This window comes from Apibacter adventoris (assembly GCF_002964975.1).
Classification (GTDB): Bacteria; Bacteroidota; Bacteroidia; order Flavobacteriales; family Weeksellaceae; genus Apibacter; species Apibacter adventoris.
The window spans coordinates 1-44,715 of the sequence record NZ_PSZM01000042.1 but is presented as its reverse complement, the minus strand read 5'-3'; the positions used below and the strand labels follow the sequence as shown (position 1 = coordinate 44,715).

Genomic DNA, 44,715 nt, shown 5'->3' with positions numbered 1-44,715 from the left:
TAGATCTGGAAAAAGAATTTGGTAAAAGGGAATATATCGATGTACGCAGAGGTTGGGATAAAAAAAATCCTTATGATTATCCTGCCTATGTAGTTGTTTATACTCTAACTCCCGAAGAACTCAAAAATTACCACCCGGACCCTCGCGTGGGAGGTTCTCTTCCTGTTAACAATTATTATTATAATACGCCCCGAAGATATATTTTTATTGATGGCAGAACAGGAAAAACCGAACTGGATATGGCTTCTGATGAATATTATGCGATTGCAGAATATTATAAAAATAAAATTCAACGTGAAAAAATAACCGAAAATTCACCTTCTAAAGTTCCTAACTACTAAAATGTATTTACCTATATCCCGATTTTTCATTTATTCCTTATTCTTTCTTGGTTGTCTGCTTACCTATGCACAAGATGTTTCTTTAATTCCCACTGTAGACACCCTACAAAAACTCGATATTCAATGGTTTAAGGAGAACAGAAGCCAAAATAATGGAGTAGTTTATTTAGAAGACAGTACTAAGATTAAATTAATATGGCAACCTGATTTTTATAGAGAAGATATAAGTAAAAAAAATAGTCCTTATAAATTAATGAAATTTTATGATAAAAAAATTGGTATTTATCAAGGGGGGGGTATATATTTTTATTCTTGTAGAATAGGTAATTGGAAAGATTATGATATAAATAATGAATTAATAAACAATCAAAACTATGACCAAGATTACCCTTTTACTTATACTCAGGTAATAGATAAAATAAAGAAAGAGTATCATATAGATCTGGAAAAAGAATTTGGTAAAAGGGAATATATCGATGTACGCAGAGGTTGGGATAAAAAAAATCCTTATGATTATCCTGCCTATGTAGTTGTTTATACTCTAACTCCCGAAGAACTCAAAAATTACCACCCGGACCCTCGCGTGGGAGGTTCTCTTCCTGTTAACAATTATTATTATAATACGCCCCGAAGATATATTTTTATTGATGGCAGAACAGGAAAAACCGAACTGGATATGGCTTCTGATGAATATTATGCGATTGCAGAATATTATAAAAATAAAATTCAACGTGAAAAAATAACCGAAAATTCACCTTCTAAAGTTCCTAACTACTAAAATGTATTTACCTATATCCCGATTTTTCATTTATCCCCTATTCTTTCTTGGTTGCCTGCTTACCTATGCACAAGATGTTTCCTTAATTCCCACTGTAGACACCCTACAAAAACTCGATATTCAATGGTTTGAGAAAAATGAGGATATAAACGGAGGAATTACATATTTAGAAGACAGTACAAAGGTTGAACTAATATGGCGATCTGATTATTACCAAATAAATGTTCGAAAAAATAAAAGCCCTTATAATTTAGTAAAGTTATATGATAAAGAAATTGGAATTTATCGAGGAGGTGGGATATATTTCTATTCTTTATTATTAAACGATTGGAAGATTTATAATAAGGATAAAAAAATTATAAGGCAAAGAAGTGAAGATGAAAACTATCCTTTTACTTATACTCAGGTAATAGATAAAATAAAGAAAGACTATCATGTAGATCTGGAAAAAGAATTTGGTAAACGCCAGTTTATAGATGTAGTAAGAGGTTGGAATAAAGATGACCCTTATGATTATCCTAAATATATGGTTTCTTATAGTCTAGATAATGAGGCTTTAAAAAATTATCTACCCGATCCACGAGTAAAAGAAGCTCCCGAATCTTATAACTATGGATATAATTTTCCTCAAAGATTTATTTTTATAAACGGACGTTCGGGGAAAATTGAATTAGATATGACTACTGATAAATATTATGCAGCTCAGGAATATTATAGAAATAAAATTCAACGAGAAAAAATAACCGAAAATTCACCTTCAAAAGTTCCTAATTATTAAATACCCTACGCACAAAATTAATAATAAATCAATCTTATATTTTTTCTATTTCGTACACAGAAATTTTAGTGGTAAACAATCCATAATTTAAAAATGCCGTTTCACCTTCTATTTTATCTATGGTTGCAGAACTGGAGCTTCCTTTTATACGAACTCTTTTCCCCTCATTCATCCATTTATTTGCCCTATCTACGGTGGTCCTAACCTCTTCGGCCTTGGTTTGTTCTAATTCTTCTTTGATTTCTTCTTTTTTAAGCTCCGATTTAATTTTATTTCTTTGCTTTTTGGTCTGGATTTTTTCTACTTCTGTACTTTGGGTCTTTTTATATTTTTCCTGTTCCAGAACTTTTGTAAATTCTTTAATAATATCTCTTTTACTTTTCCCCCGAGAATAGGCATCTATGTACTTTTCAAATTTTTGTCCTAACTGATTTAATTTAGTTTCCTCATCATATAGTTTTTGAAAGCTTACCAACTTTTGCTTATAGCTGTTTAGTGTATTTGAAAGCTCTTTTTTCTTTTCTGCCGAATGATCAATTTGTTTATTTAAGTCTCCTTTTAACTTTTCTACCTGATATTTTTCTTGTTGTAAACGTACAATCGTTTTATCTAAATTTACTTTATCTCTCTCTATCTTTTTTTTAGCTATTTGTATGATTTCTTTAGGAATTTTATTTTTTTCGGCCACTTCGAAAGTAAAAGAACTTCCCACTTGTCCTATCTCCAGCTTATAGATAGGAAGCAAAGTTTTTTCATTAAATAACATTGATGCATTTTGAGTATGCTTTAGCTCTTCAATCCGAAGTTTTATATTTGTGTAATGAGTAGTAATGATTCCAAAAGATTTTTTATCGTAGAAATATTCCAGGAAGGCTTCAGCCAAAGCTCCCCCCAACTCGGGATCGGAACCTGTTCCAAACTCATCAATTAATAACAAAGTTTGAGAATCTGCCTGTTTTATAATTTGTTGCATCTTTCTCAATCGGGAGCTATAAGTACTTAATTGGTTTTCTATAGATTGATTATCTCCTATATCGGTTAATATTTTATTAAAAAAACCCATTTTAGATTTAGGATGCACTGGTACTAAAATTCCGCTTTGAATCATTAACTGAAGAAGGCCTACCGTTTTTAAAGTGATACTTTTCCCGCCGGCATTAGGTCCTGAGATACATAAAATTCGAATATCTTTATTCAGTGTTAAGGTTTGAGGTATAGTATGTTTTTTTTCTCTTTTATTGGTTAAGTATAATATGGGATGGTAAGCATTTATTAAATTTACTTCCTGGGTATCACTAACTTCGGGTAATACGGCATTGATACTGTCTGCATATCTTGCTTTGGCCTGAATAACATCTAAAGCATAGATATAGTTTTGATATTGTTGTAATAATGGATAAAATTCAAGAATATTTTGCGTTAGATTGAAAAGTATTTTTTCTATTTCTTTTTTTTCCTGATTTACCCATTCCAGCAATTTTACATTATGCTGAATTACCGATTCGGGCAATATAAAACATATGGAACCTGTTTTTGAAAACCCTAATATTCTTCCTTTTACTGATTTTTTTAATGCTGATTTAACGGCTAAAACCCTTTGATCATCTATAACACTTTCCCTTATTTCGTCTAATACTCCTGTTTGTGAAAAATGTGTAAGGGTTTTATCAAAATTTTCCTGTATATTCTTTCTTATCTCCTGAATTTGAGAACGTATATTTTGTAAATTTTGAGTGGCATCGTTTTTTACTTCTCCAAAACGATTGAAAACCTTATTTATTAAACTTATAATTTCTTTGGTATACTCTATAGAAGATAATTGCCGGTGTAAAGTAGGAAAATAGTCTTTAAATTTTTCAAAGTGAACGATCAATGAATTCACTAATTGTGACAAATTTCGAATTTTATGAAAAGACCTTGCTTCCAAAATAAAATTTTCAATCTGAAGCATTTTGAGTTCCGTTTCTATATCATCATATTCACGAAAAGGAATAAAATTCTCATTTGAAAAACTTCCTAAATATTCATTTACAAGGTTTAGTTCTCTTTTTATTTTATCTTTTTTAAGCGGACAGAGAGACAATATGGTTTCTTTTGCCTTTTCGGAATGACAATAAGGTGCTATTTCTTCTACTATTTTCCTAAATTCTAATTCTTTTAATGTTTCTTCTGAAATCTGCATATCTTAAACATCTTTCTCCATTTACAACAATACAAAAATATGTATTTTTTACAAAGTCATTCCAATATCAATTCCTTTAATTTTACGATATAAATCTGTAGCATAATTATCCGTCATTCCTGATACAAAGTCTAGCACTCCCAATACTCTTTCATATTCGGTACCTTCTTCATATATGGACTGACGGGGAATAAGTTTAACGGCTTTTTTCTCGTATTCTCGTCTTTCATTTTCTGATTTCATTATTGATGGAATGAAATGATCCAGCAATTCATACATTACGTTATACCCGGCATTTTCAATTTCGACCACCGACCGGTGATTATATATATGTTCTATGGAAAAGTCTTCTATTATCTGAATGGCTTTACTTTCGCCTTTGATCTGATCAAAAATAGATATTTCTAAATCTCCGGAAAGTATTTTTTCGAAATTCTGTTTGTACAATTCCACAGTTCGGTTAATTAATACCCCAATAGAAACGGCTCGTAAAAATGATATCCGATCGTTTTTATCGGTAATATTATTTAATTTTTTGCTTACCCTTTCCCATTTTGCATTTCCTTGCATTTCGGTAATGATTTGCTGTAATAATTCTTCGCATACCTGTGCATTAATAAAACCTAAACGCTGAGAATCTTCTAAATCGATAATGTTATAGCAAATATCATCTGCGGCTTCTACCAACCAAACAAAGGGATGCCTAAGGTATACTTTAGGGTCATCACTTACTTTTATCATACTTGTTTCTTTTGCTATAGCCTCAAATACTTCTTTTTCTGACTGAAAAAAACCAAATTTTTTTTGTTGTAGTATTTTTTTATTTTTAGCTATAGATTCACACGGGTATTTAGCAATGGAAGCTAAGGTAGAAAAGGTTAACATAGTGCCTCCTTCTGATTTACCATTCTGTTGTTGAGTAAGTACTCTAATTGCATTAGCATTACCTTCAAAATTAAGGAAATCTAGCCATTGTTTTTGGGTAAATTTATCTTTCAAGATCCCCTCATTTCTGGAAAAATAACTGGCTATGGCATCTTCTCCCGAATGTCCAAAAGCCGGATTGCCAATATCATGGCATAAACAAGCTGTGGAAATTACATTATACAAGCTATGTTTAAACAGCTCTTTATTTTCTTCCGTCAATTCTGAGGCAAATGTTTCGGCAATATAATTCCCTATTTCACTACCTAAAGAACGACCTACGGAGGCTACTTCTAAGGAATGGGTCAACCGATTATGTACAAAAACACTTCCGGGAAGAGGAAATACCTGGGTTTTATTTTGCAATCTGCGAAATGAGGTAGAGAATATTACCCGATCAAAATCTCGCTGGTACTCACTTCGCGGATCACTTTTTTTATTATGTGATTTATATTGGGTTCCGGTTCGTTTATCTGAAAATAATTTGTTTATATCCATATTTCTATATCGAGTTCAAAGATAAGGATTTGTTCTTTTTTTATTTTACAAATTTATTATTTAGAGATAAGCAATATTTAACCCGATTTTACATATAATTTTCTTTTTTTTCTTTGTTAACTTCAATCAATAATAATTACAAATTCATTTTTTAAGCCTGTCCATGTATTTAATTATTTACAAGTTTCATGGCTTCAGAAGTATAGCGATCTCCTGTATTAGGATATTTAGCAATAATAGATTCTATTTCGGCAATGTCATTATTACTTAAAACAACCTCTACAGCCTGTGCGTTCATCTCTAGATATTTGCGTTTTTTAGTTCCGGGAATCGGTATAATATTCTCACCTTTAGCTAAAATCCAAGCTAAAGCTAATTGTGCTACATTGATATTTTTACTTGAAGCAAATTCTGATAGATCTGTCATCAATTTTTGATTATTTAACAGGTGTTCACCCTGAAAACGTGGAAATTGAAACCGGATATCATCTTTTGCAAAAGAAGAAACGTCAAAATTTTCAGTAAACATACCTCTCCCCAGCGGAGAAAAAGGTATAAGAGAAATACCCAATTCAGTAATTGTTGGATAAATTTCATTTTCAAGGTCACGAGTCAGTAAAGAATATTCACTTTGCAAAGCTGCGATCGGATGTACAGAATTAGCTTTTCGTATACTTTTAGCAGAGGCTTCCGATAAACCTAAAAACCTTACCTTACCTTCCTTCACTAAATCAGCCATTGCCCCCACGGTGTCTTCAATCGGAACATTCGGATCTACCCTATGAGAATAATAGAGGTCTATATAGTCGACATTCAATCTTTTTAGGCTCTTTTCAATCGCTTGTTTCATCCATTTGGGTGAACCATCGAAAGTACTAGCCAAATGGCTCTCTCCGGTAAATTTGAAGCCGAACTTTGTAGCGATAAATATCTTATCCCTGTTCTGCTTCAAAACAGAAGAGATAAGTTTTTCATTTTCACCATTGCCATAGAAATCGGCTGTATCCCAAAAGTTTATACCTAGATCCAGAGCTTTATAAAGAGTAGCAATACTTTCATCGTCATTTCTTGTACCATAAACGTTTGTCATTCCCATGCAACCTAAACCAATCGCAGAAACCGGTACGTTAGTTCTGCCTAATTTTCGAAATTTCATAATTTAATATCTTTATATATGTTAAGGTAACCCAAAGTTATACACAGAATTAGGGTTACATTTAAGAAAAATCAAAGGGGTTCTTATAAAAATCAAATATTTTTATCCCTATAAATTTTAGGAGTCATCCCTACATTTTTTTTAAAGAAACTTGTAAAGTGAGACGGATATTCAAATAATAAGCTGTAAGCAATATTTGAGATCGACCAATCAGTATACTTAAGCAGAGATTTGGCTTCTTGTATGATACGTGATGCTATATGTTGCGAAGGATTTTTGCCCGTAATTTCTTTCACTACACTATTTAAGTGGTTTTCATGTATGGAAAGGCTAGAAGCAAAATCATGAACAGTACGTAATTTCATAGGGTAATCTGAGTTTTCAATTGGAAATTGCTTTTCCAATAATTCTAAAAAACGATAAGAAATACGGTGAGCCGCATTAATTTGTTTATTGTGTGAATCTATTGCCGGGTAATGGTTAAGCGCCTCATGAACAATTAACTGCAAATAGTTTCGTAGCTTGCTGTACTTAAAAATATAATCTGATTCCATTTCCATAGCCATTTTCCGGAATATATATGAAACATCCTCAACCGTACTATTATCCAGAAAAACCACAGGATTTTCGCCCATTCTGAACATAGGGTAATCATTAACTGAGAAAGAATGTCCTTCAGACTGTATAAATTCTTTGGTAAAAACACAGAACCAGCCCAATTGTTCCACAGAAGTAGCTTCCCACCAATGAGGTATTAAGGGATTCGAAAAAAATAAAGCGGGACGGTCAATAATAATATTCTCGTCGATATAATGAATAATACCCGTGCCTTCACTAATAAAGGATATTTTGAAAAAATCACGACGGTGGAATGAGGATGTGGACGAGCAGTAATGTCTAGGAAAGATATTGAAATGTCCTAAACCATCTCCATCTGATTTAATTTCTACGCGTTGGATTAATTTATTGTAAAAATCGGATAAAGAATCTATATCTTGCATGTGCTAAAGTTAAAAAATCAAAACTATTTATTATGTCATTTCTAGTTATATTTTAGATTAGGGCTATATAATTATATTTGAATGAAACTTAATATTATTTTAGATTGTAATTTAAATTCTTATCATTGGATATAAAATAAGTGAATATGTTTAACATTTCATAGTATGTAAAAGTGGAAAATCAACATTTTATCTACGATTTTTAGGAATAACAAAAAAATGATCTTATATTGAATTGAAAAAAAATTATTTAGTGAGAATCTTCATAATATTAAAATTCTTTTAAAGACTTTTATTAAAAAAATCAGCTAATTTCATTACTGCTCTATCTACATAATTTGTAATATCATATAAATCGACGTGTGTTGCATTGTCAATTTCAAATAATTCCTTTTTAGCTGAAGCTACTCTTTCATATAAATCTTGGGAATAATGATAAGTTTCAGATTTACTGCCTACAATTACTAACATTGGCTGTGTTAAAAAACGTTCTACGAATCGGAATGTATCAAACATCATAATTTTATCAATAGAGGTCATCAAAACTTTATTTTCCGATGTTGGGTATTGCCCTCTTGGAGTTCTGTAATAATCGTGTGCTTCTTTTAAAGTGACAGACATATCATCTGTTATATTTTCCGGAACAAATTCACCATAGATCGGGGCTGCTCCATTTGCTTCAAGAGTGCGTTGATTGGATACCTCTGCTAAGAATTTAATTTGATTCTCTACGGAAATATTTCCATCAATTCCCTCGCGAATCCATGCTCCGGGATCTGAAAGACTCACTCCTGCAACCGCTTTAATCCTTCGATCTGCCATAGCTGTATTAAAAGCATAACCTCCTCCTGAACAAAGACCAAAAGCTCCAATCCGTTCTGTATCAATGTATGGTAATGTCGTTAAATAATCTATAGCACATTTTATATCTTCAACTCGTTCTGTTGGATTTTCTAGGTTTCTAGGCTCTCCTCCACTTTCTCCTTGATGTGAAGTATCAAAAGCTAGTGCTATCAATCCTTTATCTGCTAATTTTCTACCATACAAAGAAGGAGATTGTTCCTTAACTGCTCCTGCCGGTGAAGATATTACAATAGCCGGATATTTCTTATTTTCTTTAAAGTTTCCAGGAAAAAAAATTATTCCTGCCATTTTATGTTGGTTATTTTTAAATGTTACTTTTTTCATTGTAATTTTATCTTAATTTATTCGAGAATACCTGTTATATCTAATCAAAAATTAAAGAATAGCATGTATATTTTTTAATTCCGATTATTTTATTTATTATTTTTCATTAAATTTAAAATAAAATTACCTGTTACTTTTCGATTTGAGCTTATGTAAATTACGTTTTGTCTTATACATATTACATATCTTAATAAAAAATATAATATGATATAAAAAGCAACCTTATCTTTGCTTAAAAAAAGTCAAAAACTATACAATGGATGAAATTCTTAATCTTGAAACCATCCCCCAATGCAATGTCTACATGGGTATTGAAACTTTGCACCCTTTGGTAACAGTTGTTGATTTTTCTGAGGTAAAACCATTGCAAAACGTTAAGAAAAACCTAGGGCTTTATGCTATTTTTTTGAAAATAGGAGATTGTGGAGATATAAAATATGGACGACAATATTACGATTACCAAGAGGGAACGCTTGTATTTCTTGCTCCGGGACAAGTTGTAGGTAAAGAAAATGAAAGAAAATTTTATAGATCTGAAGGAAAAGCTTTGTTTTTTCATCCCGACTTACTAAATGGGACACCTCTAGGAAAACACATTCAAGATTATACATTTTTTTCTTATCAGATTTATGAAGCTTTACATATTTCGGAAGAAGAAAAAGGTATTTTTATTGAGTGCCTAAATAAAATTGAATTAGAATTAAAACATACTACTGATAAGCATAGTAATTCTATTATTGTTTCCAATATCGAATTACTGCTAAATTACTGTATGCGTTTTTATGATCGTCAATTTAAGACACGAGAAAGAGTTAATACGGATATATTAATTAGGTTCGAGAATCTTCTGAATGAATATTTTCTTTATGAAAAACCGAAAAAATTTGGTTTACCTTCTGTAAAATATTGCGCAGAACAACTGCATTTTTCTCCCAACTATTTTGGAGATTTAATAAAGAAGGAAACCGGAAAATCACCACAGGAATATATTCAACTTAAAATTATAAATATAGCTAAGGAACGTATCTCTTATATGAATAAAACAATAAGTGAGGTTGCTTACGAATTGGGATTTCAACATTCATCATATTTTACTCGTTTTTTCAAAAAGTCTGTGGGATATACCCCTAAAGAGTATAGATCGAATTTTAATTAATAAAAGTCTGTAAATCAGAATAATAATTTTTTTATACTAATTATTTTTTATTTGTTTCTAATTTGTAAATGTTGACGAATTTATTCCTAATCAATTAATCCTGATACGGTTAATATATTAGCTATGTGATACTTTAATCTTTTTGCTTGATTATCAGTTTGTTTAGATGTAAATTTTGAAAGACTTTTTCTCCCTTAAGTGATAGTGTCACGTTAATATTTTTATATCTAAACTAATAATCCATTTTGAGATAGTTTCATTTCTATATTTCATTTTATATTACAAATTTATTTCTGTTGGGGTATAATAATATATCGGACTCCAATAATATTTGTCTCTTTTGTCAATATAACCCAATCCCGGCCAAGGCAAATGTGAGGACATAACCAATTGTTTATTTATATAACAATCTTCTAATATTTGTGTTCTGGTATGGATGCCCTGCTCAAAGTCAATGTCAAATTCTATTCCCCATTCCGGATTTGAAATTAGCAAAGGTGAATGAAAAACATCAACAACATTTTTAATCGATTTTCCTTCGGAAGATATAGTAAAAATAGTATGTCCCGGTGTATGTCCTGCCGCTAATTCTGTCTGAACCAAAGAAAACAAGAAATCTCCAGGATGAAATAGTACTATCTTTTCCTTAATTCTATTTAAAACTTTTTTTGTAAAATCAATAGTTGTATTCTTTTGCTCAAAGGTTAGCTTGCTTTTAGAAAAATCCGGATTGTCCGACATCCAGAAATCATACTCCTCTTTAGCTATATGATATTTTGCATTTGGATAAACTATTGTTCCATCATTTGTGATAAGTCCTCCTATATGATCCCTATGTGCATGGGTAATTAAAATATCGGTAATAGAGTTTCTTGAGAAGCCTGCATTTTCAATATTATTCAATAACCAACCTTGTTTATCCCCAAAATGGTTACCCATACCTGCATCTATTAGAATCGTCTTTTCTTGTGTCTTTATTAACATAATATTGATCGCAAAATTTATGATATTCTTTGTTAAATGAGATTTTTCCATTTCGTCCATGAATTGTGCTGGAGGAATGGCTGGCGCAAAAGTTGGTTGTGGCTTGTTTAGTGTTAAATAACCATCTGAAAATATATAAAAACAAATATTGCCTAAATTAATTTTCAGGTTTTCACACTTAGTACCATTTTCTTTTCCTTTTTTCATAACATTATGATTTAAAGTACTGCTCATTAATGCTGGTGAAACCATTGTACTTCCAGCTAATATACTTAGTTTTATAGCCTTTCTTCTATTCATATTATAAATTTTATACAAAACTATTTATTTAATTTACTATTCGCAAGTACCTACTTTTTTGTACCTTAGTTACTTAAAATAAACTATTATTGATTATCAATAAGATGAAGGAAAAAAATATTAAGGAAACTATTTGTGCGGTAGATTATGCATTTAGAAGAATAGGAGGAAAATATAAAGGAAGAATATTATGGCATATTTATAATAATGAAGTCCTAAGGTTTGGAGAGCTAAAAAGGCATATAACCGACATTACCACTAAAATGCTCACTCAAACCTTACGAGAACTCGAGAATGACAATCTTTTATTTAGAAAAGTTTATCCTGAAGTACCTCCTAAGGTTGAATATAGGCTTACAGATGTTAGCAAGAGTTTGATTCCTTTCATTAATCAATTGAGAGAATGGGGAATTACTCAAATGAAAAAAGAAAATATCCCTATACGTGAGCATGAAGCTAGCAAGAAATAATTATTTATAAAACTTATGATTTATGATAACATTAAATCGAAAATAGTCATTTTGTTGAATTTTCGTTAATTGATATAGATTTCACAATTCATGAAAACAAGGTATTAAAAACATTCAATGAAATATTGCGAAAAACCAACTGCAAAATAAGATTATATAAGGAACAAATTATAAATAAAAAAACATCCAGTGGAAATTCCTATTATCGAAAAATTTTCGACGTTTTACAAAAAGGAAAAAGGCAAATCAAAAAGCAGATTAAATATTATAACCTTGATTATACCTGTTAGATATCGTGTAAAATCTAATTGAAGTATTTTAATTTCATATTTGGGCTAACAAAATATTGAAAAAATATCTTGTTATAGGTTTAGTTATTAATCATTAATCTAAATTAAAGCAACAATAAAAAGTTTTAGATACGATAAAATATTACCTAATATTACAACCTGACAAGAAGATACAAAATATAACCTCTACATTTTTTTATAGCTTATTTGTTAAAAATTAGAATACTGATTATCCTGATAAAACATAACTTTTAAACCTGCACATAGTGCACTCTGTTCTTTGCAATTATGTGCAGATAACTTAAATCAACCATCATCTGAAATTAAGAAATATCTAAAAATAAAATAATTAGTTAATTTAATCCCTCAATTTTTCCATGTACCCAATCAATTTTATTAGCTTGCGGAACTTTTGGTAATCCCGGCATACGTAAAATATCTCCGGCTATTGCCACAATAAACTCTGCTCCTCGGTTGATTACTATATCTTTAATTTCAAATTCAAAATCACGAATTTGCCCATAGGCTTTAGGATCTGCAGAAAAAGAGTACTGAGTCTTGGCTATACAAATAGGAAATGAATTCATATCTGTTTCTTTAATCTTCTTTAGTTTAATTAATGATTTTTTACTAAAGATGACTTTTGAAGCGCCATAAATTTTCTTAGCTACTTTTTCTATTTTCGTAGATATATCCTCTTCATCTTGATAAGGAAAAACCAGTTTTTCCGATGGTTGAGTTTCTATAGTTTCAACTACTAACCGGGCTAGATCAGCTGCTCCCTCTGCTCCCTCTATAAAAGAATTATTTAAGGCAAAACCTACCTTTTTTTTATAACAAAATTCTTTAACAATCGCAATTTCTTCTTCCCAATCTGAGCTATATCTATTAAAAGCTACAATTATACTTTGCCCAAAAGACTTCATATTAAGTATATGTTTTTTTAAATTTTCGAGACCTTGTATTATTCCAACTACACTTTTTTCTTTTAATTTTTCCAAATTAATTCCTCCATGCATTTTCAGCCCTTGAGCGGTCACCACTATAACTGTAAGTTTAGGTTCTAATCCTGATTTCCTACATTTTATATCAAAGAATTTTTCAGCTCCCAAATCAGCACCAAAACCTGCTTCTGTAATTACATATTCTCCATAGCTCATAGCCATTTGAGTAGCTAATATAGAATTACATCCGTGAGCAATATTTGCAAAAGGACCTCCGTGAACAAAAGCAGCTGTATTATTATTGGTTTGTACTAAATTAGGCTTTATTGCATCTTTTAGCAATACGGTTATGGCTCCGGCAATTCCTAAATCTTTTACTGTAAACAAACTTCCGTCTGCTTTATATCCTAATAATATATTTTCAATTCTTCTTTTCAAATCTTCCATATTAAGGGATAAACATAAAATTGCCATAATTTCTGAAGCCGGTGTTATATCAAAGCCCGATTCTTGTGGAATTCCATTTTTTATTCCGCCTAATCCTGACACTATATTTCTCAGATTTCTATCATTTACATCTAAGACTCTTTTCCATACTACTTCTTTTAACATGTGATCTGTTCCTCGATTATGATATAAATAATTATCTAACAGAGCACTAATCATATTATGTGCAGAGGTAACAGCATGAAAATCGCCAGTAAAATGTAAGTTTATATCTTCCATAGGAAGAATTTGAGAATATCCACCTCCTGTAGCTCCGCCTTTCATACCAAAACATGGACCTAAAGAAGGTTCTCTTAAAGCAACAATTGCATTTTTTCCTATTTTATTTAACCCTAAAGCTAATCCGATCGAAACCGTTGTTTTTCCTATTCCTGCTTTTGTAGGAGTGATAGAGGTGACCAGGATAAGTTTAGATTTTTTTATTTGATCTTCTGATTTTAATTCTAAAGGAACTTTCGCTATATATTTTCCATAAGGAATAAGTTCTGTTATTGGTATATTTATCTTTTCTGCAACTTTTGAAATAGGTTCTAAAGGAATGGATCTCGCTATTTCAATATCTGATTTCCAAAGCATTTCTACTTTCTTATTCATGATAACTTTTCTATTTTTTAGTACTCAAATGTAATGAAATAATTTATTTTTTTAATTTTGACAGGATATTTTTGTATGAATTTTACATAGTTTCTAACATTCCTTTTTTAGGTTTTTGTAAATTTATTTTTACATAAAATCAAATATCTTTTAGAATTATTTCAATGTCTGAAATCTACTTCTCTAAATAAAACATAATCAAAAATAACTTCTTCTAATTTTGAATTTTCTTTTCCTTAATGTTAACGAAGGAATAAAATAACTGGATATTATTAATAAAGAAAAAAATACAAAATTTATAATTTGAGGACCTATTATCTTTTGACTCTTCTATTTCAAATTTTAATTTATTACAACCCAATTATTTTTAATTTGTAAACCTTCGATAGTTTTGTTTACGTTGGGGATAATTTTTTTCGATTAATCCTCCTATATTGAATAAATTTCAACGGATATTATTATTTTAAAAATAATCAATTACAAGATTATAAAACAACTGGACCTAATAGTTACTAAAATGATTTTACAGATTTCCAAATAACTTTAATTGAAGAAATGGATAGTTTTTTATTATAATTTCATTATTAACTACTTCTTTTATTGGTGAAATTGAATGATATTAAATGATCCAAAAATTTTAAATATAAATAGTATCTATATGTCAGATTATTTTATATCTACTTGTAGAGAAGGTTTCGAATCATCATTTGGCATTTTAAAAACAACACTTACAAAGTAATAAGACCTTACTCGTTCTCTTTTAATTTTTGCAGAATTCCAACGACCTTGGGTTTTTAGCAAAACACGAATCACTTCATCTGCACATCCCCCTCCTATATCTTTCAACGCTACAAAGTTATCAATAGTACCATCATCTTCTACTAGAAATTTTATAATGACTTTTCCCTGAATATTCTTTTGAATCGCTTCCTGAGGATATTCTAAATTAGAAGATAAAAATTTAATAAATCGATGATCCCCATCTTCAAACTCTGCTTTCTTTTCTAACTCTGCAGGATGATGAATAATTCCTGTTTTTTCTTTTTTAACTTCTTCCTTTACTTTACATGAAAAAGTAATTAGTATACAAAAAAGAAAAAAGGAACATAAAAAAAAATAGTTATATTTATTTGCTTTTAATGGTAATATCATCACACTTATTATAAAATTATACTCAGTTATCAAAGGTAAAAATTTTAACTGATTGGATTCCTATATTATTTAAATAAAATGAATTTCTTATTTTTGAAAAGATTTATATAGTAAGAAAATCATAAATATGAAGAAAATAATAATAGCAATATCTCTTTTTTCTAGTTTATTATATTCTCAAAATTACCCTAAAGATTTCATATTTCCTTTACAAATCCCTATCTCTCTTTCTGCAAATTATGCTGAATTAAGAAATAATCATTTTCATGCAGGTTTAGATATTCGTACACAACAAAGAACAGGTTTAAAAATCATAGCCCCTCAAGATGGTTATGTTTCCCGCATAAATATTTCTGCTTACGGATATGGAAAAGCTATTTATATAACTCATCCTAATGGCTATACAACCGTATATGGTCATTTAAGTTCTCTATATGGAGAAATTGAAGAAAGAGCGAGAAAAGAACAATATAAAAAACAAAGTTATTCTGTAGATTTTTATTTAAAACCAAATGAAATACCTGTAAAACAAGGAGACTTGGTAGCTTTTAGTGGAAACACAGGAGGATCCGGAGGTCCACACCTGCATTTTGAAGTCCGAGATTCAAAAACAGAAGAAGTACTGAATCCGTTTTTATTTGGTTTCGATATTCCCGATCATATTAAACCTCAAGTGAGTGGTGTTTGGATCTATCCTATAAATGGGATGGTTAATGATAATCAAAATAAAGTACTGACAGTAGAAGGCGGAACTTACACTGTATCCGGAGAAATAGGATTTGGGGTAAAAGCTTATGATAAACAAGATGGATCTGCTAATATCAATGGAATTTATTTTATTAAAACCTATGTAAATGATAAATTAATCTCTAATTTTCAGGCAGATAAACATGCATTTGATGAAACTCGTTTTATAAATGCAACTACTGATTATAAAGAGCATTTGGAAAGAAACAGTTGGATTTACAGAACCTATTTATTACCAGGTAATACATTACAAATGTATGAACAAGAAAAAAACAAAGGTATTCTTAAAACCTATCCCGATGAAATATATGCTATTAGAATCGAAGTAGGTGATTTTGCAGGAAATATAACTACAAGAAATTTTACATTGAAAGGTACTGATTTTAAAATACCTGAAGTGAAGAATAATTACTCAGTAAAATACAATACCTCTTTTACCTTTACCAAAGATGAAATTTCTTTAAAATTTGACAAAGGATCATTTTATGAAAATTTTAATTTTACGTACCAAAAATTGGCTGATAATCAATATCAAATTCATAATTCATCTATTCCTGTACATAAAAAATATTATCTTTCCATTTCACCTGATTGGAATATATTAGATAAAAACAAATATGACAAATATATGATTGTTTGGTCATCCAATTTTGGAAAGAAAAATAAAGAATATTTAGAAACAAATTTTGAAAATGGAGTTTATAAAACTAAACCTAAAGATTTAGGTATTTTCTCTTTAGAATTAGATGAAACTGCACCAACCATTATATGCCCTACATTAAATAAAACTAATAAAATAGGAAACCGCCTGAGTTTTATAATCAAAGATTCCGGTTCAGGAATCAAAGATTATAATGTTTTTATTGATGGAAATTGGGTATTGGCTGAATATGAATATAAATTAAACAGTTTATTTATACCCGATCTTAAAAAAGAAGGCATTAGTTCCGGCCTCCATCAGGTAGAAGTTATCGTAACAGATAAAGCTAATAATAAAAAAACTTATAATAATAATTTTGAAAAATTATAAATTTATAACCTTTCTTTTCATACATATGGTTACAATATCTATGTATGGACAATATATCAATATATCCGGTAGGATAATTACTGAAAAAGGAACACCTATATCAAAAGCTAAAGTATTTACTTCTAAAACTAACATAACTTTTACGGATGCCCAAGGTAACTATTCATTATCAATACCTAAAAATACAAATATAACACTTGAAATAGAACATCCAGATTTTAACTTTGTATCCCAACCAATTCAAGCATCATCTAATGATATAGTTTTAGACATTTCGTTAAAAACTCTTGTTGAAAAAGAAATTCCTGAAATCATTTTTAAAGGAACACGAAAATCTTCAGATTTAACTGCAAAACAAATAGATGTGCAAAATATAAATAAAATGCCTTCTATTTCTGGAGGGATAGAAGAAATTTTAAATACTGCCTTTGTGAGTACAGCTGATGAATTAAGTTCTTTTTACAGAGTAAGAGGAGGTAATTATGATGAAAATCTTGTCTATTTAAATGGAGTAGAAATATATAAACCACTTACAGTAAGAAGCGGACAACAGGAAGGAATGAGCATAATAAATCCAAATATGGTTTCTACCGTCAATTTTTCCGCCGGTGGATTTGAAGCTCGTTATGGAGACAAAATGTCTAGTGTTTTAGATATTAATTATCGCCGTCCTAAAAAATTTGAATCAATCCTAGAAGCTAGTTTATTGGGGGGGGCTGCAACTATAGGTTTCGCTGATAAAAATCAAAAATTTTCAGGAATTGGAGGTATTCGTTACAGAAATACAGATATGATTTTAAATACTATGAATGGGGATACTAATTTTAATCCTGAGTATTTTGATGCACAAACATTTCTGAAATATGAATTTAACCCTAAATGGAACATTTCTTTTTTAGGTATTTATTCTTCAAATAATTTTGAAATGGTACCTAAAACGAGAGAAGTAGAATTTGGTACCTTAACTCATCCCATCAAAATTAATGTAGCTTATAACGGCAAAGAAAAAGATAGGTATAGAACTTTAAACGGAACCTTTTCTTTGCAATTTAAACCTATGCATAAATGGATTTTTGCTTTGGATGGATATGCTTTTCATTCTAAAGAAAAAGAATACTATGATATTTCTTCAGGTTATTTAATACGAGATTTTGATACCGAAACCGGGGAAATGGTCCCTTCATATAATTACGGGGGGCAAATAGACCATGGGAGAAATAACTTGGACATGTTTGTTACCGGAACTCAATTAAAAACACAATATTCTATTACTGTAAACTCTATTCTGGAAGCAGGAATTAAATATCAAAATGAAGATATAAGAAACCTAATGAATCAATGGCAGCTCATAGATTCTATAGATTATTCAATTCCTCATCCGATTTCGCTTCCCGGTGAATTAGATAGTTCTGATTTAATTTTAAATAATTCCAGAAATGCTAATAATAAATTAAGCTCTAATAGGCTAAACGGATATTTACAATATACTACTAAATTTATGTGGAATAATACCCGTATACTTATAAATGCAGGAATCAGAGTTTCTCATTGGGATTTTAACGGAAAAACAGATTTTAGTCCCAGAGCGCAGATAGGTATAAAACCGAATTGGGATATTGACATGCTATTTAGGTTTGCAACAGGATTTTATTATCAACCTCCATTTTATAAAGAAGCTATGCGATTAGACGGTTCACTGAATGAAAATATTAAATCCCAAAGGTCTGTTCATTTTATTTTAGGAAATGACTATGAGTTTACAATGTTGAAAAAAAGACCTTTTAAACTTACAACTGAAATTTATTATAAAAAACTGGATGATCTAATTCCTTATTTTGTAGATAATGTAAGAATCATTTATACTGGAGAGAACAATTCTAAAGGGTATGCCTACGGAATAGACGCTCGTTTAAACGGAGAATTTGTTCCCGGAGCAGAATCCTGGATCTCCGTTTCATATGGACGAACTAAGGAAAATATTGATGGAAAAGGATATATACCCAGACCCACAGATCCTAAATTTAAAGTAGGTTTATTTTTTCAGGACTATATGAAAGAGTATCCACAATTAAAAGCCAGTGTAAATTTAGTTTATGCTTCAGGTCTACCTAATGGAGCTCCGCTCTTTTCTGATCCATATAAATACCAAACTAAATTATCTGATTATAAAAGAGCCGATGTAGGATTAACTTATGTTTTTGTTGATCAAGGTTTGAACAAAGCAAAAAAAAGCAGCTCATTAAAGAAATTAAAAGAACTATCTTTAGGTTTAGAAATATTTAACGTTTTTGATATTAAAAACACCATAAGTAATCAATGGATACGGGATATTAACAGCTCTCTTAGCTATGCTGTGCCCAATAAATCAACAGGAAGGTTTTTTAATGTGAAATTGAATGTAAAATTTTAATATTCAATACCCCTATAAGCTCTTATATGTCAAAAATCATCAAACAATATAGATAAATTTTAATAAATAAAAACCTATTTTTAATTTGAAAATGGATATTTACAGTTTAAGGTCTAATTTGGCTAAAATATAAACCTATTGTTTATTAATAATTGAGTTATGAAAAAAATTTTCTTTCTTTCTTTTATTTTTACTTTGGCTCTTTTACGAGCACAAAGCCCAAAAATTTATGCAGAACAGGTAATTAAAAAACTAACATCACCGGAATTTTCCGGACGTGGTTATGTAAATGATGGAATGATAAAGGCTTCACAAGAAATTGCCGAACAATTTGAAAAAATCGGATTGCAGAAACTAAACAATTCCTATTTTCAACCTTTTACTTATCCTGTAAATATTATTGAAAAATCAGATTTGAAAATTAATGGAAAACCCTTACAAATAGGTAAGGATTATTTGGTTGGTGCAGGATCTCCTTCTTTAAAAGAAACTTTCGTTCCCCTTATTTTCAATCCTCATGTCATTGATAGTTTATTTGAATGGGAGGATCCTTCTTATTTTGATAAGGAAATAGACCGCATTAAGGATCATGCAGTAGTTTTTCCCAATTATAAATTCCCGGAAAATCTTATTTCTAGAGAAAGTACTGCTAACCAATTTTACAAAGAAATCCCTCAGTTACTAGTACAAGGAGAATTAAACATTGCCATTCCTTTAATAGCAGAACAAACCTCTTCTAAATTTATTCATACACTTAGCCCCATACAATCTAAAACTGTAGACTTATTTATTAGCAGCGAAACAGTTCCTGAAGAAATAAAAAATATAGCTATTGAATTAAAATCTAATTTCAATCCTGCTTTTAATGCTCAAAATGTAATTGGATATATAAAGGGAAAACGTACAGACAGTTTAATTGTATTGACTGCTCACTATGATCATTTGGGCAAAATTAATGACGTAATTTTTCCAGGAGCCAATGATAATGCCAGTGGCATTGCTTTATTACTTTCTTTAGCCAAAGTATACATTAAAGAAAAACCTAAATTTGATATGGTATTTATTGCTTTTGCAGGAGAGGAAGCTGGTTTAAAAGGGTCACAATATTTTGTGAATCACCCCTTAATTGAGCTGAAAAAAATTAAATTTTTAATTAATTTTGATATGGTAGGTACCGGAGAAGAAGGGATACAAGTAGTAAATGGAAAAGAATTTAATAAACAGTTTAATAAGTTAGAAACAATTAACTATAACTATAATTATCTTAAACAGGTAAAAATTCGAGGGGCTTCTTGTAATAGCGATCACTGTCCTTTTTATCAAAAAGGAGTTCCTTCTTTTTTTGTTTATACTTTGGGAGGTAAAAGTGGCTATCACGACATTTATGATTCCGAAGTATCTTTATATGCTTTTGATAAGTTAGTTAGTTTATTTACTAAATTCATTGACAAATTATAATTTCTATTCATAAAAAAAGGTTATTACTTTAGTTTGTAATAACCTTTTTTTATAGAAAAAATATTTTTACAATTCTATAGAAGTTTCCAATGCTAATTTCATCATAGCATCAAAGGATTTTTGCCTAGCTTCTGCAGAAATTACCTCATGAGTAATAAATGAATCTGATATAGTTAATAAACATGCCGCCTTCTTACCTAATACCCGAGCATTATGAAATAAAGCAAAACTTTCCATTTCCACACAACTGCAATTATATTTATCAACTAATTCTTTATAATTATTATCACCTTCCATATAAAATACATCACTAGAATGTATACAAGAAGTATGTATATTTAAGTTTAGTTCCTGAGATTTCTTTAATATTGCCGCATTTAACTCTTCAGAAGGAAAGGTTATATTTTTTTGATATCCTGATTGTACCATTGCATATGTAGATTCACTATATGCACTATCTGCTAAAACAACATCATATAATTTGACTTCTTTTACATAGGAACCAGCCGATCCGATCCTTATAATATTATTTACATTATATTGAGAATATAATTCGTAAGAATAAATCCCGATACTGGGCATACCCATACCTGACCCCATAATAGATATTTCTTTGCCTTTAAAGGTTCCGGTATATCCTAACATATTACGTACGGAATTAAACGGCTTTACGTTTTCTAAATAAGTTTCTACCAAATGTTTTGCTCTCAATGGATCTCCGGGCATTAATATTGTTTTTGCAATTTCTCCAATCTCTGCCTGAATGTGCGGTGTTGACATATATTATAATTTATTTACTGTTAAAAAAGTAAAGTTAAAAATAGTATTTTAAATTTGAATTATATTGTTACTGACATATATTATTGCTTTGCCACTTCTTCTATTGAATCTAAGATAATAGAACATCCTTTTATAATTTCTTCTTTAGTAATAGTAAGAGGTGGAGAAATCCTCATATATTCATTTTTATAAAATTGCCAAAATACAATCAACCCTTTTTCCATACATTTTTTTGCCACTGCTAAAGTAAACTCTGGTGATTTTAATTGAACAGCCAACATTAATCCCCTTCCATTTATAGAAATAATTTCCGGATGTTGTAATTTTTCTCTAAATAATTTTTCTTTTTCATGTACCTGTTCCATAAGATCTGTTGTAAGAAGTTCTTCCATCACTACACAAGCAGCCGCTGCGGGTAAAGGATTACCTCCAAAAGTAGTAACATGTCCCAATTTAGGATGATCTGCCAAACTATCCATCATCTCAGCAGAAGCCATAAAAGCCCCGATAGGGACACCTCCTGCCATTCCTTTTCCCATTACCAAAATATCCGGTACAACATTATACCATTGGAAGGCGAAAAGTTTACCTGTTCTACCAAATCCGGGTTGAATTTCATCTAATATCAATAAAGCTCCTACTTGCTCACATCTTTTCTTTAGTTTAAATAAATAATCTTTTTCCGGTGTAATAAATCCTGCCGCTCCCTGTATAGTTTCTACAATAACACAAGCTGTTTTTTCAGTAATTTTTTTAAGATCTTCTTCTTTATTAAAATTTATAAAAGAAATTCCCGGCAATAATGGCTGAAAAGGTATTTTGTTAGTCTCTCTTCCTGCAACACTTAAAGAACCCTGAGTATTCCCGTGGTAAGCATCTATGAAAGAAATAATTTCTTGACGTCCAGTATATCTTTTTGCTAGTTTAAGAGATGCTTCTATTGCTTCAGTTCCTGAATTTACTAAATAGGTTCTATGTAAAGGTGATGGTAAATTTTCTGCTAATATTTTACATATCTGCACCGGTTTTTCCAACGCATATTCTCCATATACCATTACATGAAGATATTTTTCGGCTTGTTCCTTAATTGCCTGAACAATTTTTGGATGTGAATGTCCTAATGTATTGGCAGATACTCCTGCAACAAAATCTAAATAAGCCTTTCCGTCTTTCCCATAAATATAATTACCTATTGCTTTTTCAACTTCAAAACCTGAAGCATAAAAAGTGGTTTTTGCCTGATATTCAAAGAATTCATTCTGTAACTGTCCCATTCTGAATGTTTATTTTATATTAATGCAAAATTAATAATTTATATAGTTATTCTGTCAAGTAGTATTTTCTCCTTAAAAAAAATTATCTATTTTAGCAATTATAAAATTAACTTTATATGTAAATAATATAATGAAAATTCAATTTACTTTAATATATATATTTTTTTATTCTTTTGTTTTAAGTCAAAATCATGAATTTCCTCATTCTTATCCTTTATTTTTAGGAAATAATGGAATTATAGATTCTTTGGTAATAAATAAATATACATCAGTACCTAAAAAATTTGGTGATACGGTAAGTATTAAAGAATTAATAGAATCATCCTTTTATAAATTTAATAATAGTGGATTTGTTACATTAATAAAGAAATATAGTGCTCTTAAAGAATTAAAAGAAGAAATTATCTTTAGCATAAAAGATAATAAAGTAATTCAAATCATAATTAAAAATTATAAAGAACTCCCTTTTACGAAAACACTCAACTTTATTACATATATGGACAAAGAAGAAATATGGACAGCAAAATATAAAATGGATAATAATAAATATTTTATAGATAGTATAAAAATCACTAATTCTCAAGACTCAAAAACTAAAGAAATAAACTATAATCTCGCTTCGTCTTTTAGTAAAATTATATATAAATATGATGTGAAAGGAAACTTGATATATAAGAAAATGGTTGAAAAACCCCAAAAAATAACTATTAGTTACTGGACTTATGATAATAATCTTCTGCTTACATATACTTCCGGTTCTTATCTTTCAAATCTAGGTTCTATGATCGATTTTAGTTTTTATAAAAATATAAACGATTCCAAAGGCAATTGGATTGAAAGACTTGCCTATAATCAAAATGGAAAAATTAAATATATCGAAAATCAAATTTTATATTATAAAAAATAAATAGTTAATACTTCTCTAAATATCTTTATTAAATCTATAATTAGTAGAAAAATCATCTAAGTAGTCAATTTAGTTTTATTATTTTTGTAATTATAAACTATAAAATAATATGAATCAAAAAATAAAAGTAGGAATTGATGCCTTTTCATTTGATATTCCTAAAATTTATCTTCCAATAAAAGATCTTGCTATTGCTCGTAATATCGAACCTGAAAAGCTGGAAAAAGGATTAGGATTAATAAAAATGACTTTTCCAGATGTGCATCAAGATGTAATAGTTTTTGCTGCAAATGCCCTACGAAAATTAATGATTCAAGAAAATTTAAAGCCTTCAGATATTAGTCGTATTTATGTAGGAAGTGAAAGCGGAATAGATTCTTCTAAACCTATAGCCTCTTATCTTTTATCAATTTTGGAGAAAGAATTCGGCGAAAATTCTTTTGAACATTGTGATGCTTTAGATCTTACTTTTGCCTGCATTGGCGGAATAGATGCTATGCATAATTCATTGGATTTTATTAGAGTAAATACTGATAAAAAAGCTATTATTATTTGTACAGATTTTGCTAAATATGATCTTTATTCTACCGGAGAATATACACAAGGAGCTGGTGCAGTAGCTTTATTACTTTCTGCTAATCCTAGGGTACTTTCTATTGAAAATAAAATAGGGATAAGTGCTCAAGGGGTTTTTGACTTTTTTAAACCCAAAAGAGTACTTTCTAAAACAGAAGTAACCGGAAATAATTCTAATCCTGAATGGTTTGGCGTTTTAGAAAATGAAATTGAATTATTTAAAGAACAACCCGTTTTTGACGGACAATACTCTAATTTTTGTTATCAAAATCGAATTAAGGGAGCTTATTTTGATTTAAAAAATAAAATAGGAGAAACTCAAACTTTATACTCTCATTGGAAAAACATCATTGTTCACTTACCTTACTCTTACCAAGGAAGAAGAATGTTTTCAGAAATATTTGCTTTAGATTCAGAACTTCAGGTTTCTCTTTCGAACGACTCTGAAGATTATGCAAAACAGCTTAAAGAAATTGGAAAATCTGATAATTACCTTTCGTTCGTTAAAGAGAAATTTGGTCCAGCTGAAATTGCCTCATCTAATATCGGAAATATGTATACCGGATCTATTTTTATGGCGTTGCTTTCTACTCTATATTATCATTATATAAATAATAATAATATTATTGATGAAAAATTTGGTTTTTTAGCCTATGGTAGTGGTTCAAAATCTAAGGTATTTGAAGGAACCATTGAAAAAGAATGGAAAACTATTACTAAAAAAATATCTTTGTTTGAATCTATGGAAAATTGCCAAGCTATAGATATTGATACATATCATTTACTACATAAAAAAGAGTTAAAAAATTCGGTTATTTCTCCTTCAAATGAGTATATATTAGAAAAAATTGAAAATACTCAACCCCTTTTAATGGGAGCAAGATATTATAAATTTATTAAGTAAAATAATAGTTTTTATTTAGTTTTACTTATAATTAAAATTAAATAAATAATAATTTTTAATAAAAAATATATACCTTATCATGAAATTATAAAATTACATAATCAGGGATTATTATTTTAATATATTTTACACGTTCCTCCACTCTGTAATAATATATTTAGCAAAAAAAGGGGGCTAGACCCCCAAATAATTATTTTTTATTTATTTAAATTTTATATCAATTTTTTCTTGAAAAAAATTTCTATATATAATTTACTATGAATGAGTAATATAGCATAAAGTATATCTTTTTCAAAAATATCATTTCTAAAAACAAATATTTTTAGAATCTATCCATCTCTATATAAAGAAGTTTAATACATTTTTTATAATATAATCTAACTGCTCTTCTTCTAATTCTGTATGCATAGGTAGGGATATAACCTGATCTATAAGTTTATTAGTCATAGGAAAATCTTCATCTTTATATTTGCCATTATCATATGCTTTTTGTTTTCTCAACGGTACCGGATAATAAATCATAGCTGGTATCTGTTTTTCTGACAAATATTTTTGTAAAGCATCTCTGTCTGCATTTACTACTTTTAATGTATATTGATGAAATACATGAGTAGTATACTCTTCTGCTCTGACCGGTGTAATTAAATTAGGATGATTTGAAAAAGCTTTATCATAATATTCAGCAGCTTTTCTTCTTTTCTCATTATAAGAATCCAATAAAGGTAATTTTGCATTTAGCACCACAGCTTGCAGGCTATCTAATCTAGAATTTACTCCCACTTCATCATGATAATATCTTTTATACATACCATGATTAACAATGCCCTTAATCTTGTGGGCTAAATCATCATTATCAGTAAAAATTGCTCCCCCATCTCCATAACATCCTAAATTTTTAGATGGAAAAAATGAAGTTGCACCGATAATTCCCATAGTACCAGATTTTTTTATAGTATTATTTTTAAATTTATAATCAGCTCCTATAGCCTGCGCATTATCTTCTATCACATAAAGATTGTGCTCGTCAGCTATTTTAAGTATCTCTTCCATATTTGCACACTGCCCGAATAGATGAACCGGTATAATTGCCTTAGTTTTAGGAGTAATGGCTTTTTTTATAGATTCCGGATTAATCGTAAAAGTATCATAATCTACATCTACTAAAACGGACTCTAATTTCAATAGATTTATAACTTCTACAGTGGCAGCAAAAGTAAAATCTGCTGTAATTACCTCATCTCCCGGCTGTAGTTCTAAAGCCATTAAAGCGATTTGTAAAGCTTCTGTTCCATTTCCGCATGGAATAACATGTTTTATTCCTAAATATTTTTCTAAATTATCTGAAAACAAATTAACCTGAGGTCCATTGATGAAAGCTGCTGAGTTCAAAACTTCTTCAAATCCTGAATTTATCTGTGATTTTAGTGGTTGATATTGACTTACCAAATCAACCATTTGTATTTTTTTCATGAGTATAAATTTTACCCGCAAATTTAATAAATGCTATTTGAATAAAAGTTTTATAAAAAGAAAAACTCTCATTTAAAATGAGAGTTTTTAATTAATTTCTATAAAATTTCTTTTATTTTGGGCCTTGTTGTGCTTTCTGCATTTGTTGTTTTAATTGCTCCATTTGTTCTGGTGTGATTTTTTCTCCATTTTCTTGCTGAGCTTCTTGTTTAGGCATAGGCTTAAAATCAACCAATTCTATTTCAAATATTAGTGCTTGATTAGGACCTGCAGGACCATTTTCTCCATAAGCTAAATCTGAAGGTACATATAAAATATATTTAGCTCCTTTTGACATTAATTTTACTCCTTCTTTCCATCCGGGTACTACTCTTGATAAAGGTATATCTGCCGGTTTATTGCCTGTTGCTTTTTTAGAATCCTCAATTACAGTACCATCAATAGTTTTAAGAACATAGTTTACACTTACTAAATCATCATCTGTAGGTTTAGCTCCTGTTCCTTCTTTTTCAACCTTATACTGTAAGCCTGAATTCGTCACTTTTATTCCTGATTTTTTCTTGTTTTCATCTAAAAACTTCTTGCTTTCTTCTGTATTTCTTTTAGCTGTCTTTTCTAAGTGCTTAGGAATATAAGCTGTCATAAATGACTGTATAGAATCTTCAGGAAAGAGTAATTTTTTATTTTCAAATTTATCTTGCATAGCTTGTTTTACTATGTCTAAATTTATATCTTTATCTAAGCCTTGTGGTTTAAAACTTTGTGCAAGGCTCAACCCTATTGCATAAGAGGCTTTCTCATCATCTGTTTTTAAAGTTGTTACTTTCTTTTCTTTATTACATGATACAAGTAATATTCCTGTAAATAGTACTAAAATAGTTTTTTTAATCATTATATTAAACTCTTTATATTATTATTTTTTATTTAGCTTCTGATGCATCATCTTTAGGAGCTGCTTTAAAATCAATTAATTCAATATCAAAAATTAAAACAGAATTAGGCTCTATTTTAGTTCCTGCTTCTCTTTCTCCATAAGCTAAATCTGAAGGAACAAAAAATCTATATTTTGAGCCTTTGGTCATTAAACCTACGCCTTCTGTCCATCCTTTTATTACACGATTTAGAGGAAATTCAATAGCTTCTCCATTATTATTGTTTTGTGTAGAATCAAAAACAGTTCCATCTATAAGCCTACCTTCATATTTTACTTTAACGATATCTTCAGGTTTAGGAGTTCCAACAGATTTTCCTTTAGTCAATATTTCATATTGCAATCCAGAAGCTGTAGTAATAACTCCCTTTTTTTTCTTATTATCTTCTAAAAATTTTTGTCCAATAACCTTATTTTTTTCACCTAATTCTTTAATTTTTTTAGTATACTCTTCTCTCTTAATACTTATATATCTATTCATAAATTTACTAATAGAATCTTCTGAGAATACTAACTTAGTTCCACTTAATACATCATTCATCGCCTGATTAAAAATTTTCACATCCAAATCTTTATCCATATTTTGTTGTTTAAGATTTTGGGCTATATTCACACCTAAAGAATAAGATAATTTTTCTTTGTCTGTTTTAAGCTCTGTTACTCTCTGTGCTAATGCTGGTAATGAAAACACACATAAAGCAATGACTATAATTCTTTTTTTCATTTATTATTTTTTTAATTATTTATCGTATTATTAGGGAATTAATTCTCTCTCTTCTATATCTTTTTCATTTTCAGGTATAGGTTTAAAATCAACTAATTCTACTTCAAATATTAATGCTTGATTAGGACCTGCAGGACCATTTTCTCCATAAGCTAAATCTGAAGGTACATATAAAATATATTTAGCCCCTTTTGACATTAATTTTATTCCTTCTTTCCATCCGGGTACTATCGTTAATAATGAAATTTCTACCGGTTTATTATTTGTATTTTGTTTAGAAGCTTCTATTACATAACCATCTATAGTTTTAAGAACATAGTTTACACTTACAAAGTCATTATCCGTAGGTTTAGCTCCTGTTCCTTCTTTTTCAACCATATACTGTAAGCCTGAATTTGTTACTTTTATTCCTGACTTTTTCTTGTTTTCATCTAAAAATTTCTTGCTTTCTTTTGCATTTAATTTAGCTATTTTTCCTATATGCCTAGGGATATAATCTGAAAAAAATGACTGTATGGAATCTTCAGGAAAAAGTAATTTTTTATTTTCAAATTTATCTTGCATAGCTTGTTTTACTATGTCTAAATTTATATTTTTATCTAAGCCTTGTGGTTTAAAACTTTGCGCAAGACTCAGTCCTAATGCATAAGAGGCTCTCTCATCATCTGTTTTTAATTTTGTTATTCTTTGTCCCCAAACAAAAGCTGACATTAAAAAAGTTATAAAAAAAAGTATATTTAACTTCATTATATATGAATTGTTATAGTTGACTACAAATATCTAATAAATTATCGAAATAAAATTAAAAAATTTAGCTAACATTATCTTAAATATCAAGTTTAAAATCATTTTTCAATTTTTCCAGTAATGGGTTATTTTTTAACATTTTTTCATATTTATCTTTATTTGAAAGAAAAATATTCTTTTGCGTTTCCTTAATTTCGTAATTAAAGATAATAGAGTAGTTATTTAGTTGTTTTTTTAATTTCTGAAAAAAATTTTCTCTCAAACTTTCAAATTCTTCATATGAAGAGTGAGAGGGAAACTGAAAAAAAATAGTGAAATTTTCTTTTAGCTGACAACTTGTGGTATTTAAAACATTATATAATATAGGTTGTTTATTTTTAAGATTTTGCAAATATTGATTCCAAAATAATTTTAAATCTTTTTCTTCAAATTGATCTCTACTTTTTTGAGAAGAATCTATAATTAAATCTTCTTCTTTTTCTTCCATTGAAGCTTTTAAAAAATCTTTAATAGAAAGTACTGATATACTTTTGGACTTAGGATTCACTGGAGAAATTACTTTTTTACTGTCTACTTCTTCTTTCGTTTTACTTTCTTTTTGTAATTCTTTATATACTACCTCTACTTTTTTCTCGTCAATCGTTAAGTTTAAGTTTTGTTTTTTTAGTTCCGTTTTGAAACCATGAGGAGGAATTATTCTAAATTTTTTTTTTTATTTACTATATGTCCATCTGCAGTTAAAGAAGCCAATTGCATTAAAGCTATTTCTATAGACAATTTAGGGTTTTTACTATTTCTAAAATCAATATCTGCCTGATGACATATTTCAATAGCTTGAATTAAAAAATTAGGTGTACATTCTTTTGCCTGTAGTAAATATTTTTGCTTCGTCGCTTCTCCTACATCCAATAATTTAAGAGTCTGCAGATTCTGAGAAACCATTAAATCTCTGAAATGGCTACCTAAAGAAGAAATAAAAGCCTGAGAATCAAATCCTTTTTTAATAATTGCATTAAATAACAATAATATCTCTGGAATATCATTTTTTAAAGCTAAATCTGTTATTTTAAAAAAATATTCATAATCTAAAATACTCAGATTTTCTGTTACGGCAGCAATGGTAAGATTTTTCTGGGTAAAAGTTACTAACCTGTCAAATATTGAAAGAGCATCTCGTAATCCTCCATCTGCTTTTTGCGCTATGATATGCAATGCATCTTCTTCATAATTAATCTTTTCAGCGTTTGCTATTTTTTTCAGGTGTTCTTTTATATCGTTTACTTCAATCCTTTTAAAATCATAAATTTGACATCTAGAAAGAATTGTAGGAATAATTTTTTGTTTTTCAGTAGTGGCTAATATAAAAATTGCGTGAGCCGGAGGCTCTTCCAAAGTTTTCAAAAAAGCATTGAATGCTGCATTTGAAAGCATATGAACTTCATCTATAATATATACTTTATATTTTCCTACCTGAGGAGCATAACGTACTTGATCAATAAGGTTCCTTATATCATCAACTGAATTATTAGATGCTGCATCTAGTTCAAATATATTAAAAGCAAAATCATTTTCATCTGTTTCTCCAAATTTTTCATTAATCTTACGGGCTAAAATACGGGCACATGTAGTCTTACCTACTCCCCTTGGACCACAAAAAAGAAGAGCTTGAGCTAATTGATTATTTTCAATTGCATGTTCTAAAGTATCTGTTATATGACTTTGACCGACAACAGAATCAAATTCTAAAGGTCTGTATTTTCTTGCTGAAACAACAAAGTTTTCCATACCTTACAAAGGTAAGATTTTTCTATGAATTGAATACATAATTATTTCAATACAAACTATTGTACAGAAATTTTTTCTCTAATCTATTATATTACTTAATTATATTTTGATCTTAGAAAATAATAATAAAATACTATTTATTTAATACAATCAGCACATAAACCGTGTGCTATGATATCTAATTTTTCAAGCTTAAAATTAGAAGGTATTTCTACATCCGGAGCTTTAACTTTAGATAAACAAAAAACTTTTTTACATGAAGAGCAACAAAAATGTATATGGCTATCTGCATGAAATTCTTCTGAGCAGTTATCTGTACATAAGGCATACACTGTTATGTTCCCATCTTTAATGCTATGTAAAAGTCCTTTCTTTTCAAATGTTTTTAACGTTCTGAAAAGAGTCGTCCTATCTGAATAATCAAAATCTGTTTCTAAATCGGAAAGTGAAATAGCTGTTTCTTGTTTTAAAAAATAATCTAACACCAAAAGCCTCATAGCTGTGGGGTTAATATCTTTTTGTTTTAGTAATTTTTCAAGTTGATTTATCATCTTACATTCGTTCAGGAGAATCTATCCCTAAAAGATTTAACGAACTTTCAATTACATTTCCTGTCCATTGGGAAAGCGCCAATCTTATTTGTTTTTCAGATTCATATTTTACATTCAATATAGAATAATTTTGATAAAAATAATTAAATATTTTCACAACATCATAAACATAATTCGCTATTAAAGATGGATTTAAAGTATTTGCCGATTTTTGTATTATTTCCGGGAACGATGACAGCAATAGAATTAGTTTTTTTTCGGTTTGATTTAATGTATAAGATGTTATTTCAATAGTATGAGTATCCGCTTTTCTTAAAATAGACTGTATTCTCGCAAATGTATATTGTACAAAAGGTCCGGTATTTCCATTAAAATCGATACTTTCTTTAGGATCAAATAATATTCTTTTTTTAGGATCAACTTTTAAAATGTAATATTTTAAAGCTCCCAGTCCAATTTGTTGGTTAATTTTCTTTTTTTCTTCTTCAGAATATCCATCTAATTTTCCTAATTCTCCGGATATTTCTGTAGCTGTATTTATCATTTCTTGTATTAAATCATCAGCATCTACCACTGTTCCTTCTCTAGATTTCATTTTTCCACTTGGCAAATCTACCATTCCATAAGATAAATGATATAATTGGCTTGCCCAGTTATATCCCAATTTTTTTAAGATTAAAAATAATACCTGAAAATGATAATCTTGTTCATTTCCAACGGTGTATATTAATTGATCTAAATTATAATGGGTAAATCTTTCTACAGCTGTACCTAAATCCTGAGTCATATATACAGAAGTTCCATCACTTCTTAACAAAAGTTTCTGATCCAATCCTTCTTCAGATAAATCTGCCCAAACAGAACCATCTTCTTTTTGAAACAAAACTCCATTTTTTAGTCCTTTCTCTATAATATCTTTTCCAAGTAAATACGTATTACTTTCATATTGCACGACATCAAAATGTACACCTAAATTTTTATAGGTTTGTTCAAAACCAGAATAAACCCAAGAATTCATCTTTTGCCATAGCTCCCTTACTTCTTTATCTCCATCTTCCCATTTTTTAAGCATATTTTGGGCTTCTACAAAAATGGGTGCTTTTTTCTTCGCTTCTTCTTTATCTACTCCTGTAGTTACCATTTCTGCTATTTCTTTTTGATATTCTTTATCAAAAAGCACATAGTACTTCCCTACTAAATGATCTCCTTTAGTCTTTTTAGTTTCCGGTGTTTCTTTATTTCCAAATTTTTGCCAGGCTATCATAGATTTACAAATATGTATACCTCTGTCATTTATAATTTGAGACATAAGAACTTCATTCCCGGCAGCTTTAAGTATGTTACTAATTGAAAATCCTAAGAGATTATTACGAATATGACCTAAATGTATAGGTTTATTGGTATTGGGGGAAGAATACTCCACCATAATTTTAGATCTTTTCTCCTTGCTGAATCCAAAATACTTATCTGAATAATTATTTTCAATGGTTTGAATTAGTAATTCTGAATTTAATGATAGATTTAAAAAACCTTTAACTACAGTAAACTCTGTAAATATATTCAGTTTTACCAAATACTCTCCTAATTTTGTAGCTATATCTTCCGGTTTTTGTTTTACCACTTTTACTAATGGATAAACTACTATAGTATAATCTCCTTCAAACTCATCTTTAGTTATTTGAATTTCAACAGCAGGCATATCTATATTGAATACTGCTTTTATTGCCTCTATGCTTTGTTCTTTTACTAAGGATTTTGGATTCATTCGTTAAGTCTAAAATTAATCTTACAAATTTACATATTTCTCTTTAAACTCATTTATAATACTTGGCTTATTCATCATTGAAATACTGATTATTCCTTACTAATAACTAACTAAACCTGCATAATACAAAATTTTCCCCATACTTTTTCACATAACTATAAGTCTTTGTTTTTACAGATCCGACATTTATCCTCTTTCTTTCCTACTATTCAATAGAGAAATAATAGAATTAAATTTTCTATTATCAATTACAATCGGGGATCCAGGAAAGGCAATAAGTCTTTGAAAATTGTTCATATAATTCTTTTGGTGTATTCCACTCTATTTGCTCCTTTTGTATTCCTTGTGTTTGTAAATAAGCCCTAAATTCTTGTTCTGTGGTAAAACCTTTATTTATATTTTTCTCTGGTATAAATATAAACCAAGCTTTAGGGAATTCTTCTCCACCTATAATCGGATATTTCTCACAATAACAAATAATTATTTTCCTTAATAGAATATTTATTTTCTGTATTCCATATGCTTTTACAATTTCAGCTGGAGTTTTTGGTTTAAAATCTGACTTTATAGCCCATTCTTCCCCTTTATTTAATGATATGGTTTCATAAGGCTTAATAAGAGGAAAACGAATATAATCGTATCCTGAATTTTCTGTATAAAAGGGATCTTTATTCATTTGGGTTTTATTTAGTTTTTTACTTTCATTCTGGGTACATGAAATAAAATTAACTGTAATTATTATTGTTATTATTATCTTTTTTATATTCATCTTATTCAGGGTTTAATTATTGATGTCCATTCGGCATTAAGGTGCAACAGATCATTTCCTCCTAGCACATCATGATATGCAGTTCCGGTAATTCCGGTTATGGTATTATAGGCATGGCTCCTTCCTCCCGGACGTAAATCGAATATATCGGAAAAGCTATGGTTCATAGTAATAGTACCATCAGCCGCCACCTGTGCCGCTGAAGTTACATTAGTATTACGAACCATCCAGGTTAATTCATTTCCGGCAACTTTCCAGGTATCGCGGTATTCTTCTTTCCAAAATCCTTTAGCCTGATCCCACATATCCCCCGGAGCCCGCTGTCCTCCGAAACATACCAAGTCAACATCTTTTATAGAAAAAGCCTCATTACCATATCGTGGATCATTTTTTATCAGATTTACTAATTCCTGTTCCCTGGCTACCATAGCCGGATCATTCTTCACTTTTTCCAAAGCCTGTCCGGATATTTGTCCTTCTCCGAACTGTAGCATAGAAAGCATTCCGGCATCAAACAGATTATTCACTTTATTGTCTACTCCCAACCATTCTGCTAATAATTGACGGGGACCATGCCCCCAACCGGAACCTTCATAGTCATACCCGTTCCACCAATCTTTCAGAATTTCGGAACGGCTCAAGGTAGTGGGAGTAATTTCCATGTTTGCTTTTACAGGGTTTCCTGTTCCCATACGCTTCTGCATTTGTTCCATTGCGGTAATCATATCTCCTATAAAATGTCCTTGCAGCCAGGAACAATCCTGTAGAACTACTATACGCTGCATTCCCTGCTGCCGGGGCAACCCTCCAGTAAAATTACCCCATATACCCGACAAGGCTAACACTCCGCCCAATACCCCTCCTCCGGCTGTTCCTAACATACCTCCTGCTTGGCTGCCTATAAATCCTCCCCCAACCATAGTACTTCCCATAGTAACAGGATTTAAGGTTGTAGATCTGGCAATAGCTCCTGCCGAACCACCTACCACAGTACCCGCAGCCGAACCCGCAGCTCCTCCCAGTACCGGAAGAACAGGTGCTGCCAATACCCCGCCGGATAATACCATTTCCCGGTTATCCTGTAATCCGTTTAAGGGATCTTTGGTTCCTACATAGGCTTGTATATGCTTGGTATTGTTGGCATCTATCCCGTTTCTTTCATAGGTTTTTTCGTGCACGGCAGCGGCATTGTAGGTATAGGTAGGGTAACCGGTGGCAGCACCGGCAATAGTTGCTAGCCCACCTCCTAAGGAATGCCCGGTAATACTCACATCGCCTTTTATATCTCCCGCATTTTTAGCGTCCTGTACTTTTTTAGCTAATTTTACCGAAGCATTATACTGATCGGAACTTAGCCCCATTGCCTGCATATAGTCTTCTTTAATATCGTTAATCCCCGCCCCGGGGTCGGTTCCCCGGTAAGCCACTACCATATTCCCGTTTTTATCTTCGTAGAGCGTAGCATAAAACCCGTTTTTTTCATCTTGATCTAGTAATTTTTTCCAATCCTTCCCTAAAATTTCCTCCGCTCGTTCTGCACTTACCGGCTTAAAACCGTCAATCTCCGAGTTATTCTCGGGATTATCAAAGTCTACATTCGTATACGCCCCCTGTGCCAGCCGGGCATGGGTAAGGGCTACATTCATATCGGGAAGTACAATATAAATAATACCCCCCATCATGCAACGAAGGTTGGCTTTTTCCAGTAAGGCTTTCTGTTTGGAAATTTTGACTTTAGGATGCACGACCGTCCAACGGGAAGGCTTGCACAACGAAGAACAAAGGCTGGGCAGGGTTTGGGTAGCCAGACGGTTCCCCAATAATCCACCGACAAACTTGCCGGCAAAATACCCTACAAAAGAACCTACCGGTCCGCCCAATGCTCCTACGGCAGCTCCTATCCAACTGCAAACGGAAGCAGACCCGCTTACCATTTTCTGGCAATGAAAATTATCTTTAAATCGATCGTTTTCCGTAGCCTTCAGTTTATTATTTATATAAACGGAAGACTGGGAGGTTACTTTTATTTCCGAATTTGCTTTCCCTTCTAAGCAGGTAGTTAATGCTCCATCGGGTACATACAACTGGCTCATAAGATTAGTTTGTTAAAGGCTGTCCGGTAAGCGTTTTTCCTGCAGCTAAAGAATCTTTTACTTTTTGGTTATATTCTGCATCATCTTTCATTCCCGGAAGATCTTTTATTTCCTGAGGAAGCTGTTCATACCGTTTAATCTCATTTTCCATTCCTTTTCTTCTTTGTGCTTCTACCGGAAATTGGATATGGTATTCATTCTGTAAGCGTTTTTTTATAGATTCCAATTCTTTTTTAGCCTTATCTGTCCCTCTAAACTCTGCTAACTGCTCTTGTACTGAAAAAGCTAAAGTTTCTCCTAAACGATCTGGAGAAAGAGGATCAGATCCTTTATCCAAAAAATAATTAATCAGAGCAAATTGTCTTCCGGATAAAGCTATCTGGGCGGCATTATCACAACTTCCATACTCTAAATAATTAGCATCGGCCCCGTATTTAAAAAGTAGATCGAAATAGTCCTGCATATTGCCATGTGCCATAGCATCATTTAATGGTAATAAGCCTACCGGAGTATTGGGATTGGCTCCGTTTTCTAACAATAGCTTAGTCAATTTTAAATTCCCACGTCCTACAGCAAAAGAAATATTTGTGCTTTTTGCAGGGGGGGTACCTTTGGTTATATCTAAAGATATTTTATTTGGATCAGCCCCTAATTGGAGTAGTTTTTTTACCATAGGCAAATCTTCCATCAGGCAGGCATAATACAAAAAACGAAAACCGCTTTTGCGGCTCAGGGCATTTATATCAATCTTTTTTTCCTGTACCAAACGTTCTGCCTCACGGATATCTCCTTTATATATAGCCCTACCCAGAGGTAAATACGCTTCTTCAAAACAATATTCTGGGGTATACCGTTTGCGGTTTTTATCCCGAATAGGGTCTAAACATGATAATAATACATTCATTCCGGTTATAATTAAGATTATTTTTATAAATATAGATATAGTTCTCATAAGTAAGAAATTAGTATTTGTATATTTAATTTTTAACAATGATCCAATCAATGTTTCCCTTTTAAACAGCTAGTTAATGCTCCATCGGGTACATACAACCGGCTCATAAGATTAGTTTGTTAAAGGTTGTCCGGTAAGCGTTTTTCCTGCTGATAAAGAATCTCTTACCCTCTGAAAATATTTTTCACTATTTTTCATTTCCGAAAGCCCTTTTATTTCCTGAGGAAGTTGTTCATAACGTTTAATCTCAGTTTCCATTCCTTTTCTTCTTTGTGCTTCTACCGGAAATTGGATCTTATACTCGTTCTGCAATCGATTTTTTACTTTTTCCAGTATTTTTCTACCTTGCTCTGTTCCCCGATAATTTTCCAATTCATGTTGCACAGAATAAGCCAAACTCCATCCTGCTTTATCTACAGAATTAGGATCAGATCCTTTATCCAAAAAATAATCTATCAAATCAAATTTCCTTCCAATTAAGGCTATTTGAGCCACATTTTCACAGCTTCCGTATTCCAAATAATTAGCATCGGCCCCATATTTAAAAAGCAGATCGAGATAGTCCTGCATATTGTCATGTGTCATAGCTACATTTAAAGGTAATAAGTCTACCGAAGTATTGGGATTGGCTCCGTTTTCTAATAATAGCTTAGTTAATTTTACGTTTCCTCGGGCTACAGCAAAAGAAATATTGGTTTCTTTTATAGGCGGATTGCCTTTGGTTATATCTAAAGATATTTTATTCGGATCGGCCCCTAATTGGAGTAGTTTTTTTACCATAGGCAGATCTTCCATCAGGCAGGCATAGTACAAAAAACGGAAACCGCTTTTGCGGCTCAGGGCATTTATATCTATCTTTTTTTCCCGTACCAGGCGTTCTGCCTCTCGGGTATCTCCTTTATATATAGCCCTGCCCAGAGGTAAATACGCTTCTTCAAAACAAAATTCTGGGGTATACCGCTTGCGGTTTTTATCCCGAATGGGATCTAAACAGGAAATAAACAGCATATTGATACTAATCAAACAAAAAACGACTGGTAAAAGCTTTCGGTTTTTCTTCATTGGGTGGAATAGTTTCATCTTTTATGTTTGGTTTCGTATTTTCGGGTTCATCAGAAGATATACGGGTTATTTTATATTGTACAATGTAAAGCAACTCTTTACTCATTTGTTCTTTAACATATACATAGGCCTGCTTTAATTTTCCCGTTTGTTTATGGAACATGTATTTTCCTTCTATCTTAAATTCAGGATTAAAAGGTGACTGCAACATAGCAGCATAGCCTTTTTCGTATAATTCTTTAAAATGTTGCAAACGGGTAGATGGAACATCTGCTTGTAAGCTAAACTGTATGTATTCTTTTTCCTCTTTGCCTGTATAAGACCAGTCATAGTATATATTTTTTTGTGGAAAAATTAACGAATTTACTTCGATATTCTTTTTCAAAGGTTGTGTATAAAGAACAGGATACCTCAGATCATTTTTAGGACAAAAAACTACCTGATATAACATATTTTCTTTTATAAGCTTTGATATATTCTGAAAAGCTTTATTGTATTGTTCTACTATAATTTTCACAAAATCATCCTGCATTTCAGAAAATTTCACATCTTGAAATTTAATCTCTTCCCATCTCTCCAGTATTTCATTTTTATTAAGTACACTCTGAATGGTTCCATCTTTATTCAAAGCTATTTGTAAATGGTCTGAAGATTCATTAATTTTATTTATAACTTCAATAAGTGTTTTTAACTGAGTATCGTACTTATGTATTTTTTTATCTTTAACCTGTATGTCAACCTGAGCATTTTTATTTTCTGAAATTTCCCATATACTTTCGGTTTGATTCTCACTCATCGGATCATTTTTAACCAGAAACAAATTTTTAATCTCTATCTTGTATTCTTCCTTATGCCCAAAAGAGAGAGGGGTATTTATTTTAAATTTATCTCCTCCGGTAATTTGTCCGGCAGGTAACAATATTATTTCCAAATGTCTGGGCAGTTTTTCTTCTCCGGAAAGCAAGTCTGATAATTCACAATGCAAATTATGATAGGTACGAAGAGCTTCAGTAGAAAGTTGAAATTTTTCAGCAACACTATGCAAGGTATCTCCTTTTTGTATTTTATATACTTTATGATTCATTAATTATTAATATAAATAAAAAACAAATATAATTAAAATAAATTAATTATATTTTATGTGAAATAAATACAATAATTAATAAAATAAATATCATTTATACTTATCTATCTAAAAAACTGAATATATAAATTATATTAATTGTTTACTTTTTCAAAAATTATCTTTGGAATCATAAAAAACGAAAATAGCTATCATGAAATCAGGATAGCTACTATTTAAACTTCTTTTTATATTTTTTTATATCTTGACTAAATATTTAGTCGATAAATTGTTTTTTTTCATTTCTGCCAGATGTTGAGGCAAACTATCAAAAGTCGTAATTTTAAATTCTCTTTGTTTAAGAATGCCTGTTCTTATTTTACATAATAATTTTTCTCCGTTTTGCATTAAATGGGCAATTTGTTGCTGACTGGCATATTTATGAAATGCCCCCAAAGCTATTTCATGCAAGGATACACAGGTAGTAAATGGAGATAGCAAATTTTCTTTTATCCTATCTTGAATAGCAACCATATGTCCGTAATAAGAGATTAAATCTAATAGTCCTGCAGCATGAGCTCCACTAACCATATCAAAAACCACATCAAATAAATTCCCTTGCAAACTCTTCTTCATTTCTTTTTTCCAATCTTTATCTTTATAGTCTAATGCTTTTAATACACCCATTTTTAAAAATTCCTGATGGTGCAATTTTCCTGCAGTTACATACACTTTAGCTCCCGATTCTAATAATAATTGAGTTAAAAAATATCCTACAGATCCGCCCGCACCACTAACTAAAACTATCTTATTGAGTAAACTGGGTATTTTTTGAAATGCCTGAATAGCAGTCAAAGAAGGACATGGAAAAGCTGCAGCAGCTGCATCATTTAAATTATTTGGAATAGTCATAATACTATTCCCTTTCACAATCGTATGAGTAGAAAAACTTCCAGCTTTGGATAGATCAGTATGATAACAAACTCTGGATCCTAATTGAAGATGTTCCATATTATCACCCACTTTTATTACAATTCCTGTTCCGTCCACTCCAGGAATATGATTTATTTCCCAATCAGGATGTCCATTTTCAATCAACTTCCAATCTACAGGATTTAAGCCAATAAAAGTGTTTTGAATTAATATTTCATCTTTACCTAATTCAGGTATATTACTTTCTTTAAGAACTAAATTTTCTGGTTCTCCTTTTTTCTGCCATTGCCATGAATTCATTTTCATTTTCCCCATTGTAATTAATTTTATGTTTATATAGCTAATATATTCTTTTTTTAGAATTTATTAATGTATATTTTAAACTTAAAATTAAAATACATCCTATCTACAAATAAATATTTTACACAATAAATGACAAAAGTCGATAGCGCATTAATTAGTGAAGATTATAATAAAGAAGATAAAATTAGTTATTCGGATGCAAAAGGTCCTGATAAAAGGCTATTTATAATATCTTTAGGATTACGAACTAAAGATCTATAACTAAAGAAAATATTACCTTTTACTTCTGTAAAGTTTCTGTTTAGAAAAATTTGTTGAATTAATTCATCTTCTTTTTTCCATTCACTCACTCTGTAAGCAGCCAAACCCACATATAACTTTGTTTTAGTTTCTTTAGCAGCGTTATTCCACCACTCAATTAAAGTCGTATAATCCGCTGTAGAATTACCCCTATGCCAATATAACTGAGGAGCTACATAATCAATCCAGTTATTTTCCATCCAATAAAGTACATCTGCAAATAAATCGTCATAATTTTGTAATGCTCTGGTTTTAGATCCTTTTAAAGGGTCTGAACTCACATTTCTCCATACCCCAAAAGGACTCACACCAAAATCAATTCTCTTTTTTTCTTTTTTTATATTTTGATGTAATTTTTTTATAAATTTATTAATGTTATCTCGTCTCCAATCCGATTTATTGGCAAATGTAACACCATATTTTGCATATTCTTTATAATCTGGGTATTCTAACTTTCCTATTTTATACGGATAAAAATAATCATCTAAATGAACTCCATCTATATTATAGTTTTTCACAACTTCCATTATAGATTCTATAACATAATCCGATACTTCAGGTATTCCCGGATTTAAATATAGCTGATCCCCATATCTAACCACCCAATCAGGATGTTTATAGGCTATATTATCTAAAGATAAAGTACTTAAATTAGTGCTTCCTGCAGATAATCTGAAAGGATTAAACCAAGCATGAATTTCTATATTCCGTTTGTGAGCTTCTTCAATCATAAATTCTAAAGGATCATATCCGGGATTTACTCCTTGTTTTCCTGTTAGATATTTAGACCAAGGACTCATTTTAGATTTGTAAAAAGCATCTGATGAAGGCTTAACTTGAACCACAATAGCATTCAGTTTCCACTTTTGTACATTATCTAAAATTGTTAAAAACTCTTGTTTTTGTTGGTCTGCTGATAATCCTGTTTTGGTAGGCCAATCTATATTTCCTACAGTTGCTACCCAAACCGCTCTAAATTCTTTTTGTTTGACTGAAGAAGATGAATAATTATTCTTTTCTTTGGGCTGAGCAAATAGTATAGTTACAAATAAAATACAAATTAGTGAAGAATAAAGTTTTATTGGGTTCATATTAACTTAAAATATGTTTAATTTTACAAAATTATTAATTAAATAGCTAAAAGAACCCTAACAATATGTTAATTGAATATTAATTTATTTCTTTCATAATTTTTAATAAATTATATTTTCTATATTAAATGATTGACTTCTAAAAAAATGTTATAAATTTTATTAAATAAAATTCTTTATAGATTATAAATGAATTAACTTTTTTTACTTTCTACATAATACTGCAAAAAGTATGGAATTGTTTCTATACCTTTATAAAAATTAAAAAGCCCATAATGTTCGTTAGGAGAATGGATAGCATCAGTATCTAATCCAAATCCCATAAGCACAGATTTTGCTCCCAAAATTTCTTCAAACAAAGTTACAATGGGTATACTTCCTCCGGTTCTGTAAGGTAATGTTTCGGTTTCAAAAGTTTTTTGCATAGCTTTTTTAGCAGCAATATATCCCGGATCAGAAGTTGGTAAAACGTACCCATTCCCTCCATGATGAGGGGTTACCGTTACCTTTACACTTTCCGGAGCTATGGAAATAAAATATTCTGTAAATAAACGAGTAATTTCATTTGAGTTCTGATTAGGTACCAATCTCATAGATATTTTAGCGTACGCTTTTGAAGGAATTACAGTTTTGGAACCTTCTCCTATATATCCTCCCCATATTCCGTTAACATCTAAGGTTGGTCTAATTGAAGTTCTTTCCAAAGAATTATAACCGGCTTCACCTTCTGTTCCCCTTAAGCCAATAGATTTTTTAAAACTCTCTTCGTCAAAAGGTAATTTATTAATTTCTTCTCTATCCTTTTTTGATAATTCAACTACATTATCATAAAAACCTTTAATTGTTATTTTCCCATTTTCATCTATTAATGAAGCAATCATTTTAGATAAAATGTTAATGGGATTAGGGACAGCTCCTCCATAAAGTCCGGAATGTAGATCTCTATTAGGACCCTCTACCATTACTTCAACATAACTTAATCCTCTTAAACCGGTTGTTACAGTTGGCACTTTATTAGAAAAAATATGAGTATCAGATATTAATATAATATCACAAGACAATTTTTTAATATTAGCTTTCAAAAATTCTTCTAAATTCACTGACCCTACTTCTTCTTCTCCTTCAATAATAACTTTTACATTACAAGGTAATGAATCTGTTTTAATAAGAGATTCCAACGCTTTTACATGCATAAACCATTGACCTTTATCATCTGCAGAACCCCGAGCAAAAATAGCACCTTCAGGGTGAATACTTGTTTTTTTTATTACAGGTTTAAAAGGATCGCTATCCCATAAATCTAAAGGATCAGCAGGTTGAACATCATAATGTCCATATATTAATACAGTAGGTAAAGATGAACTTACTATTTTTTCTCCATAAACTACTGGATTACCATTTGTTTTACAAACTTGAACTTTATCCAATCCAGATTGTTTAAAATTTTCAGCAATAGTATCTGCACAATGTAAAAGATCTTTAAAATATGCTGAATCTGCACTTATAGAAGGAATTTTTAATAATTCAAATAATTCATCTAAAAAACGTTGTTTATTTTCTTTCTGGAATTTAAGAACTTTATCCATTATAGTAACTTTATTAACGATATTAACAAATATATAAATAATTTACAATAAAATAAGACAAAAACATGATAATATTTAATTCCCAGGGTTAAGGAAAAAATATAACAATTATACTTTAAATCTTTATTACTCGCCAAAAGTAATTATTTTTATTAAATAATATAATCATTATTCATAAAAAATAACAAACTTCCCCCTTTCATCAATTAAATAATAAAATATAACTCCAATAATAAGCCCGGAATTACCCTTCTTTATAGACTTTTTATAATCAGACTTACTGTAAAACTAATTAAACCTATAATCCCTCTTATATTCCTATTTTTTTCTTATTTTTTTACCCTATAAAAACAAAAAAGTCTCACTTATTATATAAGTGAGACTTTGTTTTAAAAAACTGGCGGCTACCTACTCTCCCGCAATTAGCAGTACCATCAGCGCTAGGCAGGCTTAACTTCTGTGTTCGGAATGGGAACAGGTGAGCCCTGCAGCTATAACCACCCTAAATATTGTTAATGGAATTTTATATAATATTTTTTAAACTTCTCACCTTTTATACTAGGCTTATTTGATTTGTGTTTTTATTACTTCACCTGTACTTTTTTTGGACGAAATCTACGGGTAATTAGTACTACTCGGCTATGACATCACTGCCTTTACACCTGTAGCCTATCAACGTGGTGATCTCCCACGACCCTTAAAAGAATTCTTATCTTGTGGCGAGTTTCGCACTTATATGCTTTCAGTGCTTATCTCTTCCAAACTTAGCTACTCAGCAGTGCACCTGGCGGCACAACTGATACACCAGAGGTTTGTTCAACTCGGTCCTCTCGTACTAGAGTCAACTCCACGCAAAATTCTAACGCCCGCAATAGATAGAGACCGAACTGTCTCACGACGTTCTGAACCCAGCTCGCGTGCCACTTTAATGGGCGAACAGCCCAACCCTTGGGACCTTCTCCAGCCCCAGGATGTGACGAGCCGACATCGAGGTGCCGAACCTCCCCGTCGATGTGAGCTCTTGGGGGAGACTAGCCTGTTATCCCCGGAGTACCTTTTATCCTATGAGCGATGGCCCTTCCATACGGAACCACCGGATCACTATGTCCTGCTTTCGCACCTGCTCGACTTGTTGGTCTTGCAGTCAAGCACCCTTATGCCATTACACTCTACGCACGGTTGCCAAGCGTGCTGAGGGTACCTTTGAAAGCCTCCGTTACTCTTTTGGAGGCGACCACCCCAGTCAAACTACCCACCACGC

Annotated in this window: 36 protein-coding genes and 2 rRNA genes; 10 read left to right on the top strand and 28 right to left on the bottom strand. The window is 30.6% G+C overall.

Features of this window, described 5'->3' with window-relative positions; translation table 11 throughout:
- The 3 genes from C4S77_RS13055 to C4S77_RS08785 all read left to right on the top strand — a co-directional run.
- On the top strand, positions 1-341 hold a 341-nt coding region (locus C4S77_RS13055), incomplete at its 5' end, for a hypothetical protein (RefSeq protein ID WP_181042860.1).
- A 1-nt stretch (position 342) separates the two neighbouring features.
- On the top strand, positions 343-1,119 hold the full coding sequence (locus C4S77_RS08790; RefSeq protein ID WP_105246287.1) for a hypothetical protein: 777 nt from the start codon (positions 343-345) through the stop codon (positions 1,117-1,119).
- Between the two features lies 1 nt (position 1,120).
- The gene (locus C4S77_RS08785) at positions 1,121-1,897 is read left to right on the top strand and encodes a hypothetical protein (RefSeq protein ID WP_105247225.1); all 777 of its coding nucleotides are present in this window, start codon (positions 1,121-1,123) and stop codon (positions 1,895-1,897) included.
- 34 nt (positions 1,898-1,931) lie between these two features.
- On the opposite strand, the gene C4S77_RS08780 is transcribed toward C4S77_RS08785, so the two are convergent.
- From C4S77_RS08780 to C4S77_RS08760, 5 genes are all read right to left on the bottom strand, one after another.
- Positions 1,932-4,079, bottom strand: coding sequence for an endonuclease MutS2 (locus tag C4S77_RS08780; protein ID WP_105193709.1), 2,148 nt, complete (start codon positions 4,077-4,079; stop codon positions 1,932-1,934).
- Between the two features lie 48 nt (positions 4,080-4,127).
- Complete coding sequence (locus tag C4S77_RS08775; protein WP_105193710.1) at positions 4,128-5,501, bottom strand: deoxyguanosinetriphosphate triphosphohydrolase; 1,374 nt, start codon at positions 5,499-5,501, stop codon at positions 4,128-4,130.
- A gap of 169 nt (positions 5,502-5,670) precedes the next feature.
- Positions 5,671-6,657, bottom strand: a complete 987-nt coding sequence (locus tag C4S77_RS08770; protein ID WP_105247224.1) for an aldo/keto reductase — start codon at positions 6,655-6,657, stop codon at positions 5,671-5,673.
- Positions 6,658-6,749: 92 nt separating this feature from the next.
- Positions 6,750-7,376 carry a helix-turn-helix domain-containing protein gene (locus C4S77_RS08765; protein ID WP_221405115.1) on the bottom strand — a complete coding sequence of 209 codons (627 nt, stop codon included), beginning with the start codon at positions 7,374-7,376 and terminating at the stop codon, positions 6,750-6,752.
- A gap of 564 nt (positions 7,377-7,940) precedes the next feature.
- The gene (locus tag C4S77_RS08760) at positions 7,941-8,846 is read right to left on the bottom strand and encodes an alpha/beta hydrolase (RefSeq protein ID WP_105247222.1); all 906 of its coding nucleotides are present in this window, start codon (positions 8,844-8,846) and stop codon (positions 7,941-7,943) included.
- A 256-nt stretch (positions 8,847-9,102) separates the two neighbouring features.
- On the opposite strand from C4S77_RS08760, the gene C4S77_RS08755 reads away from it, so the two are divergent.
- Positions 9,103-10,002: a helix-turn-helix domain-containing protein gene (locus C4S77_RS08755; RefSeq protein WP_105247221.1), complete on the top strand. Its 900-nt coding sequence runs from the start codon at positions 9,103-9,105 to the stop codon at positions 10,000-10,002.
- Between the two features lie 279 nt (positions 10,003-10,281).
- Here the strand turns inward: C4S77_RS08755 and C4S77_RS08750 are convergent, their stop codons facing one another.
- Positions 10,282-11,286 (bottom strand): MBL fold metallo-hydrolase, encoded by a 1,005-nt coding sequence (locus tag C4S77_RS08750; RefSeq protein WP_105247220.1) that lies wholly within the window; start codon positions 11,284-11,286, stop codon positions 10,282-10,284.
- 104 nt (positions 11,287-11,390) lie between these two features.
- Here C4S77_RS08750 and C4S77_RS08745 point away from each other — a divergent pair, with 104 nt between their 5' ends.
- On the top strand, positions 11,391-11,756 hold the full coding sequence (locus C4S77_RS08745) for a winged helix-turn-helix transcriptional regulator (protein ID WP_105247219.1): 366 nt from the start codon (positions 11,391-11,393) through the stop codon (positions 11,754-11,756).
- A gap of 643 nt (positions 11,757-12,399) precedes the next feature.
- Here C4S77_RS08745 and C4S77_RS08740 read toward each other — a convergent pair.
- Both C4S77_RS08740 and C4S77_RS08735 read right to left on the bottom strand, forming a co-directional pair.
- Positions 12,400-14,073, bottom strand: coding sequence for a formate--tetrahydrofolate ligase (locus tag C4S77_RS08740; protein WP_105247228.1), 1,674 nt, complete (start codon positions 14,071-14,073; stop codon positions 12,400-12,402).
- A gap of 684 nt (positions 14,074-14,757) precedes the next feature.
- A complete protein-coding gene (locus C4S77_RS08735; protein ID WP_105247218.1) occupies positions 14,758-15,243 on the bottom strand; it encodes an energy transducer TonB in 486 nt (161 codons plus the stop codon).
- 127 nt (positions 15,244-15,370) lie between these two features.
- Here C4S77_RS08735 and C4S77_RS08730 point away from each other — a divergent pair, with 127 nt between their 5' ends.
- The 3 genes from C4S77_RS08730 to C4S77_RS08720 all read left to right on the top strand — a co-directional run bounded on the left by C4S77_RS08730 (position 15,371) and on the right by C4S77_RS08720 (position 20,888).
- Positions 15,371-17,020 (top strand): M23 family metallopeptidase, encoded by a 1,650-nt coding sequence (locus tag C4S77_RS08730; RefSeq protein WP_105193718.1) that lies wholly within the window; start codon positions 15,371-15,373, stop codon positions 17,018-17,020.
- 25 nt (positions 17,021-17,045) lie between these two features.
- Entirely contained in the window at positions 17,046-19,430 is a 2,385-nt protein-coding gene (locus C4S77_RS08725) for a TonB-dependent receptor (protein ID WP_260209694.1), read from the top strand.
- A 159-nt stretch (positions 19,431-19,589) separates the two neighbouring features.
- Positions 19,590-20,888, top strand: coding sequence for a M28 family metallopeptidase (locus C4S77_RS08720; protein ID WP_105247217.1), 1,299 nt, complete (start codon positions 19,590-19,592; stop codon positions 20,886-20,888).
- Between the two features lie 66 nt (positions 20,889-20,954).
- Here the strand turns inward: C4S77_RS08720 and deoD are convergent, their stop codons facing one another.
- The gene (deoD, locus tag C4S77_RS08715) at positions 20,955-21,668 is read right to left on the bottom strand and encodes a purine-nucleoside phosphorylase (RefSeq protein WP_105247216.1); all 714 of its coding nucleotides are present in this window, start codon (positions 21,666-21,668) and stop codon (positions 20,955-20,957) included.
- A gap of 80 nt (positions 21,669-21,748) precedes the next feature.
- Positions 21,749-22,942, bottom strand: a complete 1,194-nt coding sequence (locus C4S77_RS08710; protein WP_105247215.1) for an aspartate aminotransferase family protein — start codon at positions 22,940-22,942, stop codon at positions 21,749-21,751.
- A 130-nt stretch (positions 22,943-23,072) separates the two neighbouring features.
- On the opposite strand from C4S77_RS08710, the gene C4S77_RS08705 reads away from it, so the two are divergent.
- Positions 23,073-23,849 (top strand): hypothetical protein, encoded by a 777-nt coding sequence (locus C4S77_RS08705; protein WP_105247214.1) that lies wholly within the window; start codon positions 23,073-23,075, stop codon positions 23,847-23,849.
- A gap of 121 nt (positions 23,850-23,970) precedes the next feature.
- Entirely contained in the window at positions 23,971-25,329 is a 1,359-nt protein-coding gene (locus tag C4S77_RS08700) for a hydroxymethylglutaryl-CoA synthase family protein (RefSeq protein ID WP_105247226.1), read from the top strand.
- A gap of 339 nt (positions 25,330-25,668) precedes the next feature.
- Here the strand turns inward: C4S77_RS08700 and C4S77_RS08695 are convergent, their stop codons facing one another.
- The 18 genes from C4S77_RS08695 to C4S77_RS08610 all read right to left on the bottom strand — a co-directional run.
- Entirely contained in the window at positions 25,669-26,799 is a 1,131-nt protein-coding gene (locus C4S77_RS08695) for a DegT/DnrJ/EryC1/StrS family aminotransferase (protein WP_105247213.1), read from the bottom strand.
- A 112-nt stretch (positions 26,800-26,911) separates the two neighbouring features.
- Positions 26,912-27,691 carry an FKBP-type peptidyl-prolyl cis-trans isomerase gene (locus tag C4S77_RS08690; protein ID WP_105193725.1) on the bottom strand — a complete coding sequence of 260 codons (780 nt, stop codon included), beginning with the start codon at positions 27,689-27,691 and terminating at the stop codon, positions 26,912-26,914.
- Positions 27,692-27,719: 28 nt separating this feature from the next.
- Positions 27,720-28,454 carry an FKBP-type peptidyl-prolyl cis-trans isomerase gene (locus C4S77_RS08685; protein WP_105247212.1) on the bottom strand — a complete coding sequence of 245 codons (735 nt, stop codon included), beginning with the start codon at positions 28,452-28,454 and terminating at the stop codon, positions 27,720-27,722.
- 30 nt (positions 28,455-28,484) lie between these two features.
- The gene (locus C4S77_RS08680; RefSeq protein WP_181042859.1) at positions 28,485-29,165 is read right to left on the bottom strand and encodes an FKBP-type peptidyl-prolyl cis-trans isomerase N-terminal domain-containing protein; all 681 of its coding nucleotides are present in this window, start codon (positions 29,163-29,165) and stop codon (positions 28,485-28,487) included.
- 115 nt (positions 29,166-29,280) lie between these two features.
- Entirely contained in the window at positions 29,281-29,748 is a 468-nt protein-coding gene (locus tag C4S77_RS08675; protein ID WP_146106083.1) for a hypothetical protein, read from the bottom strand.
- A gap of 146 nt (positions 29,749-29,894) precedes the next feature.
- Positions 29,895-30,986 (bottom strand): DNA polymerase III subunit gamma/tau, encoded by a 1,092-nt coding sequence (dnaX, locus tag C4S77_RS08670; RefSeq protein WP_105247209.1) that lies wholly within the window; start codon positions 30,984-30,986, stop codon positions 29,895-29,897.
- Between the two features lie 137 nt (positions 30,987-31,123).
- Positions 31,124-31,537 (bottom strand): Fur family transcriptional regulator, encoded by a 414-nt coding sequence (locus tag C4S77_RS08665; RefSeq protein ID WP_105193730.1) that lies wholly within the window; start codon positions 31,535-31,537, stop codon positions 31,124-31,126.
- A 1-nt stretch (position 31,538) separates the two neighbouring features.
- Positions 31,539-33,302: an arginine--tRNA ligase gene (argS, locus tag C4S77_RS08660; protein WP_105247208.1), complete on the bottom strand. Its 1,764-nt coding sequence runs from the start codon at positions 33,300-33,302 to the stop codon at positions 31,539-31,541.
- A gap of 244 nt (positions 33,303-33,546) precedes the next feature.
- Positions 33,547-34,071, bottom strand: coding sequence for a hypothetical protein (locus tag C4S77_RS08655; RefSeq protein ID WP_105247207.1), 525 nt, complete (start codon positions 34,069-34,071; stop codon positions 33,547-33,549).
- 5 nt (positions 34,072-34,076) lie between these two features.
- The gene (locus tag C4S77_RS08650; protein WP_105247206.1) at positions 34,077-36,164 is read right to left on the bottom strand and encodes a PAAR-like protein; all 2,088 of its coding nucleotides are present in this window, start codon (positions 36,162-36,164) and stop codon (positions 34,077-34,079) included.
- 4 nt (positions 36,165-36,168) lie between these two features.
- Positions 36,169-37,068 (bottom strand): ankyrin repeat domain-containing protein, encoded by a 900-nt coding sequence (locus tag C4S77_RS08645; RefSeq protein WP_181042858.1) that lies wholly within the window; start codon positions 37,066-37,068, stop codon positions 36,169-36,171.
- A 159-nt stretch (positions 37,069-37,227) separates the two neighbouring features.
- On the bottom strand, positions 37,228-38,178 hold the full coding sequence (locus C4S77_RS08640; protein ID WP_181042857.1) for an ankyrin repeat domain-containing protein: 951 nt from the start codon (positions 38,176-38,178) through the stop codon (positions 37,228-37,230).
- Positions 38,132-39,262: a LysM peptidoglycan-binding domain-containing protein gene (locus C4S77_RS08635; protein WP_105247203.1), complete on the bottom strand. Its 1,131-nt coding sequence runs from the start codon at positions 39,260-39,262 to the stop codon at positions 38,132-38,134. Before C4S77_RS08635 ends, C4S77_RS08640 begins: the two co-directional genes overlap by 47 nt.
- A 237-nt stretch (positions 39,263-39,499) precedes the next feature.
- Entirely contained in the window at positions 39,500-40,474 is a 975-nt protein-coding gene (locus tag C4S77_RS08630) for an alcohol dehydrogenase catalytic domain-containing protein (RefSeq protein WP_181042856.1), read from the bottom strand.
- Positions 40,475-40,665: 191 nt separating this feature from the next.
- Positions 40,666-41,868 carry a glycoside hydrolase family 10 protein gene (locus C4S77_RS08625; RefSeq protein WP_105247201.1) on the bottom strand — a complete coding sequence of 401 codons (1,203 nt, stop codon included), beginning with the start codon at positions 41,866-41,868 and terminating at the stop codon, positions 40,666-40,668.
- Positions 41,869-42,062: 194 nt separating this feature from the next.
- On the bottom strand, positions 42,063-43,454 hold the full coding sequence (locus C4S77_RS08620; RefSeq protein ID WP_105247200.1) for a dipeptidase: 1,392 nt from the start codon (positions 43,452-43,454) through the stop codon (positions 42,063-42,065).
- Positions 43,455-43,849: 395 nt separating this feature from the next.
- Positions 43,850-43,959: ribosomal RNA gene (gene rrf / locus C4S77_RS08615) — 5S ribosomal RNA — on the bottom strand.
- A gap of 99 nt (positions 43,960-44,058) precedes the next feature.
- Positions 44,059-44,715: ribosomal RNA gene (locus C4S77_RS08610) — 23S ribosomal RNA — on the bottom strand; the annotation flags it as partial.

What these genes read in the sequence shown, in the direction of transcription:
- C4S77_RS08705 (WP_105247214.1), top strand. Translation starts at nt 23,073, where the DNA reads ATGAAAATTCAATTTACTTTAATATATATATTTTTTTATTCTTTTGTT.
- C4S77_RS08790 (WP_105246287.1), top strand. Translation starts at nt 343, where the DNA reads ATGTATTTACCTATATCCCGATTTTTCATTTATTCCTTATTCTTTCTT.
- C4S77_RS08760 (WP_105247222.1), bottom strand. Translation starts at nt 8,846, where the DNA reads ATGAAAAAAGTAACATTTAAAAATAACCAACATAAAATGGCAGGAATA.
- C4S77_RS08775 (WP_105193710.1), bottom strand. Translation starts at nt 5,501, where the DNA reads ATGGATATAAACAAATTATTTTCAGATAAACGAACCGGAACCCAATAT.
- C4S77_RS08785 (WP_105247225.1), top strand. Translation starts at nt 1,121, where the DNA reads ATGTATTTACCTATATCCCGATTTTTCATTTATCCCCTATTCTTTCTT.
- C4S77_RS08655 (WP_105247207.1), bottom strand. Translation starts at nt 34,071, where the DNA reads ATGAATATAAAAAAGATAATAATAACAATAATAATTACAGTTAATTTT.
- C4S77_RS08720 (WP_105247217.1), top strand. Translation starts at nt 19,590, where the DNA reads ATGAAAAAAATTTTCTTTCTTTCTTTTATTTTTACTTTGGCTCTTTTA.
- C4S77_RS08690 (WP_105193725.1), bottom strand. Translation starts at nt 27,691, where the DNA reads ATGATTAAAAAAACTATTTTAGTACTATTTACAGGAATATTACTTGTA.
- argS (WP_105247208.1), bottom strand. Translation starts at nt 33,302, where the DNA reads ATGAATCCAAAATCCTTAGTAAAAGAACAAAGCATAGAGGCAATAAAA.
- C4S77_RS08770 (WP_105247224.1), bottom strand. Translation starts at nt 6,657, where the DNA reads ATGAAATTTCGAAAATTAGGCAGAACTAACGTACCGGTTTCTGCGATT.
- C4S77_RS08665 (WP_105193730.1), bottom strand. Translation starts at nt 31,537, where the DNA reads ATGATAAATCAACTTGAAAAATTACTAAAACAAAAAGATATTAACCCC.
- C4S77_RS08725 (WP_260209694.1), top strand. Translation starts at nt 17,046, where the DNA reads ATGGTTACAATATCTATGTATGGACAATATATCAATATATCCGGTAGG.
- C4S77_RS08750 (WP_105247220.1), bottom strand. Translation starts at nt 11,286, where the DNA reads ATGAATAGAAGAAAGGCTATAAAACTAAGTATATTAGCTGGAAGTACA.
- C4S77_RS08710 (WP_105247215.1), bottom strand. Translation starts at nt 22,942, where the DNA reads ATGGGACAGTTACAGAATGAATTCTTTGAATATCAGGCAAAAACCACT.
- C4S77_RS08695 (WP_105247213.1), bottom strand. Translation starts at nt 26,799, where the DNA reads ATGAAAAAAATACAAATGGTTGATTTGGTAAGTCAATATCAACCACTA.
- C4S77_RS08630 (WP_181042856.1), bottom strand. Translation starts at nt 40,474, where the DNA reads ATGAATTCATGGCAATGGCAGAAAAAAGGAGAACCAGAAAATTTAGTT.
- C4S77_RS08755 (WP_105247221.1), top strand. Translation starts at nt 9,103, where the DNA reads ATGGATGAAATTCTTAATCTTGAAACCATCCCCCAATGCAATGTCTAC.
- C4S77_RS08735 (WP_105247218.1), bottom strand. Translation starts at nt 15,243, where the DNA reads ATGATATTACCATTAAAAGCAAATAAATATAACTATTTTTTTTTATGT.
- C4S77_RS08680 (WP_181042859.1), bottom strand. Translation starts at nt 29,165, where the DNA reads ATGTCAGCTTTTGTTTGGGGACAAAGAATAACAAAATTAAAAACAGAT.
- C4S77_RS08740 (WP_105247228.1), bottom strand. Translation starts at nt 14,073, where the DNA reads ATGCTTTGGAAATCAGATATTGAAATAGCGAGATCCATTCCTTTAGAA.
- C4S77_RS08685 (WP_105247212.1), bottom strand. Translation starts at nt 28,454, where the DNA reads ATGAAAAAAAGAATTATAGTCATTGCTTTATGTGTGTTTTCATTACCA.
- deoD (WP_105247216.1), bottom strand. Translation starts at nt 21,668, where the DNA reads ATGTCAACACCGCACATTCAGGCAGAGATTGGAGAAATTGCAAAAACA.
- C4S77_RS08625 (WP_105247201.1), bottom strand. Translation starts at nt 41,868, where the DNA reads ATGAACCCAATAAAACTTTATTCTTCACTAATTTGTATTTTATTTGTA.
- C4S77_RS08635 (WP_105247203.1), bottom strand. Translation starts at nt 39,262, where the DNA reads ATGAATCATAAAGTATATAAAATACAAAAAGGAGATACCTTGCATAGT.
- C4S77_RS08780 (WP_105193709.1), bottom strand. Translation starts at nt 4,079, where the DNA reads ATGCAGATTTCAGAAGAAACATTAAAAGAATTAGAATTTAGGAAAATA.
- C4S77_RS08640 (WP_181042857.1), bottom strand. Translation starts at nt 38,178, where the DNA reads ATGAAGAAAAACCGAAAGCTTTTACCAGTCGTTTTTTGTTTGATTAGT.
- C4S77_RS08745 (WP_105247219.1), top strand. Translation starts at nt 11,391, where the DNA reads ATGAAGGAAAAAAATATTAAGGAAACTATTTGTGCGGTAGATTATGCA.
- C4S77_RS08730 (WP_105193718.1), top strand. Translation starts at nt 15,371, where the DNA reads ATGAAGAAAATAATAATAGCAATATCTCTTTTTTCTAGTTTATTATAT.
- C4S77_RS08650 (WP_105247206.1), bottom strand. Translation starts at nt 36,164, where the DNA reads ATGAGCCAGTTGTATGTACCCGATGGAGCATTAACTACCTGCTTAGAA.
- dnaX (WP_105247209.1), bottom strand. Translation starts at nt 30,986, where the DNA reads ATGGAAAACTTTGTTGTTTCAGCAAGAAAATACAGACCTTTAGAATTT.
- C4S77_RS08645 (WP_181042858.1), bottom strand. Translation starts at nt 37,068, where the DNA reads ATGAATGTATTATTATCATGTTTAGACCCTATTCGGGATAAAAACCGC.
- C4S77_RS08620 (WP_105247200.1), bottom strand. Translation starts at nt 43,454, where the DNA reads ATGGATAAAGTTCTTAAATTCCAGAAAGAAAATAAACAACGTTTTTTA.